The sequence below is a fragment of the Chryseobacterium glaciei genome (genome assembly GCF_001648155.1).
GTDB lineage: Bacteria > Bacteroidota > Bacteroidia > Flavobacteriales > Weeksellaceae > Chryseobacterium > Chryseobacterium glaciei.
The window spans coordinates 2,235,246-2,292,916 of the sequence record NZ_CP015199.1; the positions used below are offsets into that span (position 1 = coordinate 2,235,246).

At 34.3% G+C, this 57,671-nt stretch carries 55 protein-coding genes, 2 tRNA genes and 1 riboswitch (2 of these 58 cut by a window edge); of the genes, 40 read left to right on the forward strand and 17 right to left on the reverse strand.

The features are described from left to right. Both A0O34_RS10005 and A0O34_RS22345 read right to left on the reverse strand, forming a co-directional pair. Positions 1–1,358 carry the 5' portion of a DUF5686 family protein gene (locus tag A0O34_RS10005; protein ID WP_228394375.1) on the reverse strand. The gene continues 1,183 nt to the left of window position 1, outside the view, so only the first 1,358 of its 2,541 coding nucleotides appear in the window; it begins with the start codon at positions 1,356–1,358; the stop codon falls past the left edge of the window. Between the two features lie 162 nt (positions 1,359–1,520). Further along, positions 1,521–1,757 (reverse strand): hypothetical protein, encoded by a 237-nt coding sequence (locus A0O34_RS22345; RefSeq protein WP_157885995.1) that lies wholly within the window; start codon positions 1,755–1,757, stop codon positions 1,521–1,523. A gap of 49 nt (positions 1,758–1,806) precedes the next feature. Between A0O34_RS22345 and A0O34_RS10010 the strand changes: the two genes are divergently transcribed. Next, positions 1,807–2,121, forward strand: coding sequence for a hypothetical protein (locus tag A0O34_RS10010; RefSeq protein WP_066754244.1), 315 nt, complete (start codon positions 1,807–1,809; stop codon positions 2,119–2,121). 239 nt (positions 2,122–2,360) lie between these two features. Here A0O34_RS10010 and A0O34_RS10015 read toward each other — a convergent pair. From A0O34_RS10015 to A0O34_RS10035, 5 genes are all read right to left on the reverse strand, one after another. Next, a tRNA-Asn gene (locus A0O34_RS10015) sits at positions 2,361–2,434 on the reverse strand. Between the two features lie 257 nt (positions 2,435–2,691). Further along, positions 2,692–3,243 (reverse strand): GNAT family N-acetyltransferase, encoded by a 552-nt coding sequence (locus tag A0O34_RS10020; protein WP_228394376.1) that lies wholly within the window; start codon positions 3,241–3,243, stop codon positions 2,692–2,694. A 146-nt stretch (positions 3,244–3,389) separates the two neighbouring features. Continuing rightward, a tRNA-Asn gene (locus tag A0O34_RS10025) sits at positions 3,390–3,463 on the reverse strand. 81 nt (positions 3,464–3,544) lie between these two features. Then, complete coding sequence (rseP, locus tag A0O34_RS10030; protein WP_066754246.1) at positions 3,545–4,900, reverse strand: RIP metalloprotease RseP; 1,356 nt, start codon at positions 4,898–4,900, stop codon at positions 3,545–3,547. Positions 4,901–5,004: 104 nt separating this feature from the next. Then, the gene (locus tag A0O34_RS10035) at positions 5,005–5,445 is read right to left on the reverse strand and encodes a DUF6646 family protein (protein WP_066759611.1); all 441 of its coding nucleotides are present in this window, start codon (positions 5,443–5,445) and stop codon (positions 5,005–5,007) included. Positions 5,446–5,548: 103 nt separating this feature from the next. Here A0O34_RS10035 and A0O34_RS10040 point away from each other — a divergent pair, with 103 nt between their 5' ends. Then, positions 5,549–6,301 carry a nitrilase family protein gene (locus A0O34_RS10040; protein ID WP_066759612.1) on the forward strand — a complete coding sequence of 251 codons (753 nt, stop codon included), beginning with the start codon at positions 5,549–5,551 and terminating at the stop codon, positions 6,299–6,301. A gap of 151 nt (positions 6,302–6,452) precedes the next feature. On the opposite strand, the gene A0O34_RS10045 is transcribed toward A0O34_RS10040, so the two are convergent. The 3 genes from A0O34_RS10045 to A0O34_RS10055 are packed head-to-tail and all read right to left on the reverse strand — an operon-like array spanning position 6,453 to position 8,569. Continuing rightward, entirely contained in the window at positions 6,453–6,752 is a 300-nt protein-coding gene (locus A0O34_RS10045) for a thioredoxin family protein (RefSeq protein ID WP_066754248.1), read from the reverse strand. Positions 6,753–6,783: 31 nt separating this feature from the next. After that, positions 6,784–7,149, reverse strand: coding sequence for a rhodanese-like domain-containing protein (locus tag A0O34_RS10050; protein WP_066754249.1), 366 nt, complete (start codon positions 7,147–7,149; stop codon positions 6,784–6,786). Between the two features lie 10 nt (positions 7,150–7,159). Then, positions 7,160–8,569, reverse strand: coding sequence for an MBL fold metallo-hydrolase (locus A0O34_RS10055; RefSeq protein ID WP_066754250.1), 1,410 nt, complete (start codon positions 8,567–8,569; stop codon positions 7,160–7,162). 319 nt (positions 8,570–8,888) lie between these two features. Here A0O34_RS10055 and A0O34_RS10060 point away from each other — a divergent pair, with 319 nt between their 5' ends. The 15 genes from A0O34_RS10060 (at position 8,889) to A0O34_RS10130 (ending at position 25,809) form a co-directional block, all read left to right on the forward strand. After that, positions 8,889–10,403 (forward strand): helicase HerA-like domain-containing protein, encoded by a 1,515-nt coding sequence (locus A0O34_RS10060; protein ID WP_066754252.1) that lies wholly within the window; start codon positions 8,889–8,891, stop codon positions 10,401–10,403. Positions 10,404–10,718: 315 nt separating this feature from the next. Further along, positions 10,719–11,942: a 3'-5' exonuclease gene (locus tag A0O34_RS10065; RefSeq protein ID WP_066754254.1), complete on the forward strand. Its 1,224-nt coding sequence runs from the start codon at positions 10,719–10,721 to the stop codon at positions 11,940–11,942. A 259-nt stretch (positions 11,943–12,201) separates the two neighbouring features. Beyond that, positions 12,202–13,401, forward strand: coding sequence for a diaminopimelate decarboxylase (lysA, locus tag A0O34_RS10070; RefSeq protein WP_185097278.1), 1,200 nt, complete (start codon positions 12,202–12,204; stop codon positions 13,399–13,401). 199 nt (positions 13,402–13,600) lie between these two features. Beyond that, complete coding sequence (locus A0O34_RS10075; protein WP_066754259.1) at positions 13,601–15,334, forward strand: thiamine pyrophosphate-dependent enzyme; 1,734 nt, start codon at positions 13,601–13,603, stop codon at positions 15,332–15,334. Further along, positions 15,334–16,578: an MFS transporter gene (locus A0O34_RS10080; protein ID WP_066754261.1), complete on the forward strand. Its 1,245-nt coding sequence runs from the start codon at positions 15,334–15,336 to the stop codon at positions 16,576–16,578. Before A0O34_RS10075 ends, A0O34_RS10080 begins: the two co-directional genes overlap by 1 nt. A gap of 96 nt (positions 16,579–16,674) precedes the next feature. Then, the gene (locus A0O34_RS10085) at positions 16,675–17,160 is read left to right on the forward strand and encodes a hypothetical protein (protein ID WP_066754263.1); all 486 of its coding nucleotides are present in this window, start codon (positions 16,675–16,677) and stop codon (positions 17,158–17,160) included. After that, positions 17,160–17,540 carry an energy transducer TonB gene (locus A0O34_RS10090; protein WP_066754265.1) on the forward strand — a complete coding sequence of 127 codons (381 nt, stop codon included), beginning with the start codon at positions 17,160–17,162 and terminating at the stop codon, positions 17,538–17,540. Before A0O34_RS10085 ends, A0O34_RS10090 begins: the two co-directional genes overlap by 1 nt. Further along, positions 17,533–18,267, forward strand: coding sequence for an energy transducer TonB (locus tag A0O34_RS10095; RefSeq protein WP_157885996.1), 735 nt, complete (start codon positions 17,533–17,535; stop codon positions 18,265–18,267). The genes A0O34_RS10090 and A0O34_RS10095 overlap by 8 nt, the downstream gene beginning before the upstream one ends. A 96-nt stretch (positions 18,268–18,363) precedes the next feature. Further along, positions 18,364–19,800 (forward strand): tRNA (N6-isopentenyl adenosine(37)-C2)-methylthiotransferase MiaB, encoded by a 1,437-nt coding sequence (gene miaB, locus A0O34_RS10100; RefSeq protein WP_066754269.1) that lies wholly within the window; start codon positions 18,364–18,366, stop codon positions 19,798–19,800. Positions 19,801–19,807: 7 nt separating this feature from the next. Further along, the gene (locus tag A0O34_RS10105) at positions 19,808–20,317 is read left to right on the forward strand and encodes a hypothetical protein (RefSeq protein WP_066754271.1); all 510 of its coding nucleotides are present in this window, start codon (positions 19,808–19,810) and stop codon (positions 20,315–20,317) included. Beyond that, entirely contained in the window at positions 20,289–21,092 is an 804-nt protein-coding gene (locus A0O34_RS10110) for a tetratricopeptide repeat protein (RefSeq protein WP_066754273.1), read from the forward strand. The genes A0O34_RS10105 and A0O34_RS10110 overlap by 29 nt, the downstream gene beginning before the upstream one ends. 33 nt (positions 21,093–21,125) lie before the next feature. After that, positions 21,126–22,418, forward strand: coding sequence for a sigma-54 interaction domain-containing protein (locus A0O34_RS10115; RefSeq protein ID WP_066754275.1), 1,293 nt, complete (start codon positions 21,126–21,128; stop codon positions 22,416–22,418). 7 nt (positions 22,419–22,425) lie between these two features. Further along, a complete protein-coding gene (locus tag A0O34_RS10120) occupies positions 22,426–23,124 on the forward strand; it encodes a DUF4013 domain-containing protein (protein ID WP_066754277.1) in 699 nt (232 codons plus the stop codon). A gap of 8 nt (positions 23,125–23,132) precedes the next feature. Further along, positions 23,133–23,648, forward strand: coding sequence for an LptE family protein (locus tag A0O34_RS10125; protein WP_228394377.1), 516 nt, complete (start codon positions 23,133–23,135; stop codon positions 23,646–23,648). Position 23,649: 1 nt separating this feature from the next. Beyond that, positions 23,650–25,809, forward strand: coding sequence for a hypothetical protein (locus A0O34_RS10130; protein WP_066754280.1), 2,160 nt, complete (start codon positions 23,650–23,652; stop codon positions 25,807–25,809). Positions 25,810–25,866: 57 nt separating this feature from the next. Here the strand turns inward: A0O34_RS10130 and A0O34_RS10135 are convergent, their stop codons facing one another. The 4 genes from A0O34_RS10135 to A0O34_RS10150 form a co-directional block, all read right to left on the reverse strand. After that, entirely contained in the window at positions 25,867–26,475 is a 609-nt protein-coding gene (locus tag A0O34_RS10135; protein WP_066754283.1) for a DUF4126 domain-containing protein, read from the reverse strand. 167 nt (positions 26,476–26,642) lie between these two features. After that, on the reverse strand, positions 26,643–27,026 hold the full coding sequence (rnpA, locus tag A0O34_RS10140; RefSeq protein WP_066754284.1) for a ribonuclease P protein component: 384 nt from the start codon (positions 27,024–27,026) through the stop codon (positions 26,643–26,645). A gap of 120 nt (positions 27,027–27,146) precedes the next feature. After that, the gene (locus A0O34_RS10145) at positions 27,147–27,872 is read right to left on the reverse strand and encodes a tRNA threonylcarbamoyladenosine dehydratase (RefSeq protein ID WP_066754286.1); all 726 of its coding nucleotides are present in this window, start codon (positions 27,870–27,872) and stop codon (positions 27,147–27,149) included. After that, the gene (locus A0O34_RS10150; protein ID WP_066754288.1) at positions 27,865–28,491 is read right to left on the reverse strand and encodes a TatD family hydrolase; all 627 of its coding nucleotides are present in this window, start codon (positions 28,489–28,491) and stop codon (positions 27,865–27,867) included. Before A0O34_RS10150 ends, A0O34_RS10145 begins: the two co-directional genes overlap by 8 nt. Before the next feature lie 355 nt (positions 28,492–28,846). Between A0O34_RS10150 and A0O34_RS10155 the strand changes: the two genes are divergently transcribed. From A0O34_RS10155 to A0O34_RS10205, 12 genes are all read left to right on the forward strand, one after another. After that, a complete protein-coding gene (locus A0O34_RS10155; protein ID WP_066754290.1) occupies positions 28,847–29,476 on the forward strand; it encodes a TetR/AcrR family transcriptional regulator in 630 nt (209 codons plus the stop codon). Positions 29,477–29,578: 102 nt separating this feature from the next. Then, positions 29,579–30,574 carry an outer membrane protein assembly factor BamD gene (locus tag A0O34_RS10160; RefSeq protein ID WP_066754291.1) on the forward strand — a complete coding sequence of 332 codons (996 nt, stop codon included), beginning with the start codon at positions 29,579–29,581 and terminating at the stop codon, positions 30,572–30,574. A 42-nt stretch (positions 30,575–30,616) separates the two neighbouring features. Continuing rightward, a complete protein-coding gene (locus tag A0O34_RS10165; RefSeq protein ID WP_027378789.1) occupies positions 30,617–30,940 on the forward strand; it encodes a DNA-directed RNA polymerase subunit omega in 324 nt (107 codons plus the stop codon). 120 nt (positions 30,941–31,060) lie between these two features. After that, entirely contained in the window at positions 31,061–32,263 is a 1,203-nt protein-coding gene (coaBC, locus tag A0O34_RS10170) for a bifunctional phosphopantothenoylcysteine decarboxylase/phosphopantothenate--cysteine ligase CoaBC (RefSeq protein ID WP_066754292.1), read from the forward strand. 36 nt (positions 32,264–32,299) lie between these two features. Next, positions 32,300–33,211, forward strand: coding sequence for a type IX secretion system protein PorD (gene porD, locus A0O34_RS10175; protein WP_066754293.1), 912 nt, complete (start codon positions 32,300–32,302; stop codon positions 33,209–33,211). Positions 33,212–33,285: 74 nt separating this feature from the next. Then, positions 33,286–34,935 (forward strand): DNA repair protein RecN, encoded by a 1,650-nt coding sequence (locus A0O34_RS10180; RefSeq protein WP_066754296.1) that lies wholly within the window; start codon positions 33,286–33,288, stop codon positions 34,933–34,935. 50 nt (positions 34,936–34,985) lie between these two features. Beyond that, positions 34,986–36,452 (forward strand): DUF5687 family protein, encoded by a 1,467-nt coding sequence (locus tag A0O34_RS10185; protein WP_066754298.1) that lies wholly within the window; start codon positions 34,986–34,988, stop codon positions 36,450–36,452. A gap of 1 nt (position 36,453) precedes the next feature. Further along, on the forward strand, positions 36,454–37,176 hold the full coding sequence (locus A0O34_RS10190; protein WP_066754301.1) for an ABC transporter ATP-binding protein: 723 nt from the start codon (positions 36,454–36,456) through the stop codon (positions 37,174–37,176). Between the two features lie 266 nt (positions 37,177–37,442). Then, positions 37,443–38,009: an RNA polymerase sigma factor gene (locus A0O34_RS10195; RefSeq protein ID WP_066754303.1), complete on the forward strand. Its 567-nt coding sequence runs from the start codon at positions 37,443–37,445 to the stop codon at positions 38,007–38,009. Continuing rightward, positions 37,990–38,604, forward strand: a complete 615-nt coding sequence (locus A0O34_RS10200) for a hypothetical protein (protein ID WP_066754305.1) — start codon at positions 37,990–37,992, stop codon at positions 38,602–38,604. The genes A0O34_RS10195 and A0O34_RS10200 overlap by 20 nt, the downstream gene beginning before the upstream one ends. 48 nt (positions 38,605–38,652) lie before the next feature. Beyond that, positions 38,653–38,847, forward strand: a complete 195-nt coding sequence (locus tag A0O34_RS22600; RefSeq protein ID WP_228394378.1) for a hypothetical protein — start codon at positions 38,653–38,655, stop codon at positions 38,845–38,847. Positions 38,848–38,937: 90 nt separating this feature from the next. Next, positions 38,938–39,675, forward strand: a complete 738-nt coding sequence (locus A0O34_RS10205; RefSeq protein WP_228394379.1) for an outer membrane beta-barrel protein — start codon at positions 38,938–38,940, stop codon at positions 39,673–39,675. 83 nt (positions 39,676–39,758) lie between these two features. Here the strand turns inward: A0O34_RS10205 and fumC are convergent, their stop codons facing one another. Together fumC and A0O34_RS10215 are read right to left on the reverse strand one after the other, a co-directional pair. Beyond that, positions 39,759–41,153 carry a class II fumarate hydratase gene (fumC, locus tag A0O34_RS10210; protein WP_066754307.1) on the reverse strand — a complete coding sequence of 465 codons (1,395 nt, stop codon included), beginning with the start codon at positions 41,151–41,153 and terminating at the stop codon, positions 39,759–39,761. A 1-nt stretch (position 41,154) separates the two neighbouring features. Beyond that, complete coding sequence (locus A0O34_RS10215; RefSeq protein ID WP_066754308.1) at positions 41,155–41,610, reverse strand: hypothetical protein; 456 nt, start codon at positions 41,608–41,610, stop codon at positions 41,155–41,157. A 175-nt stretch (positions 41,611–41,785) separates the two neighbouring features. Here A0O34_RS10215 and A0O34_RS10220 point away from each other — a divergent pair, with 175 nt between their 5' ends. Further along, entirely contained in the window at positions 41,786–43,393 is a 1,608-nt protein-coding gene (locus A0O34_RS10220) for a fumarate hydratase (RefSeq protein ID WP_066759613.1), read from the forward strand. A gap of 182 nt (positions 43,394–43,575) precedes the next feature. Further along, complete coding sequence (locus tag A0O34_RS10225; protein WP_066754310.1) at positions 43,576–43,857, forward strand: hypothetical protein; 282 nt, start codon at positions 43,576–43,578, stop codon at positions 43,855–43,857. Positions 43,858–43,954: 97 nt separating this feature from the next. On the opposite strand, the gene A0O34_RS10230 is transcribed toward A0O34_RS10225, so the two are convergent. Continuing rightward, on the reverse strand, positions 43,955–44,824 hold the full coding sequence (locus tag A0O34_RS10230) for a helix-turn-helix transcriptional regulator (protein ID WP_066754311.1): 870 nt from the start codon (positions 44,822–44,824) through the stop codon (positions 43,955–43,957). A 151-nt stretch (positions 44,825–44,975) separates the two neighbouring features. Here A0O34_RS10230 and A0O34_RS10235 point away from each other — a divergent pair, with 151 nt between their 5' ends. From A0O34_RS10235 to scpA, 9 genes are all read left to right on the forward strand, one after another. Continuing rightward, positions 44,976–47,039: a T9SS type A sorting domain-containing protein gene (locus A0O34_RS10235; protein WP_066754313.1), complete on the forward strand. Its 2,064-nt coding sequence runs from the start codon at positions 44,976–44,978 to the stop codon at positions 47,037–47,039. Positions 47,040–47,275: 236 nt separating this feature from the next. After that, positions 47,276–47,557 (forward strand): hypothetical protein, encoded by a 282-nt coding sequence (locus A0O34_RS22605; RefSeq protein WP_228394380.1) that lies wholly within the window; start codon positions 47,276–47,278, stop codon positions 47,555–47,557. Continuing rightward, a complete protein-coding gene (locus A0O34_RS10240; protein ID WP_066754315.1) occupies positions 47,466–47,873 on the forward strand; it encodes a T9SS type A sorting domain-containing protein in 408 nt (135 codons plus the stop codon). The genes A0O34_RS22605 and A0O34_RS10240 overlap by 92 nt, the downstream gene beginning before the upstream one ends. Positions 47,874–48,012: 139 nt before the next feature. Beyond that, a riboswitch (SAM riboswitch) is annotated at positions 48,013–48,119 on the forward strand. 96 nt (positions 48,120–48,215) lie between these two features. After that, entirely contained in the window at positions 48,216–50,657 is a 2,442-nt protein-coding gene (locus tag A0O34_RS10245) for a TonB-dependent receptor plug domain-containing protein (RefSeq protein ID WP_066754316.1), read from the forward strand. Positions 50,658–50,728: 71 nt separating this feature from the next. After that, entirely contained in the window at positions 50,729–52,030 is a 1,302-nt protein-coding gene (locus tag A0O34_RS10250) for an APC family permease (RefSeq protein ID WP_066754317.1), read from the forward strand. A gap of 367 nt (positions 52,031–52,397) precedes the next feature. Further along, entirely contained in the window at positions 52,398–53,483 is a 1,086-nt protein-coding gene (gene prfA, locus A0O34_RS10255; RefSeq protein ID WP_066754320.1) for a peptide chain release factor 1, read from the forward strand. A 90-nt stretch (positions 53,484–53,573) separates the two neighbouring features. Next, the gene (locus A0O34_RS10260; protein WP_066754322.1) at positions 53,574–54,251 is read left to right on the forward strand and encodes a hypothetical protein; all 678 of its coding nucleotides are present in this window, start codon (positions 53,574–53,576) and stop codon (positions 54,249–54,251) included. 142 nt (positions 54,252–54,393) lie between these two features. After that, positions 54,394–56,499: a prolyl oligopeptidase family serine peptidase gene (locus A0O34_RS10265; protein WP_066759614.1), complete on the forward strand. Its 2,106-nt coding sequence runs from the start codon at positions 54,394–54,396 to the stop codon at positions 56,497–56,499. A gap of 139 nt (positions 56,500–56,638) precedes the next feature. Then, positions 56,639–57,671, forward strand: the beginning of a protein-coding gene (gene scpA / locus A0O34_RS10270; protein ID WP_066754324.1) for a methylmalonyl-CoA mutase. The gene runs 1,085 nt beyond the window's last position; the window shows 1,033 of its 2,118 coding nt (coding positions 1–1,033); the start codon lies at positions 56,639–56,641; the stop codon falls past the right edge of the window.

The following is a 57,671-nucleotide window of genomic DNA, read 5'->3' on the forward strand; positions in this document are numbered from 1 at the left end:
AACGTTTCATAAATTTTTACAATTCTGTTGAATTTTGGTGTTTGCTGAAGTTTATCAAGCATTTCGTAGACTCCCTGTTCGCTTTTAGACAAAGAATCCGGTCTGGCTTTTACCCAATAAGCATCATCTTTATCAACGAAATTATTTTCATATTCTTCTTCTCTTCGAACAAAAACTTTATCTTCTAAAGGCTTATTAAATTCATAATTTGAATAATCCACGGATCGCTTTGCAATAATACTTTTTGATGTTTTTTTCTTGGCAAAAGGGGTCAATTCGATCTCTGTAACGAATTTTTTAGGTAGAAATGTATTCTCATCAGGATTATCATATTCAAGTTCTGTTGAAATTGAATTAATGAAATTCACATTGATTTTTTGAGTCGATTTTAAAGTCGCTCCCAAAACTGCATAGCTATCCGTATCTATATAAAGATAGCCTTGGAAAGCTAAAACCTCGGTTCTTTTGGGTAAATATCTTATTTTGTAGGCATTTTCTCCACGAATTGAGATCGTATCAACTAAGTTATAATCGTAAGTGCTAAAACCTGTTTCGCCAACTGGACTCGGGAACCCTATATCAAAATAATTGATGGTATTATCGTAAATATTAATGTCACGATAAAGATTTTTTGCAGTAATAGTAATTACCTGATTGTCTTGAAAACCGGAAGTTTTTTGAGCAACCAATAGTCTTTTTGTTCTTTTATCGGGTTTGTTCTTTCCAAAGTTTTCATAAATAGATTCATTTAAGAAAATTGGAAGTCCTATTTTTCCGCTTGCCGTAGAATCTGCATAATCGAATATAAAATCTAGTTTATTGAAGATTTTTTTACTCATAAAAGCACTATCCAGATTGTTGGCATCAAACTGAATTTTTTCGTATTCTTTATAAGTATAAGTATCGAATTTATCTAAACCGTTATTTCTTTTTCTTTTCCAGACTTCCTGCATGATCGCGTAAGCCGGATTTTCTTTTTTATTCTTGTATTTTGGTTTTTCATTATGAATAACAACCTCCTGAATACTTTCTACTTTTTCCTGAGATAATTTTACGAAAAGATTGTTGGCGTTTTCGGGGGTAACGGTTATATTTTCTAAGGCATAATTTTTTCTTAGAAATTTTAATTTATAAATAATGCTGTCCGACTGTACACTGAAGTTTCCTGTGGTCGTGGTTAAAGCCGGTTTATTGTTATCGTTTATGAAAACATCTACACCGCTGATTTCCTTATTTGTTTTCGAATCTAAAATTTTGCCGTTTGCTGAGTTTTGGGCACAGATGAGGCTGGTTAAAAATAGAAAAAAAGAGAAAGAGTAATATTTGGAATTATTAATTAACATTTGTTGTTTCTTCAAGCATTTAGCATAAACAAAAAGTATGCTGTTTATTTATAAAATAGTAAAATTTAAAAAGATTTCCGTAAATAAATACAAAAGCGCAAAGTTAACAAAATAACACCATCAAAATGACGGTGTTATAGTTATTAATTTGTTAAAATGATAAAGACCTAAAAAAGGTTACCTCTGAAGCTCCACAAAAATATATCCTAAGGCTCCAAAACCTAAGCTGTCACCATCCGCTATGTTTACATTTACTCTGTAAAAAGTTCTGTCTGTGTAAGAGAAGAAATTGAATTGTGCATGGCTGTCCTGTATACAATTTAAGGGAAGTGATGTAATATCGGCAAAAGTTGATGTAACCGTTATTGGTGTTGTATTAACAAAAGAGGAAGCGCTTTGTGATGTTAGAAACATTGCGTGTTGTACCCCTAAATTATTAGCTCCGCTTGTAGATCTTACCTGAATGTACGTTGGTGTTGTAGTACACGTAGTTGTTGGGTATCGAAACTCTAAAGATCCAATGGTGATTAATGAATTTGCAGCAGAACTAGCATTAATACTGAAAGATTTAAAAGTTGTTGTTAAAGGAGCTGTATTCTGTACTACTACATTTCCCGTGGCATCAACTCCCAAAGCCGCAGCATTTTGTGTAGTGGCTGTAGCATTGTTGATATTGGTGAATTTTAATCCGGAAGTTCCTGCTGTACCTGATGCTATCTCAAGCCTGGCTGTAGGAGTTGCAGTTCCGATACCGACATTTGCAGTAAGTGCAGCGTAACCGTGTAGAGGTTGGAACCTCTGACATTAGTTTTTTTATAAGTCTTTTTTTTAAATTATATCACAAATTAATGATGAAATTTAATTAAATATGACCTTTTTGTTTAAATTATCCATAAATTCTCATTATAAAGCATTGAAGGATAGATATAAATGAATATTGTAGGGAAATCAATAATTAAAATTTGAAAAGGAAAAATTAGGCATAAAAAAATCCATCAGAATTATCTGATGGATTTGCTCCTCCTCTTGGGCTCGAACCAAGGACCCTCTGATTAACAGTCAGATGCTCTAACCAGCTGAGCTAAGGAGGAATTTTCCGTTGTTTTGGTGATGCAAATATAATATGAATATTGATATAAAGCAAGTGTTCAAAGCAAATTATGGCAGAAAAATTGAATTTTTATTCAGTGATTTTCATTTTCTGTAATGAGGAAAAAAGCTTGATGTTTTTATCTGTCTATTTTTCAGTATTTTGAAGTTTAATCAAAACATGAATTTATAAATTGAAAAAATAAAATATTTTTCAAATTTGCTTAAAAATATTTTTTTCAATCCATATTTTCATTGTTTAAACTGAAAAAACAACCAATTGAAATGTTTCTTCTCCATAATTAAAAGGCTTTAAAGCTGTCATTCCTAAACCGTCAACATGAACAGCAAGAGAATGCGGGTTTTTATCATTAATAAAAGCGGTTCCCAAATCGTAATCATTTTTAGTAAAATCTTTCACGGCGGCAAATAGCTTTTTCAGGATTCCTTTTCCTCTCCAATTAGAATTTATTAAAACAGGTCCGTAGATAAACACTTGATAATCCGTCAATTTTTTGTCATTAAATTGTTGTTGAGGGAAACTTTCATACATCGCTTTTACAATGGGATGTTCCGGTAGCGGATTTGTCGTTGCAAGACATACGAACCCGGCTAGTTGCTCACCTTCAATAGCAACTAAAACGCCTAAGTTTTTATTGATGCCATCTAATGTTTCTTTAGTCATACTGGATACCACAAATCCCTGTTTTTTTTCTTCTTCAGTTAATTGGTCAGGAGTGTTGGCGTTTTGCAATTCGATAATGGCTGAATAATCTTTCGGCTCGGCTTGTCTTACGATAATTGAACTCATATTTTTTTTATTTGCAAGATATTATTTTTTTGAGATCTTTTTAAAATTAAGAGGTGTGAATTTGTCTATATTGAGGATTGAGAAAATTTAGATTATATGCACAAAAAAAGAGTTACAAAATGTTTTGTAACTCTTTTTAGCTTTCGCTCCTCCTCTTGGGCTCGAACCAAGGACCCTCTGATTAACAGTCAGATGCTCTAACCAACTGAGCTAAGGAGGAATGTCCTTATTTTTAAGTGGTGCAAATATAGGACTGATATTTATACCATGCAAGTTTTTTTAAAAAATATTTTAAATATTTCTATAATTTTCCTGTGAACACTTTAAAGATGTCACTTCCGAAGATCAGTAACATTAAGCCTAACAGGAAGATAACACCGATCATCTGTGCATTCTCTAAAACTTTTTGAGGTACCGGTTTTCCGAAAATAATTTCATATAAAGTAAAGATAACGTGTCCACCATCCAATCCTGGGATAGGAATTAAGTTCAGAAATGCTAACCAAACAGAGAACATTGCTGTAAAACTCCAGAAAGCCGGCCAGTTGATTCCGATACTTCCGTCTGCAGATTTATTCACAGGCATGTTTTTAACGATAGCAATTGGTCCTCCAACGTTTTTATATCCTTGAACCTTAGAGTTAAACATAATTTTGAACTGCTTAACCTGCATTGTTAATGCTTCAATAGTTCTCGTAAATCCTCTAGGAATAGATTCTCCGAAAGAATAATGTTTATTGGTTGTAATAGATTTAGCAAGATTTTTCGTTGCAAGCTGTACGCCTAATTTTCCGTTTTTATCAACAGAGACAGTAGGAATTGTTTGAACCGCTCCGTTTCTTTCAACATCAACAGAAATTGTTTTTCCTTTATTTTGACTTAAAACAGCACTTACCTGATCAAAGAATGAAACTTTCTGACCATTAATTCCAACAACTTTATCACCAGAAGCTAATCCTGATGCTTTAGAAGAAGGCGTTGCCAAAGAATCAATAACCATTGGCATTCTTGGGCTGATGTATAATTTTGCTTCTTTTTGTTTAAGAACTTCCGCAACACCCTCAGTATTTACAGGGAAAGTAACTTCTTTTCCGTCTCTTAAAACGGTTACATTATCACCTAAAAGGATGTTAATGGAAGCATTTTCAAGTCTTTCGTTAGGTTTTCCGTCGATGCTGATGATTTTATCACCATTTTGGAAGCCCATCTTTCTACCGGCTTCTGTTACTTCAACTCCGTTTTCAAATTTTGTAAGGTCTGTATATGTTTCTCCGTTAAAAAGAGATAAACAACTATAAATCAACCAAGCCAAGAAAAAGTTTACCGTAACTCCACCCAACATGATGATTAATCTCTGCCAAGCCGGTTTTGCTCTGAATTCCCAAGGTTGAGCGGGTTGCTTCAATTGCTCGGTATCCATGCTTTCGTCTACCATTCCGGCAATTTTCACATAACCTCCGAAAGGAAGCCATCCGATACCGTATTCTGTTTCACCGATTTTTTTCTTTGCTATTGAGAACCATGGATCAAAAAACAGATAGAATTTTTCTACCTTGGTTTTAAAGTATTTTGCGGGTAAAAAGTGCCCAAGCTCATGAAGAACCACTAAAATAGAGATACTTAATATAAACTGGAAAATCTTGATTGCTAATTCCATTAATAAAATTTAGATTTAATTTGCAAAGGTAACAATTATCAAAACTATGCCAAATAAAAAAGCTCCCCGAAACGAGAAGCTTTGTCATATATTAAGACTATTTTCTACAAATTAAGCGAAACCCCGAGACTGCCATTGTTTCCTACTTCTGCAAATACCCCGATTTTCTCTGTGAAAAAGTATCTTGCACCAATGTGAGCGCCGATTCCGAAGTCTTTTCCAAGAACTCCTACATCTACTCCGGGATAAATGTCTAATTTTTCTGGCAGATCTAATGCTTCACGCAAGTGAAAATTCAATCTTCCGAAGATAAAAACTCTGTTGTCTTTGTCATCATCTTTATATCCGCTAAAATAGGCGTTCAAACCTCCTCCAACTGAAATTAGTTTGTTTAAACCATAATCATAAGTTCCTGTAACTCCCGTTCCATATCCCCAAGCACTCAATCCCAATTGAACTTTCTGATCTCCTTTTCCGGTGTAAGCTTGAGCGTTTACCAAAGCTCCTCCCAATACTAACATAAACATAAAAACCAATTTCTTCATAAATTTTACTTTTTCGATGTTATTACTAAAAAATATCCGCATCAAAAATAGAACCGAAATCAAGGGAAAATCGTATTTTTATGGAAGTTATTTAACAAAGTTTATGAAGATTGCAGGATTAAATTTAGATATCATCTGGAAAAATAAAGATGAAAATTTTCAATTAATTGAAAAAGAATTAGAAAATATTGACGCCGATTTATTCCTTTTGCCGGAAATGTTTTCGACAGGTTTTTGTATGGATGCGTCCGAAGTTTCAGATAGAAATGAAGAATCTTTAACGTTTTTAAAAAAGATGTCAAAAGAAAAGAATGCTGCATTTTGCGGAAGCGTTCCTGTAGAAGAGAATGGGAAATTCTATAACAGAATGTATTTCGTTCAGCCAGATTCCGAGGTTGTTTTTTACGATAAAAGACACCTGTTTTCTTTCTCAGGAGAGGATAAAGTCTATACTCCCGGAAAGGAAAGAATGATTGTTAACTATAAAGGAATCAGATTTTTGTTGCAGGTTTGTTACGATCTTCGTTTTCCAGTTTTTGCGAGAAATAATGATGATTATGATGCTATTTTATATGTTGCGAATTGGCCTGAAAAGAGAGTTGGAGCTTGGGAACATCTTCTAAAAGCTCGTGCTATTGAAAATTTATCTTTTGTTTTTGGTTTAAATAGAATCGGAACCGATGGTAATAATCTTTTTTATCAAGAAAGTTCTCATTGCTTTTTTGCGGATGGAAAAGAGATTTCTCAAAAAAATGGAAATATCGTTTCTGCAGAATTAAATATGAATGAATTACAGGATTTCAGAAACCATTTTCAGTTTTTGAACGATCGGGATTCTTTTTCGATTGAACTATAAATTTTGACTCTCACAGATTTCATGTTTGTGAATTGTTTCAATAATCCTTGTCAAGGTTTTAAACCTTGACAAGGATTACAAATTAAATGTTTAAGTAAAAAGTATAAAAAACATCTGTGGGAAAATAATAAAGCTGTGAAAAATCACAGTTTTATTCATATTGTTTTAAAAGTTGAGTCAACGTATTCACATCATGCACGCCACTTTCTTTCCAAAGTAATTCTCCTTGTTTGAAGATGGCTAAAGTTGGAACTCCGCGCACGCCGTATTGAGAGGCAATGGAAGGATATTGATCAACATCTATTTTTATAATTCTGGCTCCTTGGCCTACATTTTCTTTTACCGTATTTAAAACCGAAGACTGAACTTTACATGGCTGGCACCAGGTTGCAAAAAAGTCTATCAATACCGGTCTTTCGGATTCAATAAGTTCTTGAAATTTTTGTGACATAGTTTTTGGTTTTAGTTAAAAGTTTCAATATTTAAAGACTAGAGTCCTGAATGCCTTTTACATTTTTCCAGCTCGTTCCGTCATAAACTTCAACACCGTTTTTCTTTAAGATCTTAACTGCTTCATCAGCTTGTATTCCTTTATTGCAGAAAACAACTACTTTTTTGCCTTTCAGAGATGTAGGATTGTTTATAATATCAGCTAAAGGAACGTTGATTGCGTTGTTTGCCGATCCTCCTGCAAATTGTTCAGGAGTTCTTACATCTACCAAAGTAACATCCGGATTATTGATTATTTTTTTGATACTTGCATTCGAAATATCTGCAGTTGCTGCTGTTTTACATGCAGTTAACGCAAAAATTGATACAAGAATTAATCTGAGAAATTTATTTTTCATATTTAAAATCTTACAATGTTTTTGATTGACAAACGAAGTCTGAAGTTGGAAATTTTTCAGTTTTCTTAATTCCATTATATCCGCCTTCTATTTCAGTGAAGTTTCTGATTCCGTGTGAATTAAGGATGCTTGCTGCGATCATGCTTCTGTAGCCTCCCGCACAATGTAGGAAGAAATGTTCAGAATCATCGATTGTGGTTACCCAATCGCTGATGTTGTCTAATGGTTTGTTGTAAGCATTGTCAATATGTTCTGCAGAGTATTCTCCGAGTTTTCTAACGTCTATTACTTTTGTGTTTTCAGTAAATTGTTCAGCAAATTCGGTAGGTGAAATTCTTGTTACTTCATCAATTTCGTTGTCTGAGTTTTTCCATGAATCAAATCCTCCTTTCAAATATCCTAAAACATTATCAAACCCAACTCTGCTTAATCTTGTGATTACTTCCTCTTCTGTTCCTTCGTCAGAAACCAATAATAAAGGGTGTTTTACATCTACGATTAAAGTCCCAACCCAAGGTGCGAAATCTCCTTTTAATCCAATATTAATAGAATTTGGAATAAAACCTTTCTGGAAATCGGCAGGCCCTCTTGTATCTAAAATTAAAGCGCCTGTTTCTTCTGCAAAGCTTTCGAAATCTTCAACAGAAACAGGGTTTAATCCTTTATCCATAACATCATCAAGACTTTCGTAACCTCCTTTATTTAAAGCCACGTTCATTCCGAAATATTTTGGTGGAGCTGTTAATCCGTCTAAAACCTCTCTGATGAATGATTCTTTATCGGGTTGATTTAATGCGTAATTGGTTTTTCTTTGATTTCCCAAGATGTCAACAGTTTCCTTCTGCATATTCTTTCCGCAAGCCGAACCCGCTCCATGAGCCGGATAAACCGTAATGCTGTCATCTAGTGGAAGTATTTTGCTGTGTAAACTTTCATATAAAATTCCTGCAAGATCTTCTTGAGTAAGATTGGTTGCTTTTTGAGCCAAATCCGGTCTTCCTACATCTCCTAAAAATAAGGTGTCTCCTGTGAAAATTGCAGTTTCAACACCATTTTCATCAATTAAAAGATAGGTTGTGCTTTCCATGGTGTGACCAGGAGTATGTAAGGTCTTTATTTTTACTTTTCCGATCTCGAAGATCTGATTGTCTTCTGCAATAATTGCTTCAAAATCGGGGTTAGCAGTCGGTCCATAAACAATTGGAGCTCCCGTTTTCTTACTTAAATCCAAATGTCCTGAAACAAAATCTGCATGGAAATGGGTCTCAAAAATATATTTTAAAGTTACATTGTCTTTTTCAAGGCGGTCCAAATAGGGTTTAACTTCTCTTAATGGATCTATAATTACAGCTTCATTTTCTGATACTATATAATATGCCCCTTGAGCAAGGCAGCCTGTATATATTTGTTCAACTTTCATCTTATTTCTTTAACAATTTTGTTGTTATTATTCAATCTACAAAAATCGTGTTTTATTTTTTAAAAATGGGATAAAATAAAATATCGATAATAATAGAGTAAATCTATAAAGTTTTATTTAGTCTAATTTATAGAAGGTCTTAAAGGGGGAAATTTATTTTATTTTCAGCTTTAATAAATATTCTCTCTGATTTTCTTTATTAGCATGACTAATTTAAGCAAAATTTATAGAAATTTGAAGCTGAACTAAATCATGAATATTCTTTAGATGATTAAAAGTTTTGTAAAAAATTTTATATTTATAAATTAAAAAAGATCAAATGGCAGATAAAGCGAAATTTATTGAAGAATTAACTCCCAGATATACCCCAAAAGGTGAACATATAATACTAGGAAAAGGAATGCTAGACGGTGAGGTGGTGTCAGAAATTAATGTAACCATTCCTTTAAAAACAATCAACAGACACGGACTTATTGCCGGAGCAACAGGTACCGGTAAAACCAAAACGTTACAGGTTTTTGCAGAACAGCTCTCTCATGCGGGAGTTCCGTCTTTGGTTTTGGATATCAAAGGAGATTTCTCAGGGATTGCAGAAGCGGGACAAATGAATCCGATTATTGAAGAAAGATATGCTAAAACGCAGCTTCCATATAATCCGCAAGCGTTTCCGGTAGAATTGATGACGATTTCGGGTGGAAAAGGAGTGAAATTAAGAGCTACTGTTACTGAATTTGGTCCTGTTTTATTAAGTAAAATTTTAGAATTGAATGATACTCAGCAAAGTATCATGTCAATCGTTTTTAAATATTCTGATGATAAAGGATTGCCTTTGATTGATCTTAATGATTTGAAAAAGGTTCTGCAATATGTTACAGATAACGCACAAGGAAAGGCTGAACTAGCTGCTAATTACGGTTCAATTGCTCCTGCTTCTTTAGGTGCTATTTTGAGGTCAATTGTTGCGTTGGAACAGCAGGGAGCCGCAGATTTCTTTGGTGAACTAAGTTTTGATGTTCATGATTTGCTTGAAACAAGAGATGGAAAAGGCGTTGTAAATATTTTGAGAGTTGCTGATATCCAGAATAAACCGCAGTTGTTCTCTACATTTATGCTTTCTCTTTTTGCTGAAATTTATATGACTTTCCCAGAAGAAGGAGACAGCGGGAAACCGAAATTGGTTTTATTCATTGATGAAGCCCATTTAATGTTTGACGAATCTTCAAAAGCATTGCTTTCGCAAATCGAAACAATGGTGAAACTGATTCGTTCTAAAGGAGTTGGGATTTATTTTATCACTCAGATTCCGGGCGATGTGCCAGAAAGTGTGCTTTCTCAATTAGGGTTAAAAATTCAGCACGCATTGAGAGGTTTTACGGCAAAAGATAAAAAAGAAATATCAAAAGCCGTTGAAAATTATCCGACAACGGAGTTTTACAATGCCTCCAATTTAATTCAAAATCTAGGAATTGGTGAAGCGTTTATTACTGCTTTAGATGAAAAAGGAATTCCTACACCGTTGGTTCATACCTATTTAATTTCTCCGGAATCTAAAATGGATGTTTTAAGTGATTCTGAAGTTTCTGATTTGGTGAATAATTCTAGTTTAGTTGCTAAATATCAAGAAGATATAAATAAAGAATCAGCATACGAAATGTTAACAAGCAGAATGGAACAGGCTACTCAAAATTCTGCTCCAACTCAGAAATCAAGACCTGTAAAGGAAGAACCGGGAATGTTTGAGCAGATTATGAAAAGTAGAGCAGTAAATACGTTTTTCAGTACTTTATTGCGTGAAGGTGCAAAAGCTGTTTTCGGAAAGATTGGAAAAAGATAATAATTATGGGTTGATTTTGTCAATTCCAATATAATTATAGATAGTTTAAATTCAAGATTTACTTTTTTTTGACATAATTTTTGTTAATTTAGCACGACTGCCTCTATTCATCGACAAAAAATAGATGTATTCTTTGTTTGAAAAGTTGATTTCAACAATGAATTTTTACATAATGTGAGGGTGTATCAGGAAGATGAGATAAAATCCTTTTTATTTATGGCATAAGTTATGTACGTAGCTTATTGGGTACTGTAGGGATTTTGGTGGCAGTAATTATTAGTATTAATCATAAAATTAGCTGTATAACAGATTATAATGTATTCAATAATAGATATAGAAAGTAATGGTGCAGGTTACAGGAAAGAATGCATTATAGATATTGCTGTCTACCGTTATGATGGTCAGAAGATTGTCGATCAGTTTATTTCTTTGGTAGATCCTGAAGGAGATATCACGCCTTTTGTTCAGAAATTGACCAATATTACTCCAAAAATGGTCAAAACTGCTCCAAAATTCCATGAAATTGCAAAAAGAGTGATCGAAATTACTCAAAATACAACATTGGTTGGGCATAATATAGATTTCGATTACAGAATGCTTCGCCAATCGTTTGCAAGGCTTGGTTATGATTTCAAAATCAATACTTTAGATACAATTCCTTTAGCTAAAAAACTGATTCCAGATGAGGTAAGTTATTCATTAGGAAAATTGGTGAAATCTTTAGGAATTCCTTTGACAAATCATCACAGAGCGGATGGTGATGCAAGAGCTACATTAGAATTATTCAAACTTTTAGTTTCGAAAGACACTAAAAATGAGATCATTCAGGAACAGCACGAAGAAACAAATGCAAATACTTATATCAATAAGATCAAGCAGTTAACGCAAGATCTTCCGAACGAAAAAGGTTTTGTTTATTTTCAAAACGAAAGCGGGAAAATTATCTTTACCGATTATGTTCAGGATATTAATAAATTCTCGAAGAAAGTTTTTAATTCCAAATCTAAAAGATGGGAAGAAATTCAGACGGGAGTTACACAAATTAATTTTGAACTTACCGGAACAGATATTATTGCCAAGTTGATATTGAATTCAAAAAATATCAAGAAAAGAGAAGTTTATCCTTTCGGACTTTATTTTAGAAATAATAAATATATCGCTGAGAAAAATCAACTGAATAAATCAGAAAGACCAATTCTGAAGTTCAAATCTTTTACTCAAGGTACAAAAGCGGTCCAGTTTATTGGAAGTTTTGAAGAATATACTGATATTAATGTCTTCAAAAAGAAAATAGATTTCAAGAAAAGAAATGAGCTTTGGTTGGGGCAGGGAAGAAAACTAGGCGAAAAATTATTCTTAATTATAGAAAACGGAAAAGCTGTTTCTTACGGTTTTTACGAACTTTTCACCCAAATTCAGACGTTGAGTATGATCTCTAAATTAAAAATAGATCTGCCTCTATCAACCGCAGATTTAAATAATGATTTGCAGTTGGCGTTACTTCGTGGTGACTTTGAAACGCTGCCGTTACCAAAATAAAAGGATGTTTTACAACGTATTAATTCTTATCAAGAAGAGAACGTTTTTCAAACAATTTTCTCGAAATAAAAAAGAATTAGTATTTTTGTAAAAAATAAAACAAAGCAATGCACAATTTTAAACAAAATAAAGCTGGAAAAAAGGGAACTGTAAAGTTCTCTAAGGTTTGGAATGTTTAAAAGAGTTGCCTTGCATAAAAATAATACTTTGGCAGACTCTTTTTAGGAAGAATCTGCCTTTTTTATGCTAAAATAAAATTATGAATTCAAAAGAATTATTAAAGATTGCCAATGAGTTTGGCACACCGGTGTACGTTTACGATGCAGAATCGATTAAAATTCAATACGAGAAACTTACATCTTCTTTTTTAAAACACACAAGGTTCTTCTACGCGGCGAAGGCGCTGACAAACATTAATATCCTTAAGTATGTCAAGAACTTGGGTGCTTCTTTGGATTGTGTATCAATTAATGAAGTAAAGCTTGGTTTAAAAGCAGGATTTACGAAAGAAAAAATATTATTCACGCCAAACTGTGTCGATTTAGCTGAAATTGAAGAAGCAATGACACACGGAGTTCACATTAATATCGATAACATCTCTATTCTTGAGCAATTTGGGAACAAATACGGTAATACTTACCCAATTTTAGTAAGAATCAACCCGCATATTTTCGCGGGAGGAAACTATAAAATCTCAACAGGTCACATCGACAGCAAATTCGGCATTTCAATTCACCAGGTTCGTCACATCGAAAGAGTGATGAAAAGTACAAATCTGAATGTTGAAGGTCTTCACATGCACACGGGAAGTGAAATTAAAGATCCTGACGTTTTCTTACAGGCTTTAGATATCATGTTGGAGCTTTCTGAACATTTCCCGAATCTGAAATATTTGGATATGGGAAGCGGATTCAAAATTCCTTACCAAGACAGTGAAGAGGAAACGGATGTTAAGACATTAGGTAAAAAAGTTGAAAAAGTAATCGCTGAATTCTCTAAATCTACAGGCAAAAAATTCGAACTATGGTTTGAGCCAGGGAAATTCTTGGTCGGAAAAAGTGGATATCTTTTAGTAAAAGCGAATGTAATCAAGCAAACAACAGCAACCGTTTTTGTGGGAGTTAATTCTGGATTTAATCATTTGATTCGTCCAATGTTTTACGATTCTTATCATCAGATTGAAAATTTATCTAATCCAAAAGGTGCAGAAAGAATTTATACCGTAGTTGGAAATATTTGTGAAACAGATACTTTCGCTTGGGACAGAAAATTGAATGAAGTAAGAGAAGGTGACGTTTTGGCTTTCCATAATGCGGGAGCTTACGGTTTTGAAATGAGTTCAAACTTTAATTCAAGATTAAAACCAGCCGAAGTTCTTTTCTTAGACGGAAAAGCACTCTTAATTCGTAAAAGAGATGAATTTGAAGATTTATTGAGAAATCAGATTGAAGTAATCTAAATAATACCAAGAACTCTGTAAGAAATTGCAGAGTTCTTTTTTTTAATATTGATTGAAAAAATTAATCAATTGTTTAACATCAGTTTTAAATTATTGCCTAAATTTGATAGAGGCATAATTCTTTACGGAAGAAAAAGTCTTAATTAATCCATATCCATTCTATATTTTTTCGAATAGAAAACCCACAAAAATATTAATTATGGCTAAAAACATAGCAGAGCAAATTGTTGAAATGCTCGAAAACGCAAATGTAAAAAGAATTTATGCAGTAACGGGCGACAGCCTTAATCACCTCAATATTGCCGTTAAAAAAAGCAGCATCGAATGGATTCATGTAAGGCATGAAGAAGTTGGAGCATACGCCGCTGCCGCCGAAGCCGAACTTGACGGTTTTGCAGTTTGTGCAGGAAGTTGCGGGCCGGGACACGTTCATTTGATCAACGGCGTTTACGAAGCGCATCGTTCTCACGTTCCGATGTTGGTTATTGCTTCAACGATTCCGACCGAAGAAATGGGAATGGATTATTTTCAGGAAACAAATACAATAAAATTATTTGATGATTGTAGCTATTATAATCAAATGATCACAAGACCGGAGCAGGTTCAAAGAACGTTGCAAACAGCAATTCAACATGCAATTTCTAAAAAAGGAGTTGCAGTGATTGGACTTCCGGGCGATGTTTCAGAATTAGATGCTGAAGAAGCAACAACTTCCAATAAAATATTTAAAACAAACCCAATTATTCGTCCTTCTGATGATGAATTGAATGAATTGGCAAGTTTAATTAACGAAAGTGAAAAAGTAACCATCTACTGCGGAATCGGAGCAGAAAATTCCAATGCCGAAGTTGTAGAGTTATCAAAATATTTAAAAGCTCCTGTGGGATATTCTTTTCGTGGAAAAATGGCAATTCAGCCCAATAATCCTAATGAAGTTGGGTTAACCGGGCTTCTAGGACTTCCTTCCGCCTATCACGCGATGCATGAAGCAGATTTGCTGATTCTTTTGGGAACAGATTTTCCTTATCAAAAATTCATGCCTGTTAAAAATAAAATCGTTCAGATTGATGAAAGTCCTGAAAGATTGGGCAGAAGAGCCAAGTTGGAATTGGGTCTGACAGGTGATGTTAAAGAAACCATCAAAGCTTTATTGCCTTTATTAAAAGAAAAAACAGACGCTCATTTCCTGAATCAACAATTGGAATTTTACGAAAAAGTAAAAGAAAGTCAGATGGCTTATGTAAAAGATTCCGGAAAAGAAGATGCTATTCAACCGGAATATGTAGCACATATTCTTGATCAAATCGCAAAAAAAGATGCCATTTTCACTGTAGATACAGGAATGTGCTGTGTTTGGGGAGCAAGATATATTACAGGAACGGGAGAACGTAAAATGCTAGGCTCTTTCAATCATGGTTCAATGGCGAATGCAATGCCGATGGCGATTGGAGCATCTTTAGCTCATCCTGACAAACAAGTTATCGCGATGTGTGGTGATGGTGGATTATCAATGCTTTTGGGAGATATGGCGACTATTTTTCAGTATAAACTTCCGATAAAATTGATTGTTTTCAACAACCGAACGCTCGGAATGGTAAAATTGGAAATGGAAGTCGGCGGAATGCCCGATAACGAAACAGATATGATTAATCCAGACTTTGCAATGGTCGCACAGGCAATGGGATATCCTGGAAAAAACGTTCATAAACCGGAAGAAGTTGTCAACGCAATTATGGAATGTTTAAATCATGACGGACCTTATTTATTAAATATTTTCACAAATCCTAATGCATTGGCGCTACCTCCAAAAATCGAATTCGATCAGGTATTGGGAATGACAAAATCTATGACACAATTAATGCTTGGCGGAAAAATGGAAGAAGCGTTAGATACCGTAAAAAGCAACTATAAACATATTAAAGGATTGTTGTAATGAGTAGTTCTCTAAAGAAATTCTACATTATCGCTTGGGCATTCGGGCTTATTTTTTACTTTTTAGATTATGTGATCAGGTCTGCGCCAGCGGTAATGATTCCACAATTGGTTAATAATTTTAATACGACCGAACTGAAACTCATCAGCATGGTCGGAACGTATTATTACACCTATTCAACCTGTAGTTTGATTGCCGGAATTGCTTTAGATAAATTCGGCGGGAAAAAATCTCTTTTTGTCGGAACTTTAATTTTGGGATTTGGCTGCTTATTATTTTTAATTTCAACTCAGGTCGCCGGAGTTTCGGGAAGATTATTACAAGGTGCAGGTTGTGCTTTTGCTTTTCCGGGCTGTGTTTATTTGGCGAGTAAAGGTTTTTCATCAAAATCTTTGGCTACGGCCATCGGTTTTACGCAATGCATAGGAATGCTGGGCGGAACAGCCGGACAGTTTGTAGTAGGGCCATGGGTTGAAAAAGGAGTTAATATTGATACTTTCTGGTTATGGTCAGGAATTGCCACGATTGTTACGGCTTTCGGATTGTTTTTTGTGATTCCTAATGAAAAGAAATCTGAAAATTCTGAGGAAGCTAAAACTAAACATGTTGGTTATTTAGAACCTTATAAAATTGTTTTTAAAAATCCACAATCTTGGCTTTGTGGGATTGTTTCTGGTCTTTTATTTGCTCCAACAACAATATTTGCGATGACTTGGGCAGTTGCTTTTTTTCAGAAAGATAAACAGTTTATTTTTCATGAAGCAGCGATTACAAGTGCGATGGTTGCTTTTGGATGGGTGTTCGGATGCCCGCTTTTAGGTTTTATTACAGATAAAATTGGACGTAGAAAACCAGTTTTGATTGCTGGTGCAGTTTTAATGATCATCAGTTTATTGCAGTTGATTTACTTACCGGATTTATATCCCGCCAAAATAAGCATGTTCATTCTCGGATTAGGTTCTGGAGCAGCAATGATTCCGTATTCTGTAATTAAAGAAGCGAATCCGGATTATGTAAAAGGAAGCGCAACGGGAGCGATTAATTTTATCACTTTTGGAGTTACCACTTTATTGAGCCCTATTTTCAGCAGATGGTTCGGGAAAAGTTTAGATATTTCTTCCGGCGATTTGCATTTTCAACATTCGATCTTATTTTGGATTGTTGGGATTGTTTTAGCGATTCTTGTTTCATTAATGTTGAAAGAAACAGGAAGCAAAGCTCAGAACCAAGTAATAGTTTCATAATTTTACATTAAAATTTAATTAAATATTTTAATCAGGCTTTACACTTTTGTGTGAAGCTTTTTTTTGATGTAATTTTGCTCTATTAAAAATATATTCATGAAAACCTTAGCATTATTCATCGGGCTTTTTGTGGCAAATTTTGCTTTTGCACAACAAGATGTTGAAGAAAGAGACGATACTTTTACTTCGGAAAGCAATAAGAATCTTTTAAAAATAGATATCAAAGAGCCGTTATTGCAAATTGCGGCGAAAAACTGCAATGATTTTAAAGCTGCAGCTTTTGAAGGGGGAGTATTGGTTTATAAAGAAACATTGAGAAAATATATGTTTGATTATCTCAATTCTGATTTTTATGTCTTAAACGGTGATTTCAATTTTGTATTAACGATCGACCAAACTGGGAAAGTGACCAAAATTGAAGGATCTCCAAAAGTATCCAACAGTGAAGTCTTTTTTGATGACATGAAATATGTGGTGAGAAGAATCAAAAAAAACTGGATTCCTGCATCTTGCAACGGTCAGCCAATAACTTCTCAGGTTAAAATAAAAATGAATCTGTCATCTATTTCAACAGATCTGTAATGAGAAAGTATATTATAATTCTATTTCTTTTCTTTTTTGGTTTCAAAGGTTTTTCGCAGGAAGTAAAAGCTGAATTTCCGGGTGGTGATGGGGCGTTTAAAACAGAATTTATGAATATGGTTCATGCCTACATAGATATTGCGCTGTATGCGATTCAAGGTGAAGTTACTTTTATCTTTAATATTGACGAAAAAGGTAAAACCAACAATCTGGATGTACTTCCAAAGTTTAAAAATAATGAGATGTTCATTGACGATATGAAGTACGCTATGAAAAAAGTAAAAAAGAAATGGACACCCGCCACAAAAGATGGAGTTCCCATTAATTCAAAATATATTTTGAAGGTTAATTTCAGTTCAAACACTTATGATCATGATTAAAAAAATATTTATTCTAATTTTTATTATCTCAATTAAATTACTGTATTCTCAGAATGAGGTTTTAGATGAATATCCTAAAAATGAATATTTTTACGAAGGCGGAGCAGTAAATTTTTACAAAGAAATACATGATTATCTTGAAAATAATAAGTTTTCTGAATGTGATGTTAAGGAAATATATCAGCCAAGAATTATTGTTACAAAAGATGCTGGTGTTAAGTTGGTGCAAGATGATGATACAGAAAATATAAAAAATAACAAATGCGCTTATGATTTGGCAAAGGAAGTTGTCAAAAATTTAAAACACTGGAAGCCTGCAGAAGTAAAAGGAAGGAAAATAGGAGCTTTGACAGAGTTTATTTTTTATCCAAAGGATCTAATGAGTAATTATAGGGAAAATTATAAAGCAGATAACTTTGTAACACATGCGCAATATCCTGATGGAAATAAAGTTTTTTCGAAAGAGTTTCATGATAATTTCATGGTTCTTTTTGAGGATTATCATATCAATGGTGATATTAATTTAGAGTTTTATATTGATAAAAATGGGCATATTGTAAATCCTAGAATCTACCCTGTAATTTTCGATAGAAAATTTAATATAGATTTTTTAAGAACTCTTTCACGATTAAAAAAAACTTGGAAACCAGCTTTATATTCTAATATTCCAATTAAAGAGAGGATTGGTATGCCTTTAAATTTTTCAATAACTTTTCTACAAAGATAACCCTGCCATTCTGGCACAATATTTTGTATCTTTGCAAACTAAACTATTTTTAGCATTGATATAAAACCCAATTTCTAAAATTTAATTTCTACAAAAGTGCAGGAAAAATATATAGACGAAACCAAGCAGGGAGAAGCTTTTGCGATTGCTGAAAGAGATGGGAATTCTAAAAAATTATTTTTAGAGAGCTATGGTTGTCAGATGAATTTCTCTGATTCTGAGATCGTTGCTTCTATTCTTAATGATCAGGGATACAATACCACTCTAAAAGTAGAAGAAGCAGATCTTATCCTTTTAAATACATGTTCGATTCGTGAGAAAGCGGAGCAAACGGTGAGAATGCGTCTTGCTCAGTTCAAAAAACTGAAAAAAGAAAAACCCAACATGACGGTTGGTGTTTTGGGCTGCATGGCGGAGAGATTAAAAACCAAGTTTTTAGAAGAAGAACAATTGGTTGATCTTGTGGTTGGCCCTGATGCTTACAGAGATTTACCTAATCTTTTAAAAGAAACCGAAGACGGAAGAGATGCCATCAATGTAATTCTTTCTAAGGAAGAAACCTATGCAGATATAAACCCGGTTCGTTTGGGCGGAAATGGTGTTACAGCTTTCGTTACGATTACGAGAGGTTGTGATAATATGTGTACATTCTGTGTCGTTCCATTTACGAGAGGTAGAGAAAGAAGTCGTGATCCGCACTCAATTCTTGAAGAATGTAAAGGTCTTTGGGATAATGGATATAAAGAAATTACGCTTTTAGGACAAAACGTAGACTCTTACCTTTGGTATGGAGGTGGACCTAAAAAAGATTTTGCCAAAGCATCTGAAATGCAGAAAGCTACAGCCGTTGATTTTGCACATTTGCTTGATCTTGTAGCTAAAGCAGTTCCTAATATGAGAATCAGATTCTCAACATCTAATCCTCAGGATATGAATTTGGATGTGTTCAGAATTATGGCGAAACACGACAATGTTTGCAATTACGTTCACCTTCCCGTTCAAAGCGGAAGCAACAGAATGTTGGAAGCAATGAACAGACAGCATACTCGTGAAGAATATTTAGAATTAATTAATAAAGCGAAAGAAATTGTTCCGGATATTTCTTTTTCTCAGGATATGATCATTGGTTTCTGCGGCGAAACGGAAGAAGATCATCAAGATACTTTAAGCCTGATGAAAGAAGTGGAATATGACTACGGTTATATGTTCTCTTATTCAGAAAGACCGGGAACTCCTGCTCACAAGAAGATGGAAGACGATGTTCCGGCTGAGGTTAAACAAAGACGTCTGGCGGAAGTGATTGATTTACAGAGAGAATTGTCCAGACAAAGAATGGAAGGATATGTTGGACGTGTTCATCGTATTTTGATCGAAGGTGTTTCAAGAAAGAATGAAAAGCAATGGAAAGGAAGAAATTCTCAAAATGCCGTTTGCGTATTTGATATGCTTGAAGGACAAAAATTGGGTGACATTGTGGATGTTTTCGTTTTTGGGAATACGCAAGGCACACTTTTAGGGGAAACGGTTGTATAAACTGCGAATGAAAAACTTCCTATTCATATTATTTTTATTTCCACTGCTTACAAGTTGTCAGACAGAAAAAGCTGTCGTTTCAAAATATTCTGCTCACGTAGGTGATATTACCTTTGATGAGAAAATTGATGATCCTAAGTTTAAAAGATGTTTAAGCGAAGATTTTGGAATTCAATACTATAATGATTCTCAAGGATTTCAATATAAAGGAGAGAAAATTTCAATAGAAGAAAAATTAAAATCTTTAAATATTGAAGGAGATAAAAAACTAAAAGGATATATAACGGTTAGGTTTTTAGTAAATTGTGACGGAAAATCAGGGTTATTCAGGGTTCAGCAGATGAATCAAGAATACAAAGAAACGGATGCTGATAAAGAGTTAACAGATCAGCTTCTTATTTTTACTAAAAATTTAAATGGCTGGATTCCAAAGAAATTAGATGGAAAAAAAGTAGACTATTACCAATATTTAACGTATAAAATTGAAAATGGAAAAGTTTCAGAAATATTGCCTTAGTCTTTTAATTCTTGTTGTTTATACTAATTTACAATCTCAAGTTAACTGCAACACGATAGTTGGTGAAGATTGTAAAAAAGCTTGTGAAGTTTATAATTTTTTAGAATCACAGGGCCAAGGATATAAAGAATCACAGCAAGGATTTGACAAAGCCATAAAGCTTTGTCCTACTTTTTCCAATGCTTATAAAGAAAAAGCAGTTCCTTATTTGAAACGAGGAGAGTTTATTACTTGGAAAATTCTTATTGATAAAGCCGTTGATTTAGATCCTAAAATGCATTTAGGATACAGAGGGTGGTGTAAATATCAATTTCTTAGAGATTATAAGGGAGCAATTGCTGATATTGAGGCTTTAGAAAAATTTTATCCAGTAGGATATTTAGGATATTCTGCAAATGGAGATTACGAATTGCACATTGCAAAAGCCATTTGTTATTCTGCGTTAGGAGAAAAAGAAAAAGCAATATCTATTATAGAGAGTCAATTGGCGAAAAAAGATCACAATGTTGGTTTTTATGATTACTACCAACTTGGTGTTACTTATTTTGAGACTGGAAAATATGATAAAGCTCTAGAAAATTTTGAAAGACAAAGCAAAGAGAATGACTTTGCAGAAAATATATATTTTAAAAGTAAAGTTTCAAAAATTAGAAACAAAGATTATTTGGATTTAAAAAGGTTAGCATTGAAAACCTATGATGAGGGTAAAACCATGGAAGATGGCTATACTCATCATTTTAACAAAATTTACAGAAAACAAATTGAAGAACTGTAAATAGAATTTAAATCAATAATCAAAAATTTACTTATGAGTAACGACTTACAAAATATAAAGAACCGCTTCGGAATTATCGGAAATTTTCCGGCTCTCAACCGTGCTTTAGAAAAATCTATTCAGGTAGCACCAACGGATATTTCCGTGTTGGTGATCGGTGAAAGTGGAGTGGGGAAAGAATTTATCCCGAAAATCATTCATTCAGAATCCAAAAGAAAACATCAGCCTTATATTGTTGTAAACTGTGGAGCAATTCCGGAAGGAACCATCGATTCCGAATTATTCGGACACGAAAAAGGAGCTTTTACAGGGGCAACAGGTACCAGAAAAGGTTATTTTGAAGTAGCAGACGGCGGAACGATTTTCCTTGATGAGGTTGGTGAACTTCCCTTACAGACGCAGGTTCGTCTTTTAAGAGTGCTGGAAAGTGGTGAATTTATGAAAGTGGGTTCTTCACAGGTTCAAAAAACGAACGTAAGAATTGTCGCAGCTACCAACGTCAACATGATGAAGGCAATTCATGACGGAAGATTCCGTGAAGATTTGTTTTATCGTTTAAATACGGTACAAATAGATATGCCGCCTTTGAGAGAAAGAAAAGGAGATATTCATTTGTTATTCAGAAAGTTTGCCATCGATTTTGCCGAAAAATACAGAATGCCGGAATTGGAATTAGAACCAAACGCCGTTCATTATGTTGAAAATTATACTTTTCCGGGAAATGTTCGTCAGTTAAGAAACCTGGTTGAACAAATGACCGTGGTAGAGCGTGACAGAAGCGTAACGGTAGAAAAATTATCAGAATATATCCCAATGGAGACCCATTTGCCAATGGTGGTAAATGCTCCTAACAATCAGAAACAGAATGATTTCGGAAGCGAAAGAGAAATTATGTATAAAATTCTCTTCGATATGCGTAATGATATTAATGATTTAAAATCCTTAACTTCGGAACTGATAAAGAACAGAGGAACAGCAGATCTTAGCAATCAGGAAAAGAATCTGATCAGCAGAATTTATACTCCTGAGCCTCAGCAGGCAGCACCGGCAAGTTCTTTATTGTATTTTGAAAATAATAATAATCCAACTGTTCAGACGCCGACCATTATATCAAATACTGATAATGATGACAGCTATGAAGATTTTGAAGACATTGAAATTGAGGAAAATAAACCTGAATCTCTGTCACTTCAAAACAATGAAAAAGATTTGATTATCAAAGCGTTGGATAAGCATAAAGGACGCAGGAACAAAGCGGCCGATGAGTTGGGAATTTCACAAAGAACTTTATACAGAAAAATAAAACAATATAACCTAGAAGACTAAACTAACCATGGATTTTGACTTAATTATTAAAAGAGGATACAATTTTAACATCGGAAAATACGTTTCAGACGGATTTGAACTTTTCAAAAAAGATATTGGAGGATTTATAGTGGCCACAATTCTTGCAATTGTAATGAGTATAATTCCTTTTTGCGGATTATTGGCATTAGGAAATTTTTATAAAATTTGCAGAAAAGTAGATGCAGGAGAAAAAGTTCAGGCCGGTGATATTTTTGATTTTACAGATTTTTGGGTGTATTTCAAATTTATGATTTTGCTTTTTGTGGCAATTTTCATATTGATGATTCCTATTCAAGTGTCTATGGTTCCAATGATTATGGCAGCAAAATATGGTGACGGTACAGGCGATGTCGGGACAGCATTATTTGCAAGCGGAATGGGAGTTTGGATGATCCTTTTTATATTGCTGATATTTGCATTTGCAATTTCTTTTTACTTTGTACAGCCGTTGATTTCGATTTACAGAGTGCAAAGTGTAAGAAAAGCGTATTCACTTTCTTGGAAAATTGCTAAGAAAAACTTCTTTATGATATTGGTTTTCAGCCTTGTTGTTGGAGTAATTTCAGAATTAGGAATCATAGCTTGCGGAATCGGGATACTTTTTACTGCGCCAATCGGGATCTGTATTAAATATGTCAGCTTTAAAGATATTTTAGAAACGCAAAATCAAAAGCAGGGTTTATGATAAGTAAAATGAAAATTATATTTGGATTTGTAATTCTTACATTGTTTCAGCAGTGTTATTCTTTTACGGGTTCATCTTTAACGGACGAAAAAACGGTACAGATCAATGAATTTCCGAATAATGCTGCCTTGGTGAATCCTGCCTTGTCACAGCAGTTTTCAACGGATATTCAGAACAGATTTTTACAAAGAACGACGTTAAAAGGAACCAAAGAAAATCCTGATATTTTGATCGAAGGAGAAATCTCAGATTATTCTATAACACCGACTACGATTGGGTCAAATTCTACGACCAATCAAACGACGGGAGGAATTGTTCAGGATTCTCAAAATAAATTAACAATCACAGTGAAAGTACATTATGAAAACAAAGTCCATCCGGATTCAAGTTTCGACAGGACCTATTCTGATGAAGCGGTTTTCAACAGTAACTTATCACAATCAGATATAGAGGCTTCACAGGTGAAGATTGCAACAGATAGAATCATTAACAAGATATTTAACGATATTGTAGCGAATTGGTAAAATGAATCCAAGAGTTTTAGAATTATTAAAGAACCCCAAAAATATACAGTCAGAAGATCTTAATCTTTTGAAAGAGGAGATCAATTCTTTTCCTTATATTCAAAATATCAGAGCATTACATCTGTATGGGATTCATCTTTATGATAAAGAAAATTATCAGAAAGAGCTTTCTACAACGGCTGCTTATACAACGGATAAGAAAATTCTTTATCAGTTGATTAACGGTAAAATTAAGCAAAAGCCAAAACCCGAAATTATTGAAGAGCAAAAGCCTTTGGTTTCTGCAAATACTTTCAAATATATTTATAAAAGCAGCAGTTTTCCTATTAAAAGAGAGGAAAAAGAGCAACAACAGATCATCAAGGAAGAGCAAGCCGAACAGATCGTTAAAGATAAAAAGCACGAGGAAGCATTTCTTCTTCAGGCTCAAATCATACCGGAAATTAAGCATCTTCATGTAGATGGTGAAAGAAACCGCATCCTGTTTGAAGGTGAAGAAAACTTTCTTAATGACGATACTTTGGAAACAATTGATTTGGAATCTACTTTAGAGTCAGGATCTATTGTTACTCAAAAAGCTGAAAAGAAAGAAGTAGAAGAGGTGATTGATGAAGTTGAAGATATTCAGGAAGAACCAATTTCTGAGGAAGTTCAGCAAGAAAATCCTGTTGAAGAAATTTCAGAATTTACTCCAGAAACAATCATTAATGAAGAGAAAGTAGATTCAATAGCAGAGGAAGAAAAAATTGATGATGAAGCTGATGTCAGCTACCATGAAATAGAACCTTCTTTAACTGAAAGTGAGCTTAAAGAAGATCATTTAGTTGAAGAAAACGATGCGGTTTCTTTTGAAAATGAAGAACTTAATGAAGTTGAAGCTAAAATAGAATTTACTCCCGAAGAAATCATCAATGAAGAAGAAATTACTTCAGAAAGTGAAACAGAAAAGGTAAATAATGATGCTGAATTAAGTTTCCACGGAACAGATTCTTTCCTTCCTGACGTTAAAATTCAATCCAATACTGTTGAAGAAACTGTAAGCGAAGAAATTCCTCAGCCAAACATCAACAAACATGAAGATGAAATGCGACGCTTGATTGAAGAGGTTGAGAAAAAAATGAAAACGGTAAAGGTTTCTTCTGAACAAAAAGAAACTGAACCTGAAATTTCAGGACATGAAATAAGTTTTGCAGAAACTCAAAGTTTTAATGTTGAAGAACCTGCAAAAGAGAAAATTGAAGAAAAAACTGAGGAAGAGAAACCTGAATTAGTTGAAAATAAACCTGAAGAGGTTGAACCAGTTGAAGAAACTGTAAACGAAGAACTTCCAGAAGAAAAACCTGTCGCAGAAGCTCCACAAGAAGTTAAATCCGCATGGAAACCAATGAGCCTTGAGTCTCACGTTCCGGATTCTTTACTTAATAAATCAACAGAAACTCCTCAGCCAAAAGTTGAAGAGGTAAAAGAAGAAGCTCCAAAACAGGAAGAAATTGTACCTCAGGCAGAAGAAGTAGAGCTTCCTAAAGAAAATTCAGAGGAAATCGAAGCTATTGAAGAGCCTGTTGTCGAACGAAAAATTAAAAGACCTGAAACTGTAGAAGAAGACGAGGAAGAGGAAGAAGCTCCGGCTTTAAATGTTTCTTTCTTTAATTCAGATATTATTTCAAGCTGGGCAGTTGATGCCAATAAAGCTAAAGAAGAGCAGCAAAAGGAAAAAGAGGAGATCGTAGAAATTCCTGCCGAAAAGATAAATCCTATAGACAGCAATGTTCCCGGATTTATCAATACATGGCAAAGCTGGTTGAAAATCGACAGACCATCTGATGAAACAGAAGAAACTGTAGAAGATGTTGAGCCGATAGAAGAAGCAGAACCTGTAGATAAAGTAAAAACTGAAATTAAAAATAAGGTTATTGAATCTTTCATAGAAAATAACCCTAAAATTTCTCAGCTAAAAGATGAAGTTAATTTCGTTGTGAAAGAAAAAACGGATGATATTTCACATCTAATGACAGAAACTCTGGCGACTCTGTATTTCGAACAAAAATTGTACACAAAAGCGATCAAAGCTTTCAATATATTAATAACCAAACATCCTGAAAAGAAAGAATATTTTGAAGGAAAAATTCAAGAAATCAAGGATATTCGAGGGAAAAACTAAGGTTTAAAAAAAGAAAATATAAAAAATGCTGAGTCCTAAAGATTCAGCATTTTTGTTTTATGTATTATTGACGACATTTTTCTTACTTCTCAATTTTCGCCATGCCTTTCGTCCGTAAACGACAACGAGAATAACTAAAATTATAGCGAAGATTCCGGCCAAAATAGGCATTGCCATTGCTAAAACAGTCATAATTCCCGCTCCTGCTGTTTCTGTAGTTCCAACAACTGAATTTCCGAGTCCGCCTGTGGTGGCTGTAGAAGCTGCCCGAAGTCCTGCAAACCCCGAACTTATGGTTGCTGCTGTTCCTCCTCCCGCGATCAAAGCCAAAGCCCATTGCGGAAAAGTTCCCAAATCTGCGAACTGACTCGCAAACAAAACAGATCCGGCAACAGTCGCCATCGGAACAGAGATCGTATCCAATAAATGATCGATGAACGGAATATAATAAGCGAGGATCTCAGCTACCGTAGCAATTCCGGTTGTGATAAGTGTCGGAAGGCCGGAAAGCCATTCAAAGTTCTCATTCGTCGGAATCCAATGCAGATATGAAGCCAGACTTACCGCAAACATCGGAAGAAAAACTCTGAAGCCGGTCGCAGCAGCCAGTCCGATACCGATAAATGCACTCAGAACATAAGGTAAAAAGGGAATATGATCTAACATTTTAATTTTCAGATTAATTGTTTCCCATAAAGTTACAAAAAGTATGCAAAGATTTTAATGAATTTTTAATTCTCAGCGAATCATATTTAAGCACAAGAAAGTACCACACAATCATCTGTGCAAATCTGAGTAATCTGTGGGATAAAAAAGTTAAATTAAAATGGAATTTAAGCCTTTTTCTGAGGCTGATTAGACTGACAAAGCTTAATAAACTGCGCTTCCACATCCTGAAATTTCGCAGGCATTTCAGGCGAAACCCAAAACATCATCGCAATCGTTTTTTCACCAAAAGCTTCCCTGAAAAGATCTTTATTCAAACGATAACATTCTCGTAATAATCTCTTTACGCGATTTCTGTGAACTGCTTTCTTGAAATATCTTTTAGAAACAGAAACTCCAATTTTTAAAGCTTCTACAGGTAAAGTAGGTTTATCTTTTAGAATAATAATTCTCAAATTTCCAAAGGTTCTCCATTTACCTTTTTCAAAAAGTAAAGTGATCTCATTGTCTTTTTTGAGTTTTTCGGCTCTGGGATATTTGAAATTTGTCATTTACAGGGTGTAAATATAGTCTTATTTTGAATTTTTCTCACAGATTTCACAAATTCTCACAGAGAAAAATAAAACATAAACATCCGTGTTGATCCGTGAAATCTGTGAGAAAATAAATTTTTAATCTTTTTTCAATAAATGGTTAATAACCTCCGAAGCAGTATAGAGTCCAAAAATCGCAGGCATATAACTTATCGTTCCATAAAAAGATCTTTTAAAATTAGTTCCGTCTGTCATTTTCAGGCTTTCTTCATCTTGAATATCGTTTGAAAAAACGCAACGAACGCCTTTATCAATTTTCTCTTTTTTTAATCTTTTTCTTACCTGCCTTGCAAGATGGCAATGCTCAGTTTTGCTGATGTCTCTTACCATTACCTTGCTTGGATCGGTCTTCCCTCCAGCTCCCATTGAGCTTACAATTTTTATTTTTCTTCTTTTTGCAGCAATGATTAAACAAAGTTTTGGCGTTACACTGTCGATACAATCTAAAACATAATCAAATTTTGCAGAGTCCAGGACTTCATCCATTCTTTCCGGATTTAGAAACTCATTGATTTTGGTTAAATTAAGTGTAGGATTAATATCTAAAAGTCTTTCTGCAACAACCTCTACTTTATGTTTTCCTATTGTTGAATGTAAAGCTGGTAACTGTCTGTTAATGTTTGTAATATCTACCGTGTCACCATCTACGATCGTCATAGTTCCGACTCCCGCTCTTGCCAGAAATTCTGCCGCAAACGAGCCAACTCCGCCTAATCCGACAACCAGAACAGTCGCTTTATTCAATCTTTCCAAACCTTCTTCTTTGATGAGAAGTTCCGTTCTCTCCAACCAGTTTTTATCCATTTTTTATCGTCTCTAAATTTTCTACAATTTGTTCGTTCAGTTTTTCCAAAGAAATCCCCTTGAGTTCTGAAGTTTTTTGATATAAATCTTCAATGTTAAAATCTTCATTATCAGTTTCTAAAAAGATTTTGTCTAAAGGGGTAATTTTCAGAATATTTTGCAAAGATAAATTATACAAAACCGCTTTTCCAAAACTCAAATAAAAATTATTTTTAAGCAGGTCTTCGGCAATGCTTTGTTTTTTATTAAAACCATGAATGATCATTGCCTGTTCAGCCTTTTTTTTGAAGGAAATCACTTCGTAAAATTTTCTTACACAATGAATAATCAAAGGTTTTTTTACTTCATTTGAAATTTTTATCTGTCTTAGAAAAATGTCTTCCTGAATTTTTTGATCGATTTCAACAAAAGAATCCAGTCCGCATTCTCCGATTGCAAAACAATTTTCATTGATGTTTGATTGTAACCAATCAATTTGATTATCAATTGATTCAATATTAATGTCTTGAGGGTGAATCCCAATAGAATACAGCGAATCTGGCGGAATATTATTTAAATCTAAATTATAAATTCCGTAGGTCACATTTTTCTTATGATGATGAAAATCAAAAAAATCCATGTACAAAAATACTAACTATTTATCTGTTGTGTATTTTGAGTCTTTGTATTTCGAAAATAAGTGAAACGCCTTTGTTTATCTTAGTTTAAAGGTTTTAAAATCAATTCTTTGTATTTCTTTGCATTTAATAATCGCAAGGTTAAACAAAGAACTTTTGAAGTAGAATAATTTTTGATAGAGATAAACAAAGCCATTTCATTTAAAAAAGTAAAACAAAAATATGTGTTTAATTATCAGCTAATTAAGACTGTTTTAAAATGGACAACATGTTAGCGATTTAGAATTAATATAAAATTCTTAAACGAACGTTTATAAATATGTTAAAAATTTCTTAACTTTACTCAAACTACACTTCATGAAGAAAAAATTTACGGAAAAACAAATCCATATTTTAGACATCGCCGAAGAGCTGATTGCGAAAAAAGGATATGAAGGAACGTCGGTGAGGGATATCTGTTCCAAAGCCAGTATTAATGTCGCAATGATCTCTTATTATTTCGGTTCTAAGGAGAAAATGATGTCTTATCTCTATCAGTACAGAGTTCTAAAGACAAGGGAAAATTTTTCGGAATTTGCAGATACGATCAAAGATGGCAAACCGGAAATGCAGATGAAGGAAATTATTAAATATATTGTCTCTCAATTATTTAAATATAATTATTTTCACGGATTTGTTACACAGGAACTTCGACATACAGAAAATTTAAAGGATGAACTTCTCGATTTTTATCAGTTATTCGTTAAAAAACTGGACGAAGTCATAAAAAAAGGAGTTACGTCCGGAGTTTTCACATTTACTCCAAAACCGGAGGATATTTTGACCACAATTATAGGTTCTACATTGTTTGTAATTCGTAATAAAAACTTTTATGAGCTCTATGTTCCGAGTAAAAACGAAGAAGCTTACAGTAAAGAAGCCGAAAAAAAGGTAAGAATGAATCTTTTGATGAGTATTTTTGCAATTTTGGGATACGCTGCAGACTAAAATTACGTTAAATATTCATAAAAAAAAATCTATTGACAAAAAAGTTATATTTTTGCAAATTAATAGATCGGTCATATAATCCGAAAACTGTGAATTTTTTATATGAAAAAATATATTTTAGGTCTTTTTGCTGTAGCTGTGGTATCTTCATGTGTGAGTCAGCAAGATAAAGCGATGAAAAGTGCGGATAAAAACTACATCTTAAAGGTTGCAAATGAGAACTTTGCAAAAAAGAAGTGGAAAAATTCACTGGCTCTTTATGACAGGTTGGCTAATTTGGTTGCAGGTACGGATGATTTCCCTAATGTGGGTTTCAATACGGCGTATGCAAACTATTATGATAAAAATTATAAGTTGGCTGGGCATCAGTTCAAAAACTTTGCAGTAAGTTTTCCAAAGGATCCTAGAGCAGAAGAGGCGGCGTATATGTCGGCTTTATGTTACTATGAAGGGTCAATGGATTATAATTTGGATCAGTCTAGTACAGAATTGGCAATTAATGAGTTACAGGATTTCTTGAATAATTATCCAACTTCTGAAAGATCTAAAAATATCACAACTCTTATTGATGAGCTGTCTTACAAGTTAGAGTTCAAATCTTACGAAAACGGAAGACAATACTTCAATATGGGTGATTATAAAGCTGCAAATACGGCTTTAGAAAACGTATTGGAAGATTTCCCGAGTACAAAACTTCGTCCGAAAATCTATGATTATATGATGAAGTCACGTTACTTATTGGCTCAAAAATCGATCTATGATCTTAAAGACGAACGTATTGAAAGTGCATTGTCATTTACAAAACAAGTTGAAAAAGATCTTCCGAATACAGAATATTCTAAAACTGCATTGGATCTTAGAGAGAAATTAGAGAAAGAAAAGAAAGATTTCGCAGTTGTAAAAAAACAAACAGAAGCTAGAATTGCAACATTAACTGCAAGACAGAAAAAAGAAGTAGAAAAGCTGGCTGAAAAGAACAAAACTGAAGATCAGATTAAAAATCAGATCGATGCTGAGAAGAAAGCAATGCAGATCCAGAGGGACAGTGCGAAGCTTCAGACACCTCCACCGGCAGCGACTTTCAAAATCCAAAGATAATTCGTAAATTTGCCACCTTATAAATAAATTAATTTTCTCAAAATGAGTGTAAAAGATACAAAAGCAGAAGTAAATACTATTACTTACGATAAAGACAAGATTGAAGATAAAGTAGGTTCAATCTATGAAGCTATTGTTATCATGGGAAAGAGAGCAGAGCAGATCAACGCAGAAATTCGTACAGAATTGCATAACAAATTAGACGAATTTGCTGTTCACAACTCTACATTGGAAGAAGTTTTCGAAAACAGAGAACAGATTGAGATCTCTAAACATTACGAAAAACTTCCAAAACCAACTTCTATCGCGATCGAAGAATGGTTAAACGAAGATATTTACTTCAGAAAAACTGAAGAAAGAAAATAAAAACCGTTTGGTTTTTAATAGATGAAGGTCATAAAGGAACTATTTCTTTTATGACCTTTGTTGTTTAAATGGTTTGTGAGAAAAAATAAGTATTTTAGTGTTTTAAAAAATTAAAACTAAATGAGTATTTCCGGGAAAAAGATTCTTATTGCCGTTTCTGGAGGAATTGCAGCCTATAAAATTCATTTTCTGATAAGAGATTTTATCAAAAAAGGTGCGGAAGTTCAGGTGATTATGACTCCGGATGCCGAGCATTTTGTAACGAAGCTGAGCTTGTCTACGCTATCGAAGAAATCTGTTTATACAGATTTCTACAACGAAAACGGAACATGGAACAGCCATGTTGAAATGGCGTTGTGGGCAGATGTAATGATCGTTGCGCCGTGTACAGCAAATACTTTGGCTAAAATGACGCACGGAATGTGTGATAATTTAGTCATTGCAACCTATATGTCAGCGAAATGCCCTGTTTTTATAGCTCCTGCAATGGATTTGGATATGTACGCACATCCTTCCACAAAACAGAATTTAGAATTGGCTGAGGATTTCGGGCATTTCATTATTCCTGCAGAAGATGGCGAGCTGGCAAGCGGACTGATCGGGCAGGGAAGAATGGCGGAACCGGAAACAATTGCTAAAGCGGTTGAAGAATTTTTTAATTCAAATCATAAAAAAACTTTAGAAGGAAAAACGGTTTTAATTACAGCCGGACCAACTTATGAAGCCCTTGATCCTGTAAGATTTATAGGAAATCATTCTTCAGGAAAAATGGGATTCTCTTTGGCGGAAGAAGCTTCAAAAAGAGGTGCAAAAGTTATTTTGATATCAGGGCCGACTTCTCAGGTGATGAATGATAAAAATGTTGATGTTCATAAAATTACTTCTGCAAAAGAAATGTTGACGAAAGTATTTGAGTTTTATGATACAATTGATATTGGAATCGCAAGTGCAGCTGTTGCAGACTATGCTCCAAAGGAAGTCGCTAAGGAAAAAATCAAAAAAAATGATGACAGCCTAACGATTGAATTAATTAAAAATCCGGATATTCTCAAAACAATGGGCGAAAAGAAAACCCATCAGTTTTTAGTCGGTTTTGCCTTGGAAACCCAAAATGAAGAAGAAAATGCCAAAGGAAAATTGGAAAAGAAAAATCTTGATATGATTGTTTTGAATTCTCTTCGTGATGAAGGCGCAGGATTTAAAAATGACACCAATAAAATAAAAATATTCACCAAAACGGAGAAAAAAGAATTTGAACTAAAATCTAAGGACGATGTTGCAAAAGACATTCTTAATTTTGTTGAGTCTCAGATATTGAAATAATTTTAATAAATTTCCGTTCTCAATTTTTAATAGATAATGAAAAAATACATAAGTTTATTTTTACTGCTTTTCATATGTAATCTTAGCTTTTCTCAGGAGTTGCTGGCTACCGTTCAGGTAAATGCTCAACAATTGGGTGGAAGTAACCAGCAGGCATATAAAGCCTTGGAAAAAAGTCTTAGGGATTTCATCAATAATACAAGTTGGACGGGGAAAAAGCTTCAGAATTTTGAAAAGGTAAAATGTAATTTTGCTATTGTTCTGACAGAAAGTCCAGGTAATAATAAATACAAAGGAAATATCGTTGTTCAGGCGGTACGTCCGGTTTATAATACCAATTATGAATCAACATTAATAAATCTTCAGGATCAGAGATTTTCTTTTGAATATATTGAAAATGAGAATCTTATTTTTAACGAAAGACAATTTTCCGGTAAAAACTTAATTGATATGATTAGTTTTTATGTTTATGTAATTTTAGGTTATGATGCAGACAGTTTCCAGTCTTCGGGTGGAACTCCATGGTTTCAAAAAGCTCAACAAATTGCGCAAAACGGAGAATCTCAGAATACTTATGAAGGATGGAAGCAAATCAACGAACCGAGAAACCGTTCACAGTTGATCAGAGAAATTATGAGTCCTAATATGGTACAGTTAAGATCTTTATTTTATACTTATCACAGAGCGGGCTTAGATAATTTGTTCAATCAGGATCAGACACAGGCAAAGAAAGTTATTTTTGATGGTTTGTTACAGTTGAAAACTTATGAAAGCAATTTCACCCAGAATTATTATTTAGATCTTTTTCTGATGAATAAAGCGGATGAGATTTTTAATATTTTTAATTCTAATAATAATGGAGGAATTGCATTGGGTGATCTGAAACAATTATTGATCCTCATGAATCCGAAAAATACAGACTCTAAGTGGAGTCAGTGGAAACAATAAAACTCTGATTTTTCAGTCTTGAATTCTGAATTTTAAAGTTCTATATTTGCATTACCTAAAGTAACGCTACATCAATGCTTTCGAGAATTTACATTAAAAATTTTGCCCTAATTGATACGCTTGATGTATCATTACACAACGGTTTACAAGTAATAACTGGGGAAACCGGTGCCGGCAAATCTATTATTTTGGGTGCTCTCAGACTTATTTTGGGTGAGAGAGCAGACGTAAAATCTATTTCAAATGCAGCAGAAAAAAGCATTGTAGAAACGGAATTTGAATTAAATAATCAGTTCAAAAAATTCTTTATCGAAAATGATCTCGATTATGAGCATCAAACCATTATCCGCAGAGAAATTTCTCCTGCCGGGAAATCCAGAGCGTTTATTAATGATGTTCCGGTTACGTTGGATGTTTTAAGAGAATTGTCTTCGCAACTTATTGATATTCATTCACAGTTTGAAACTTCAAACCTTTTCACATCAGAATATCAGTTTAAAATCATTGACGGACTTTCCGAAAATAAAAAGATCGTTGAAGAATATCAGCATGAATTTTTAGAATTTCAAAGCTTAAAAACTCAACTAAAAAAATTACAGACACAACTTTCCGAAAGCAATAAAGAAAGCGATTACAAGCAGTTTTTATTGAATGAATTGGAAGAGTTGAATCTGGATGATGTTGATTATGAAGAATTAAAAAATCTGCTTTCTATTCAGGAAAATGCAGGAATGATTTCCGAAAATCTGGCTCAGGTTTTATCAAGATTTCATCAGGAAGAAATCGGGATTTTATCTTTCTTTAATGAAGCTAAAAATAAATTGTCAAAAATTTCTGAGGTTTCAAACAGCTTTTCTGAGCTTGACCAAAGATTAGAAATATCTTTTGTAGAATTAAAAGACATCATTTCCGAGTTGGAAAACGAGTCTGAAAAAATTGAAATCAATCCTGAAAATCTTGCTTCACTTTCTGAATTGAATAATAAACTCAATGCTCTATTTATTAAGCATAATGTTTCTGATGTTAATGAATTAAAAGAAATCAGAGATCAGTTAGCAGGAGAACAACAAGGTGCATCAGAATTAGAATCAAATATTATTGAAATTGAAGAAAATATTTCTAAAAAGGAAAAATCTCTTCAATCTCTTTCCGAAAAACTTTCTAAAAATAGAAAGAAAAGTATTCCTGTTTTCATTAAAAAAGCAGAAAGCTTACTTAAAAAACTAGGTCTTGAAAAAGCTAAAGTTGATATTGAGCTTCAAGATACTTCAGAATTCAATCAATTCGGGAAAGAAAATATTCAGTTATTGTTTCAGGCAAACTCTGGGTTTCCTTTAAAGCCTATTCAAACAGCTATTTCCGGCGGTGAAAGATCACGAGTAATGTTGGCTGTCAAAAAAATCATTGCTGAAAGTGACGAGCTTCCAACGCTTATTTTAGACGAAATCGATAGCGGAGTTTCAGGAAAAGTAGCCGAAGAAATCGGAAATCTGATGCGTGAAATGTCTCAGGACATGCAGTTGATCGTTATTTCTCACTTAGCGCAGGTTGCCGCAAAAGGAAATAATAATTACAAAGTGGTAAAACAGGATATTGCAGGAAAAACGCAATCAACCATTGTTACTTTGAGTGACGAAGAAAAACTCAACGAAATTGCCCAATTACTTTCCGGAAGTAAAATTACTGAAGCGGCTTTGGCGCAGGCGAAAGAATTAATTGGCTAAAAATCTGTAACATATTTTGCATTCCACTTACTAATGTAAAAAAGTAAACTATGTTTGTAAAGTTCCTAAGGCTAGAAATAAAAAGTTTTTTTCGCGGTACTTCTGTTGGGGTAAATTTGGCCATGAAGATCTTACGGTTTATGGGGATTCTTTATTTTATGGCATGTTTGGTGGGAGGGGCTTTTGCTGTTTTCTACATGGTTCAGGAAAAGATGAATGCCGATCCTATAAAAGTAGTTTCAAAATTCATGATTATTGCCTGGGTAGTAGATTTGATTGTCAAATACATGTGGCAGGAAATGTCTACCCAAAACATAAAACCCCTTCTTACGCTGAATATCTCTAAGAAAACATTGGTCAATTACATGTTGATCAAAACATTTTTATCGGTTTTCAGTTGGATAAATTCTTTATTTTTCATCACATTTTCTATCGTCGCGCTATTCAACGGATACGGATTTGTAGAAGTTTTGGCTTGGTTTATTGGAGTTTCTTTGCTTTTCTACCTTAATAATTTCATCAATATACTTTTCAATAATAAAGAAACGATTGCTATCGTAATTGGTTCTATATTCGTAGGATTAGGACTTTTGACGTATTACCATATCATTCCGCTTTTGTCTTATTCTGAAACCTTTTTCTATGGTTTTTATACAAAGCCTTATTTAATTTTAATACCAATCGTTTTGTTTTCGGGACTTTGGTGGATTTGTTTTAAACATGTTTATCAGGAATTTTACTTGGATCAAGGATTGGAAGCAAAAAAAGTGATTGGAAGAACCGAAAATATTGCCTTTTTAAATAAATATGGTGTCCTCGGAACATTTATTAATAACGATATCAAGCTGTTAAGACGTAATAAAGTAGCCAAAGGAATCATTTTAGGGAGTTTTCTGTTTATTTTCTATGGAATGCTCATGTTCAGTTCATCAGTCTATAAAACGCCTTACATGATGATGCTTATGGGACTTTTTGTGACGGGAGGTTTTCAATTTTTGTTTGGGCAAAGGGTTCCGGCTTTCGACAGTTCTTATTATCCTTTGATGATGACCTTGAATGGTCCTTATAAAGAATATTTAAAAGCAAAATGGTGGTTGATGAATATTGTAACTGGAGTTTCCATGATTATTGCCATATTTTATGCTTATTGGGGTTGGGAAATCTACATTACTTTCTTCGCAGCGGGGTTGTACAATATTGGAGTTAATTCTCAATTTACGCTTTGGTCTGGAGCATTTAATAAAACTCAAATCGATCTTAATTCCAGAGAAAAAAGGATTGGACAGAAAAATAGTTTCAATATGAAAGCTTTGCTGTTATTAATTCCAAAAATGCTTTTACCGATGGCTGTTTTTGGAATTTCAAAATATTTCTTCGGAATGACTGCCGGTGTGGTAAGCATCGCAATTTTAGGATTAATTGGATTTTTATTGAGAGAAAAAATCTTCGACACCATCGTAAGACACTATAAAAAAGAGAAATACAGTACGTTAGACGCATTCAAAAACAAAGATTAATATGATTACTATAAATAATTTATCTAAAACATACGGAACTGCGACTGTTCTGAATATCGAAAATATTGAAATCCCAAACGGCGAAACTTTCGGTCTTGTAGGAAATAACGGAGCCGGAAAAACAACGTTATTCAGCTTAATGTTAGATCTGATTCAGGCTACCACAGGTTCTGTAAGCATTGACGGAATTAAAGTAAGCGAATCCGAAGCCTGGAAAAGCAAAGTTTCAGCTTTTGTGGATGATACTTTTTTAATTGGTTATCTGACACCAGAGGAATATTTCTATTTCATCGGTGAACTGAGAGGACAGAATAAAGCTTCTGTAGATGAATTTTTAAAACAGTTTCATGATTTATTTAATGGAGAAATTTTGAATTCAGGAAAATATGTTCGTGATCTGTCAAAAGGAAATCAGAAAAAAGTAGGAATTGTAGGCGCAATTATCGGAAATCCTGAAATTATTATTCTGGATGAGCCTTTTGCCAACTTAGATCCTTCCACACAGATTAAACTGAAGAATTTAATTAAAGAATTATCGAAACAAGATGGGGTGACGTTTCTTATTTCAAGTCACGATCTTTCACATACGACAGAGGTTTGCAACAGAATTGTTGTGGTAAATAAAGGTCAGTTGGTAAAAGATATTCAGACCAATCCTGAAACTTTGAAAGAGCTTGAACAGTATTTTGCAGATCAGGTTTCAACTCCGACTGAGGCAATTTAAGTTAAAATTTTAAGTTACTCTTTTACGAAAAAATAAGTTGAAACAGAGTAAATAGAATATAAAAGGTCAGAACATATTTCTGACCTTTTTGTTTTTGAAACTTTTAAGTTTAGATTTATTTAATTTTATAATCATTTGATTTATAGATTTTTGTATTTGCTTGTTAAATAGGAAAAATATTAATTCAAAATCTTTTTTAATAAAAATATATTTTTGTGTAACCTTTTTAGGTTTTCGTTGTCTTTACCATAGAAACAGTTTTAAGAATGAAAATTTTGTTCGGAAATAAAAAAGAAGATTTGCTGAGCCGTCTTAAGAAACAAGATCCGGCTGCTCAGAAAGTTTTCTATGAGCAAAACGTTAAGAAGTTCCTGAGCGTGGGTAAAAGCTACATCATAGACCTCTATCAGGCGGAAGACTGTATTATCAAAGCTTTCTGTAAAATTTTTAAAAATATTGAAGCTTTTCGTGGTGATGGTAATCTCGAAGGATGGGCAAGAAGAATTGTGGTGAATGAATGTCTTAATTTTATCAAAAGCCATAAAACGGTTTTTTACATTGACGATATCAACCCATCTTTTATGGTAGAAGTTCTGGAAGATGAAATTACCGTTGATTTCGATGCTCAGGAGTTGTTGAATCAGCTTCCGGATGCTTACAGAATGGTTTTCAACTTGTACGTTCTGGAAGGCTACTCGCATCAGGAAATTTCCGATACATTACAGATTTCGCTGGCGGTAAGCAAGACGCAACTGTTTCGAGCTAAAGAGAAGTTAAGAGTACTTTATCTTCAACAACAAAAAACAATGAAAAATGAGCACGCACAAAGATAATTTAGAACATCAGATAAAAAAACATATAGAAGAAAGAGAAATCACTCCTTCAAGAGATCTGTGGTTAGAAATTGAATTACAGAAAGAGCAGAAAAAATCTACATCTTATATCAGCAGGGCTTTGGCTGCCGCATGCATCGTTCTGGCTTTTGGTTTGGGATTCGTTCTTTTTTCAAATCCTTCAGTGAAAGGAAAAACTCAACATACAGAAATTGCTGAGATAAAAAATGAACCTACACCAAAAGAATCTTCTGAAAAAGTAAATAAAGATACAGAGCTGGTTTATGCGGATAAAAATTCAGTTCCCGAAAACAAGGATGTTTCAACTAAAATTACCGATGAAGTTCAACCTTCAAAAGTTTTAGCAGAACAGAAACAAATACTTCCGCAAAAAGAATGGCTGCAAATGGTCGTTCCACAGCTTCCTAAAATTAAGACTGAACAAATTATGGCTCAGGCAGATTCTGCAAAAATTCCTGCGAAAAGAAAAAAATATGTAGATCCAGCCACATTACTTTTTTCTGTTGAACATAAAGATGTTATTGAAAAAACTAAAGAAAGCAACGTCGCGAGCGTTGATCTGAACGCAAAATAAAACTCATTTTAACAATAAAAAATTAATAATATGATCAAGAAAATTATCATGATGGGATTCCTATGTGTATTATCCACATCAGCGTATTCACAGAGAAAATCATTATCAGTAAACCTTCAGTCAAAAAATGATACCGAGGTAAGCCCTATTGTAAAGGAAAAAGTAGATGAGTATGCCCAAAAAATAGATGCAATCATTCAGGAAGAGAAAAAGCTGATGGAAGCAGAATTAGTTACTCTCTAATCAAAAAACCTTGACAAAATTGAGTTTGATAAACAAAAATCACTCATAGCCGATCGTTTCTCCGAAAAAATTGATATAAGAATTGAAGAATTGGGCTTTGATCTTGACAACGTAATTCAAAAGCAGGTAAGATATTCCCTTCTTAACTCTGATATTGCATCTAATGAAGAGTTAAAAGCACAATTGATCAAAAAATTCAGACCAACTAAAAGTCTTTCAGGATATTTTTCTTACGGAATCATGAATCTTACCAATAATAAAGCTGATAACCATTTAGATAAAAACTTAGGATATGCCGGAAATTTTGAATTTGGTTTTAAACTTAATTATCAGTTTGGAAGAACAAGTTCGTGGGGATTGATTTCAGGAATTGGTTTTTCTTGGAGAACTTTAAATATTGATAACAATATGTTTTTCATGAAAAATATCAATGCCAATCCTGTCCTTGCTCATTATGAAAATGGATTGAGCAAAAGTAAGCTGAGAACCGGATACATCATAGTTCCGCTTGGTATTCAGTATAATTTTTCGAAGATCAAAAACGCCGGGATGGATGTTGAGTACCGAGATTATAATAAAGGTTTCAAAGTGGGAGCGAATGTTTATGGTGGAGTAAAAATGGCTACCAATAATATTGTCAAAGGAGATGGAATCAGTGACAGAGATAGAAGCAATTATCAGGTGAGTCCTTTTATCTATGGAGGGCAGTTCACGGTTTCTTACAATGAGTTCAGCATTTTTGTGAAAAAAGATTTTGGTAATTTCTTTAAAAACGGAAATTTTGAAAATGATAAAGCTTTAATTTTTGGGGTAGTACTTTGGTGGTAAAAGACATGTAACCATTCATATATGAAAAAACGCTGGGAAAAATTTCTCAGCGTTTTTACAATATAATAATTAAATCTAGTTTTCTATTTTAAACTTCCAACCATATCTTCCGGCTTCACCCACTCGTCAAATTGTTCAGCAGTTAAAAGTCCAAGATTTATAGCTTCTTCTTTCAACGTCGTTCCGTTTTTGTGAGCTGTTTTTGCAATTTTTGCTGCATTTTCATAACCGATATGGGTATTCAAAGCAGTAACAAGCATCAGAGATTTATCTACCAATTCTTTAATTCTTTCATTGTTAGGTTCAATTCCAACGGCGCAATGATCATTAAATGAAATACATGCATCAGCAATTAGCTGTGCAGATTGTAAGAAATTGTAAGCCATCACTGGTTTGAAAACATTCAACTCATAATTTCCTTGAGTTCCCGCAAAAGAAATTGTCGTATCATTTCCTAAAACCTGTGCGCAAACCATTGTTAACGCTTCATTTTGGGTAGGATTTACTTTTCCGGGCATAATGGAAGATCCCGGCTCATTTTCCGGAATGTGAATTTCACCAATTCCTGAACGCGGCCCGGAAGCCATTAATCTGATATCCTGAGCAATTTTAAATAAAGAAACGGCCAATTGTTTTAAAGCTCCATGAGACTCAACAATAGCATCGTGAGCAGCTAAAGCTTCAAATTTATTTTCAGCGGTCACGAATGGAAGATTGGTGAATTTTGCAATATATTCTGCTACTTTTATATCATAACCTTGAGGTGTATTTAAACCAGTTCCAACTGCTGTTCCTCCCAAAGCAAGTTCAGAAAGATGAGGTAACGTATTTTTTAAAGCTTTTAAACCGTAATTTAGCTGAGCAACATATCCTGAAAACTCCTGTCCTAAAGTCAGTGGAGTTGCATCCATTAGATGCGTTCTTCCGATTTTTACAATATCTTTAAATGCAGCCGATTTTTCAGCTAACGTATCTCTTAATTTTTCAACCGCCGGAATCGTTGTTTCCACTACTTTTTTGTACGCTGCGATGTGCATTGCTGTTGGATAGGTATCGTTTGAGGATTGTGATTTATTCACGTCATCATTAGCATGAACTTCAGATTTGTCACCTAAATTTCCTCCGTTGTTGACATGCGCTCTGTTAGAAATAACTTCATTCACATTCATGTTAGATTGTGTCCCTGAGCCAGTTTGCCAGATGACTAAAGGAAATTGATCGTTTAATTTTCCTTCTAAGATTTCTTTGCAAACTTTAGCGATCATATCTCTTTTTTCGGCAGGAAGAACTCCCAGATCGGTATTGGTGAAGGCTGCAGCTTTTTTTAAATAAGCAAAAGCTTCAATAATTTCGTGGGGCATTGAACCTTCAGGACCAATCTTAAAATTGTTTCTTGAACGTTCCGTCTGTGCTCCCCAAAACTTATCAGCAGGCACTTGTACCTCACCCATGGTGTCTTTTTCTATTCTGTAATTCATATTATTTATTTGATTTTTCTTTTGTTAGTATAATATCATCCATGTCCTCCATATTCACTGTTACATCATCCATTATCCAACATGTTGGACCAACTGATTTTAAATTTAATTTCATATTGTTTTCCGACAAATCGGAAATTGTTATAGTTCCTTTGGAGAAAATGCATTTTTCAAAGCGTAATGAAGAAACTTTGGCCTCTTTTATATTGATAATGAATTCATTTTTTTCGTTTGTTGAAACATCAGATTTTTGTACAATAAACTTTACATTTTGAAAATTAATAAACGAAAATGTAAAAGAATTTTGGCTGTCTTCCAATATTTGAAATTTAATGGGATCTTCTCCAATTTTTCCTACCCAAGTTCCTGAAAGTTTGGAAATGTTATCTAGTTTTTTCTGAGCAAAACTATTGTTGCAAATAGCAAGAAAGAAAAGTATGATTAAAATATTTTTCATTGAAATTAAATAATTATTGCTTTTAAAAACTTTTTGGTTAAAAATACGTTTCTATAAAATTAATCATAAACTCAGAATCCCGCAATTTATAATCATTATAAATATCAATTCAAGTCACTGATTTTACTCATGCTTTTTTGCGTAAGGCGTATTTTTGCATCAAGAAAAAATTGAAATGGAATTTAGATATCAGGATCCGTACCCGATTCAAAAGGACGATACGGTTTATAAAAAGTTGACTTCAGAGTATGTAAAAGTTGAAAAACTGGGAGACAGAGAAATTTTAACCGTTGATCCAAAAGGACTGGAGTTATTGGCTGAAGAAGCTATGGCAGATGTTTCTTTCATGCTTCGTTCGTCTCACTTAGAAAGTTTGAAAAGAATTATTGATGATCCTGAAGCTACCGATAATGACAGATTCGTTGCCTATAACTTATTACAGAATGCTGCTGTAGCAGTGGAAGGAGCGTTGCCTTCTTGCCAAGATACAGGAACTGCTATCGTAATGGGTAAAAAAGGAGAGAACGTTTACACAGGCGTTGATGACGGTGAATATTTAAGCAAAGGAATTTACAATACATACCAAAAAAGAAATTTAAGATATTCTCAGGTTGTTCCTTTGAATATGTTTGATGAGAAAAATTCTGGTTCAAATCTTCCGGCGCAGATTGATTTGTATGCTAAAAAAGGAGATTCTTACGAGTTTTTATTCTTAACGAAAGGAGGAGGTTCTGCCAACAAAACATTTTTATATCAAAAAACGAAGTCTTTGCTGAACGAAAAATCTTTGGAAGCTTTTGTAAAAGAGAGAATTTCAGATTTGGGAACTGCTGCTTGCCCGCCTTATCACTTGGCTTTGGTGATTGGAGGAACTTCTGCGGAAGCGAATTTGGCTACAGTAAAGAAAGCATCTGCAAAATATTACGATAATCTTCCGACAGAAGGAAATGAAGCTGGTCAGGCGTTCAGAGATTTGGAATGGGAAGCTAAAGTTCAGAAAATCTGCCAGGAAAGTGCTATTGGCGCTCAGTTTGGTGGAAAATATTTAACCCACGATGTTCGAGTTATCAGACTTCCTCGTCACGCGGCTTCTTGCCCGGTTGGAATGGGAGTTTCTTGTTCAGCAGATAGAAATATTAAAGGAAAAATCACTAAAGACGGTATTTTCTTAGAGCAATTGGAGGAAGATCCAAAGAGATTCTTACCTGCAACTCCGCCACACTTAGAGGAAGCGGTCGAGATCAATTTGAATAAGCCAATGCCTGAAATTCTTGCCGAGCTTTCAAAATATCCAATTAAAACAAGATTAAAATTAAACGGAACATTGATCGTTGCAAGAGATATCGCTCACGCAAAGATCAAAGAATTGTTGGATAGCGGACAGCCAATGCCTGAATATTTCAAAAATCACCCGATCTATTATGCGGGACCAGCAAAAACTCCGGAAGGAATGGCTTCAGGAAGCTTCGGACCCACGACTGCGGGAAGAATGGATGTTTACGTTGACGAATTCCAAAGCCATGGCGGAAGTATGGTGATGCTGGCAAAAGGAAACAGAACGAAAGACGTTACCGATGCTTGTCATAAATACGGAGGATTCTATATTGGTTCAATTGGAGGGCCTGCCGCAATCTTGGCAAAAGACAATATTTTGTCTGTTGAGGTGGTTGATTTCCCTGAATTAGGAATGGAAGCGGTAAGAAAAATTGAAGTGAAAGATTTCCCTGCATTCATCATTACCGATGATAAAGGAAATGATTTCTTCGCAAATCTTGCTCATTAAATTAGTAGAAGTTAATTTTATGCTCAGAAATTCCGACAACAACTATAAGTCTAATTTCTAACATCTAATATCTAACTTCTCCATCAATTAGTTTAAAATAAAAATAAATAATGAAAATAGGGCGCTGATCTTTTGTTTAAAAAAGAAAAAAGTTCTATTTTTGCCTAAAATATATAAGAAAAATGATGTTATCAGCATTTTGGCCGTTTTATCAGTTCCTTTGGACAATCTACTTTGTTACAATGTTCCTTGTAGGATTCTGGTGTATCTTTATGTTTTTTGGATTGGTAATCCCAATGTGGTTAAGTGAAGGTTTGATGGAATACTTCGGTAAAGTAAAACCTTTTGATCCGGAAGATATCAGAAGAAAAGAATTGAATGAGCAGAAGGGTGTAGAAGTGATCTTCAGCAACCCTAAAGGAAACGGACCTTTCTTACACGATAGTCACGGACATCATCATTAATTGATTGTCATTGCTTTTTCACATGAATTCTGAAAAAGTAATATCAAAGCAAAACAACATATATAAACCACTTAATTTATTAGGTGGTTTTCTGTTTTTATCCGTTTCTTAATGTTTCAGGGGATACTCCGTATTTTTTCTTAAATGCTCTTGTGAAATTTTGAACGTATTCATAGCCGCATTCAATGGCGATTTCTTTGATCATGATTTCTTTATCGATGATCATTTTTTTTGCTTTAAGCATTCTTAGTTCAGAAAGATAATCGGTGACGGTAATATGATATTGAGCTTTAAACTCTTTTCTTATTTTGTTTTGATTGATTCCTATCAGCTTTCCGATCTCTTCAACTTTTATATTCTTGTGAAAATTTTCATCAACAAATTTTTTAATGATTGATGGTGTTTTGGGAGAAGTCTCGATCGTATTTTTTTCATTGAATTGTTCAAAAATTAAAATCAAAAGCTTAATAATCTTCGCTTCAATGAATAATTTCTGCATCACACCTCTTTTAGAATAACTTACAATTTCCCTTAAAATGATATGCATTTCGACAGTCATATTCGGAGGTGTTTCTTTGTGAAGAAAAATATAATTGTTTTCGATCATATTTTCCAAAATCTCCGCACTTTCTCGATTAGATTCAGGATTGATAAGATTAAATATATATTGATAATTGATCTGAATTTGAAGATATTTTAAAACTTCCTGATTTTCCGTCCAAAGTTTAGCCGTACTTTCTTGACGCGAATAATGAAGAATGTATTGGTTTTTCTTGAATATAAAATGAGTTCCACAATCTTGGGCTTCCAGATTGATATTAGGACTTAACAAAAAGATTAAGTTAAAGCTCGATTTTCCTTCGATCATATTAGATCTGGAATAGGTTTCAGGGCACGAGTCTTCCTGCATTATGATTTTAATGTCTTCGGATCTGAACAATAACCCATTTTTAGATTGATTCTTCATACGACAAGTTTTTACGAGCATGGTACAATTTAACGTGAAAGCCAGACATCAGATAACAAAAAGTTTGGAAATGATAACTTACGGTTAAGAATGTCAACTAATTTTGCGCAAAATTAAATTAAATTTAGAATAAATAAAAATAATATTCATTATGTTCGGAAATTTATATTTTGCGATGAAAAAAATTGGGGTGGGATTAGGGTTGCTTACTATCGCAGGAAGTTACTCATACGCACAGCAATGGGAGAATGTTGGATCGGTGCAACCGATATCAGCAGCAGGAACGAGCCACAATAATTTGGTGGTAGACAATTCGGGAAATTATTTTATTTCTTATTATGATGCATCTGTAACAAAAGGTTCTGTTCAGAAATTTAACGGAACTTCTTGGTCTTATGCCGGAGGAAGTGCCGGAATTACATCAGGAATAGCATTGTACAACTCTTTATCTGTTGATGGTTCAGGTAATATCTATTATACAAATCAAGGAACGGGATTAGAAGTTCGTCAGTTTAACGGAACCGCTTGGTCTCAATTGCTAAGTGCAACAACGAGTACGGTTAATTATCATGCTTCTGCGGTATCCCCGTCGAATGTATTATTCACTTTTGGTACTAATAATTCAGGAACGGTTCAGCGTTATGTGAACGGAGCTTGGGAGCAGGTAGGAAATACAGGTTTCTCTAGTGGAGCTTCATTTGCAGAAATGGTGATCGGAACTAATAACAAAGTGTATACTTGCAACGTAGCAAGTGGAGTAAGAGTATACGAAAATACAACGACTGCAACCACTTCTGACAATTGGGTATTGACGGGCGGAAGTATTGTTGATGCTTCATCTTCAGGAGAAAGTTATACATCGGATATAGCAATTGATGCTAATAATAATCTATATGTTGCTTATGTTTCAAACTCTGCAAACTCAAGAAAGGTAAATGTTAAGAAATTTGACGGAACTTCTTGGGTGCAGTTAGGAAATGCCTATTTTTCTTCAGGAGGTGTTCAGCATGTTGCCATTGCAGTAACTTCTGCTGGCGAGCCTTACGTGGTAGCAAGCCGTTGGGAAAATGATGATTTACTGAGAAATACAGTTTACAAATTAGATAACGCTACTCAAATATGGGGAACTTTAGGAGGGAATTTCCTTTCTGACGGACAGGCAACTTACAATGATCTGGCTATTGATAAAGTGAATAATTATCTTGTTTTAGCTTATACAGACGGAGGTTTAAAAGTAAAAAGAATTTCTTTAGGAAATGCTTCTCAGCTTTGTAATAATACAGATCCGGGAACTAATATTGGTGACTTGGGTTGTGTTACTTTTACCTATAAAGGACAGCCTGTTACATATACAACAGTAAGAGGATCAGACGGAAAAATTTGGCTTCAGCAAAACTTAGGAAGCGCCCAGGTGGCAACTGCTCAGGCAGATGCAGATTCTTATGGAGACCTTTTCCAATGGGGAAGATGGGATGACGGCCATCAGGCAAGAAATTCATCAATTATTAATGCTCCTTCAACGAATAATCCAAGTGCATTGGCAGGTGTTAATTCATTTATTATTGGTTCTAGTGCAAGCTCATGGTGGGGTGGAAACGCTTCAAGCGACCAATGGACAGCGAATAACGCTTCAGCAGTAAATCCAGCAATCGGAGCAGATCCTTGTAAAGCAATCGGACAGGGTTGGAAAATGCCTTCTCAGGCAGATTGGACATCGGCTATAAATGCAGCATCGATCAGCAATCCGACTTCAGCTTTTAACAGTAAATTAAAATTGCCGGCAGGTGGTTATAGAGGCAGTACAGATGGTGGATTTACCTATGTAGGACAAAGAGGTTATTTCTGGAGTTCAGATGTAGCAAACACTGGCGGAAAATATCTTTACGTAGGAACTACAATTGCAAACGCTTCTTCTGGGGCTCCAAGAGGTCAGGGTGCTTCTGTAAGGTGTGTTAAAGATTTTACAGGTTTAAGTACTTCAGATATTAAACTTAATACACTAGGAATTTATCCCAACCCAACCAACGGAATTCTTTACATTAAAGCAGATTCAGCGATTGAAAATGTAAATGTAATGAATATTGTTGGGCAGAAAATTAATGTAAGATTCTCTAATGACCAGATCGATATGCAAGGACTTCCAAAAGGAATTTACATTGTAGAATTGAAATTAAAGAACGGACAGACTTTCTCTAAAAAAATCAGCAAAAACTAAAGTCCATAGATATTTGATTGATGAACAAAAGGCTTTTTTGAGGCCTTTTGTTTTACATATTAGTTCATTATTAAATTGCAGAAACCCGTTGTGTATGATAAAAATACACATCGGGTTTTATTTTATAAATTGATGAGCTTCGAATAGCTAAAGTTTGAATTTTTATAGTTAAAAGCAAAAATTTCTCAAAAAACAATTTACTTTCATATCGTACTAGTTGAAAAAAACAAACTTTTATGAAGAAATTTTATTCAAGTGTATTGTTGTTTATGACAGTCCTTATTTTTGGACAGATAAGTTATACAATTACACCAAATCCTTTCAATGATCCGAATGGATTAATTACAAGAATTTACGTGTACAATAACACGGCGAGTACTGTTCAGAATGTTGTAGTTATAGCCAATTATGATACTTCTGAAAAAGATGTTGTGCCTTACTTCCCGTACACAGGACAGTGGAAAAATTTACTGGATAACAATAGTATCAATAGTTTCTTCTACAACAGCTCCCATTAATCTACAACCGGGAGAATTTAGAATTTTCGAAAATTATACGGGAACTTTATCTATAATTGATGCTAACGCAGAAAATAAATTATCACTTCAAATTGCAGACAATCCTGTTAAAAACGGCTTGGCGAAATTAATTTATCATAAAGCTAAAAACGGTGAAATTATAATTTATGACATGAGTGGTAAAAAAATGGATTCCATTAAGCTTAAAAATGAGTCCGGAACTTATGAATTAAAAGCTAATTATCCTACCGGAACCTATCTGGTGCATTTAAAATCTAAAACCGGAGTTGCTATACAGAAAATGATTATTAAATAAATATATTTTAAACAAAGAGAGGTAATGAAAATTATCTCTCTTTTTATTTGCTGTAAAATTTACATTCACCATTCACATTTTAACAGTTCACCATTCACAAATTTTTGCAGTTTTAAATTATTAATCTACCTTTGCAGTAGATTTATCAAGAAAGGTGGAGGGATTTGGCCCTGTGAAACCTTAGCAACCGACACAATTCCAGCGTGTAAAGGTGCTAATTCCAACCCGATTGAGGGTAGATAAGTGAAGCAATATTCTAAATATTCATTCCATTTCTTGACAATCTTTGTTGGCGGATTTTTGTCCGTCAGGGTTTATTATTAATTTTGCAAAAAACAAAAGATGAAGAAACTAAGCATATCTGTATTATTGCTTGGAGCGGTTTTCGTATCGGCTCAGGAACTTGAAAAAGAAAAACAAATCGAAGACGTCATTATCGTCGGAAACCGAAACGCTAAAAGAACAAAACTGGAAACACCTGTTCCGGTAGATGTTATCAATATTGAAAAAATACAAAAATCTGCCCCTCAAACAACGGTTCAGGATCTTTTAAACTATGTAATTCCCTCTTTTAATGCGGTGAGACAGTCTGCTTCTGATGGAACAGAGCATATTGATCCGATGACCTTAAGAGGAATGGGACCCGATCAGGTTTTGGTTTTAGTGAATGGAAAAAGAAGACATACAACATCATTAGTTAATTATCAAAATACAGTCGGAAACGGCTCTGTTGGTACAGATTTAAGCACAATTCCAGTAATTGCGATCGACAGAATTGAGGTTTTAAGAGACGGAGCAGCAGCACAATATGGTTCTGATGCCATTGCAGGCGTTATTAATATCATTCTTAAAAAAGACATCGGTGCTTCGGCAAGTTTAAATTACGGATTATCAGGAAGAAATGACGGCGAAACCTATCAGGGAGCAGTCAATTACGGAACTTCTTTAGGAAAAGATAAAAGTTACATCAACTTATCATTACAATTAAGTCAAAGAGGAAAAACGACTAGAACGCAGAATCATAAATTAGATATTTTTGGAGATAACTTTGCATATGAATTCGCTCCAAATCCTGCTATTGCAGAACAGGCAGATGATGCGATGATTAGTCAAAGAGGCTTAACCCGCGATGATTTCAACTTTCAAATTGGTGATGCTCAAATAAAACAAGCTCAGTTATTTTTCAATGCAGAATATCCATTTAATGATAATTTTAAGCTCTATACTTTTGGAGGGTTTAGTTTAAAAGAGGGGCAAGGTTTTGGCTTTAGAAGACTTCCTAGCGAAACTTCGAATATTGTTTCTTCAATTTATCCAAACGGTTTTCAGGCTAATTTAAAATCACAGGTGTACGATCTTTCTTACGCTGTCGGAACGAAATACAATGTAAACAACTGGTTTTTTGATCTAAGCAATACTTTCGGGAGCAATACATTCAATTATAATGTTAATAACACTAATAATGCTTCTTTAGGTGCGAAATCTCCGACAAGTTTTTATGCGGGAGCGCACAGTTTTCTTCAAAATACCGTTAATCTTGATGTTTCTAAAAACTTAAATAATTTCAATGTTGCTTTCGGGGGAGAATTCAGATTTGAGCAATATCAAATCAAGGCCGGAGATGAAGCATCTTATGCGAGATATGATATCAATGGAAATATTGCAACGCCCGGATCTACAGTTGTTGGAAATGGTGGCTCACAGTCTTTTATGGGATTTTCGCCAGATAATGCATTGAAAAAATCAAGACATTCTACTGCGGTTTATGCAGATGTTTCTTATGATTTAGATAAAAAATTAAATATCGATGCGGCTGCAAGATTTGAAAATTATTCCGACTTCGGGAATACTTTGAATGGAAAATTGGCGGTGAGATATGAATTCATAAAAAATTACGCGATTCGCGGAGCGGTGGGGACAGGTTTCAGAGCACCTTCTTTGCAACAGCAATATTTTAATAACTCGTATGCTGATATTTCCACTTCCGGAATCGGAATTGTAAGAAAAGGAATATTCACAACAGACAGTAAAGCGGCTGAGGTTCTTGGTTTTGATAAATTAAAGCAGGAAACTTCTGTCAACGCAAGTCTTGGATTTACTTTAAAACCAGCCAAAGGACTTTTCATCACGTTGGACGGGTATTGGATCGGAGTAAAAGACAGAATTGTTATCACCAGCAACATCACAGACGAAAGATTATCAGATCCTGAATTGGTCGGCGAAAATAATATTGCAGAAAGCGGTAGATTCTTCGCCAATGCGATTGATACGGAAACGAAAGGGGTTGATTTGGTTGTTTCCTACGACTGGAAATTAGCAGGTGGGAATTTAAACATCAATTTAGCTGGAAATTACACCGAAACTAAAATCACAGATTTCCATTTTCCTCAAAATTTAGGAACACCTCAAAACGAATTTTTCGGGCCGGATCAAATTAATATTATTGAAACTCTTTCTCCCAAAGCAAAAGCAACATTAGGTTTGAATTACGGGATTGGTAAATTCAATTTCTTAGTGCGAAATACGTATTTTGGTAAGGTCATCAGAGACGGTTATCCTTTCGGTGGTGTTCAGGAATTTGCTCCTAAAATTGTTACGGATGTAAGTATTGGTTATGATATTACTAAAAATGTAAACCTTACGATTGGAGCCAATAATTTATTGGATGTTTTCCCTGATCTGCAAATTTACGAGAATTCTTATTACGGAGTTTTCAAATACGCGCCGGTTCAGATGGGAACGTTGGGAAGTTATTTCTTCGGAAGAGTTAATTTTACTTTTTAATTGAATGAAAAATATATGGCCAGTATTTCATGTCTTTTTTCTTTACTCTATGTTCTTAAAGTCTATATAAAATGAGCACAACTTCACATCAAATAGGCTGGAAAACAGCAGTCGCCATCGTTGTATCCAATATGATCGGGACGGGGATTTTTACGACCTTAGGTTTTCAGTTGGTAGATGTTACTAATACGTACAGCATTTTTCTGCTTTGGATGATTGGCGGTGTTTTGGCTCTATTTGGAGCATTCTGTTATGCCGAATTGGGTTCTCATTTTAAAGGAAATGGAGGCGATTTTATTTATCTTAAAGAAACCTATCATCCGCTTTTGGGCTATTTGGTGAGTTGGATTTCTTTGATTATCGGATTTTCTTCACCTGTAGCTTTGGCGGCTTTGGCCATGTCACAATATCTTTCCGCTTTTGATTTCACTTTTGGAACCTGGTTTTCGATTGTCGTCATATTTTTGGTGGCGTTTTCTTTATCTTTTAGTTTAAAAGCTTCAAGCAGATTTCATAACTTTTTTACATTTATCAAAGTCGCTTTTATTGTTGTCCTGATTATTTTGGGCGTTGTACTTTCAGAACCTCAAATTGGAAACAGCCTAAGTTTCACCGACAGTTGGAAAGATGAAATGATGCTTCCCGCTTTTGCAACCTCGTTGGTTTTCGTAACCTATTCTTACACAGGCTGGAATTCCGCATCTTACATCGCAGGAGAAATTAAAGATGTTCAAAAAAATCTTCCCAAAGCATTAATTGTAGGAACAGTTTTCGTGACGGTTTGCTATATTTTGATCAATTATATTATGCTGAAACATGCTCCCATCCACCAATTGGCAGGAAAAGAAGATGTAATGAGAGAAGCGGCCAATAATATGCTTGGTCATTCTTTTGGAAAAATAGTTAATGTTTTTATTGCCTTACAATTGGTCGCAACAATCAGTGGATATTTGTGGGTTGGTTCCAGATTGACACAGGCTTTCGCTAAAGAAAATAAGTTATGGAAATCTTTATCGGTTAATAATAAAAAAGGAATTCCGGTTCGTGCTATTTTTGCCCATGCGGTTATTGCGACTTTGATTATTCTGACGGGAAGTTTTAAAGAAATTTTTGTGTATACTTCATTTATTCTTCAACTGTTTGCAACGTTGGCGATTTCTACGGTTTTCTTTCTTAAAAAAAGTCAGCGGAAAATATTTAAATCTAATATTTTCTATGTTTTTCCAACAGTTTTTATATTATTCAGTGTCTATATCTTATATTTTACGTTTGTTCACAATCCTAAAGAAAGTCTCATCGGATTAGGTATTATTGCTGTAGGAATTGTTTTGTATTTGATTGATAAAAAGCTTTCCAAGAGTGCTTCTGAATAAGTTTAACGGTTTAATCGACATAGGAAAATGGAGCGTTAAAAAAATAAAATATGTGAACGTTAAGAAAATTCTACTGTTTGAGTGCGGGATAAATAGTTAAACAAAACAGAAAAAGTACATCCGCACGAGTTTTAGAATTTTTAGAGAACAGAATTTATTTTTAGCGGAAGTTTCCAGTCTTGAATTTTTCGTTCTTTTGTTTCAAGACAAAAGGACTTAAATAAAAATCTAGATCTTATTTTAAAATCAAATCGATATAATATTAATTGATAGACAAAATAATACATATCAAATAGTTACAGTTTATCCAAAGACTATTGAGTATTGAATTAATAATTCTTATCTTTGCATCCACAAAATTTCTACAATGTCTAAGTCGTTAATTCCAAAACTAGAAGCTATAAAACAAAGATATAATGAGGTAGCAGACCTTATTATACAGCCTGATGTAATTTCAGATCAAAAAAAATATTCTTCATTAAATAAAGAATACAGCGATTTAGGAAAAATTGTAAGAGTTTACGATCAGTACAAAGGCGCTTTAGATAATATCGCAGAATCTGAGGAAATCATCGCTGATGGTTCAGACAGAGACTTGGTCGATATGGCTAAAGAAGAAAAAGTTGAAGCTCAGGGTAAACTTCCAGGTCTGGAAGAAGAATTGAAAGTACTTTTGATTCCTAAAGATCCAACCGATGATAAAAACGTAATCGTAGAACTCCGTGCCGGAACCGGTGGAGATGAAGCTGCTATTTTCGTGGAAGACGTTTACAGAGCCTATGCAATGTTCTTTAAGACTAAAGGTTGGAAGCACGAAATAACAGATTCAAGCGAAGCTGCAAAAGGTTATAAAGAACTTATTTTAAAGATTGAAGGAGACGGTGTTTATGGAGTCATGAAGTTTGAGTCCGGTGTTCACCGTGTACAGCGTGTTCCTGAAACAGAATCTCAAGGTAGAGTGCATACTTCTGCAATTACCGTTGCTGTTTTACCGGAAGCTGAGGAAATCGATTTTGAATTAAATCCTGCCGATATCGAAATGCAGACTTCACGTTCAGGTGGAGCGGGTGGACAAAACGTAAACAAGGTTGAAACCAAAGTACAGTTAACACATAAACCTTCAGGAATGGTGGTTGTTTGTCAGCAGGCACGTTCTCAGTTGGCCAACAGAGAATTGGCGATGGAAATGCTTCGTACCAAATTATATGATATCGAAGTACAGAAATCTGTCGGAGATATTGCTGCACAACGTAAATCAATGGTTTCTACAGGTGACCGTTCTGCAAAGATCAAAACCTACAACTATCCTCAGGGAAGAGTTACCGATCATAGAATCAACAAATCGATGTATAATCTTGATGCTTACATGAATGGTGATATATCTGAAATGATCGATGCCGTGATCATGGCAGAGAACGCCGAGAAGATGAAAGGTGAAGAAGAAAATTACTAATACGTAACTAAAATAAATCAAGCTCTTGTGAATCAAGAGCTTTTTTTTGCCATAAAATCTATGAAAACTTTAAAATAACGAATAAACACGATGGGACGAATTAAAGGTATGCTGTTTTTAATGCTAATTTTTTGTGTCAAAAACCTAAGCGCTCAATCAACTGTTCTAAAACCCGATAAAGTATTCGGTTTATACTTTGATACTTTTGTGAAGCATGACGAAAATGCTTTAAACAACCTCAATACTTATCTTAAAAACTTTGTAGGAGAAGATGGGATCTATAAAAATAATACAGAAACTGCCTATACGGAGGAACTGAAAGGTTTAACGAATCTTTTTCTTTCAGGATTTTCCGAAAACATCCGTGAAGAATGCCGAGAGGATGCTAAAAACTATTTTGCAGCATTATTTGACAGGTACAAAACAGCCACGTACACCATAAAAAGTATGGAAACAATGAGAAATGACTATTCTCAAAGTCAGGATATTTCGGAAGTTTTTTATGATGTAATGATTAAAGTTCCAGCCAAGGTTACCATCATAGATCTTAAAAAGATAAAAAAAATTAGCGCTAAAGAATTAAAAGGATATCTTAAAAGTTTAACGAATGAACTTGTGAATGCAGATAAAGAGATTTCACTTTCAGAGAAGTTTAATTTATACCAAATATATAAAGGAAGTGACGTTTTTTACTGGAACGGAGGGCCTCAGGAGCTCCTATGGAAAGTGAATAATTTTTATTTTAAAAATATCAATTCGGGTAAATAATCATTCAATTATATCATAAAAGCAGTCGGTTTTGGATGCTTTTTTTGTTGGTGTGAATTTCCGAAATCTGTTATCATTTGATTTAAATGAAACAACTTTTTTATTTAAAGCAGATTACGTATTTTTGAGAAAATCGTTCGAAATGAATTTTAAACCTATCTTATTAACGGCTGGAGTTTTGTTTTCAGCAACATTTTATTCTCAAAAAATGAATTATCCTAAAGCATTAAAAGGTAATCAGACAGATACTTATTTCGGAACTGCGGTGGCAGATCCTTTCAGAGATTTAGAAAATGATTCTGAAGCTACCAAGAAATGGGTTGATGAAGAGGTGAATTTTACTCAAAGTTATCTTTCAAAAATCCCTTTCAGAGATCAAATCAAAAATCAATTGAAAGAGGTCTGGAATTACGAAAAAATTTCTGCACCATTCAAAGAAGGTGATTATACATATTATTCTAAAAATGACGGTCTACAGGCTCAGTCAGTTTTCTACAGAACAAATAATAAAACGAAAGCGACTGAAGTTTTCTTAGATCCGAATAAATTTTCAGAGAAAGGAACAACCTCTTTGGCTCAGTTATCATTCAATAAAAAAGGAACTTTAGCAGGATATTCTATTTCTGAAGGCGGAAGCGACTGGAACAAGATTATCATCATTGACGCGATTACAAAAAAGCAGATCGATGAAACTTTAGTTGATGTAAAATTCAGTGGAATTTCTTGGCTGGGCGATGAAGGTTTCTATTATTCAAGCTATGATAAACCGAAAGAAGGAACTGTACTTTCTGGGATGACAGATAAGCATAAAGTATTTTACCATAAATTAGGAACAAAACAGTCTGAAGATCAATTGATTTTTGGAGGTGAAAAAACACCTAGAAGATATTTGGGAGCATATGTGACGGAAGACCAAAGATATTTGGTTATTTCAGCAGCAAATGCAACCAATGGGAATGAATTATACATAAAAGATCTAAAAAAAGGTGGTGATTTTATTCAGATCAATAAAGGATTTGACATCAATGCCAATATCGTTGATACGGATGGAGATGATATCTTTATTTCAACAGATAAAGATGCTCCGAACATGCGTTTGGTAAAGACAACCATTAAAAATCCATCTCCTGAAACTTGGAAAAATGTAATTCCTGAAACAGAAAATGTTCTTGGAGTTAATTCTGCAGGTGGATATTTCTTCGCAACCTATATGATCGATGCCATTGATCAGGTGAAGCAATATGACAAAACAGGAAAACTGATCAGAGAAATCGCTCTTCCGGGAAAAGGAACTGTCGGTGGTTTTGGTGGAAAGAAAACGGAGAAAGAACTGTATTTCTCGTTCGGAAATTATATCACGCCGGGAACCATTTATAAGTTTAATGCAGATTCAGGAAAATCAGAAGTATATCAGAAGCCAAAAGTGAAATTTAATCCTGAAGATTATGTTTCTGAACAGGTGTTTTATACCTCAAAAGATGGAACGAAAGTTCCAATGATGATCAATTATAAAAAAGGAACTAAGCTTAATGGTAAAAATCCTACAATCCTTTATGCTTATGGAGGTTTCAATGTAAGTTTACAGCCAGGTTTCTCTGTTTCTAATGCAATCTGGATGGAAAATGGAGGCGTTTATGCCGTTCCAAACATCCGTGGAGGTGGAGAATACGGAAAAAAATGGCATGATGCAGGAACAAAACTTCAAAAGAAGAATGTTTTTGATGATTTCATTGCAGCAGGAGAATATCTGCAAAGCAAAGGCTATACTTCTAAAGAATATATGGCTATTTCCGGAGGTTCAAACGGAGGTTTATTGGTAGGAGCAACGATGACCATTCGTCCAGATTTAGCAAGAGTAGCATTTCCGGCAGTTGGAGTATTGGATATGTTGAGATACAATAAATTCACAGCCGGTGCAGGTTGGTCTTATGACTACGGAACGGCAGAAGACAGCAAAGAAATGTTTGAATATCTAAAATCATACTCACCTTTACATAATGTAAAAAAAGTTTGTTATCCATCAACAATGGTGACAACGAGTGATCATGATGACAGAGTAGTTCCTGCCCATTCATTTAAATTCGGAGCAGAATTACAGGAAAAACAAAGTTGTGATAACCCTGTTTTATTAAGAATTGAAAAGAATGCAGGTCACGGCGCAGGAAGATCTACAGAACAGATCATTGGTGAAAGTGCAGATAAATTGTCTTTCGCTTTGTATGAGATGGGAATTAAAACTTTAAAGTAATAATTCAATCTATTATATTTGATAAAATCCGGATACCCATCCGGATTTTTCTTTTGTTAAATATCAGATAAACTTAAGGTTAATGTAAGTTTCATGTTTCATGCAAAAAAATTAACTTTACGGAGATAAAATTAGTGGAATGCGAAAGATAATTTCTGTAAAAAAACCGGACTTCAGTGTATTGCCTCAGGAAAGAGAAGTATATAGTTTCGAAAAAGATGGATTAGAATTAAAATCATCTTATACAAAAGACGATGTTAAAAATGAATCTTTAACACAGACTTCTCCGGGAATTGCACCTTATTTAAGAGGTCCTTATTCTACGATGTATGTACAAAAACCTTGGACGGTTCGTCAGTATGCAGGTTTTTCTACGGCAGAAGAGTCTAATGCATTTTACAGAAGAAACTTGGCGGCAGGCCAAAAAGGACTTTCTGTAGCTTTCGATTTAGCAACTCACAGAGGTTACGATTCGGATCACGCAAGAGTTGTTGGTGACGTCGGAAAAGCGGGAGTTGCGATCGATTCTGTTGAGGATATGAAGATCTTGTTTAATGAAATTCCATTAGATCAGATCTCGGTTTCCATGACGATGAACGGTGCGGTACTTCCAATTTTATCTTTCTATATCGTAGCAGCAGAAGAACAGGGTGTAAAGCAGGAGCTTCTTTCAGGAACCATTCAGAATGATATTTTAAAGGAATTCATGGTGAGAAATACCTACATTTATCCACCTGCACCTTCCATGAAAATTATCGCTGATATTTTCGAATATACAGCACAAAATATTCCCAAGTTCAATTCAATTTCAATTTCAGGCTATCACATGCAGGAAGCCGGGGCAACTCCGGTTTTGGAAATGGCTTACACTTTAGCAGATGGTTTGGAATATGTAAGAACAGGTATAAAAGCAGGAATGAATGTCGATGAGTTCGCTCCAAGATTATCGTTTTTCTGGGCAATCGGGATGAATCACTTCATGGAAATTGCTAAAATGAGAGCCGCAAGATATATCTGGGCTGAATTGTTGAAGCAATTTAATCCTCAAAATCCAAAATCTTTAGCATTAAGAACGCATTCCCAAACTTCTGGTTGGTCTTTAACCGAACAGGAACCTTTTAATAATATCACAAGAACTGCGATTGAAGCATTGTCTTCAGCGTTGGGAGGAA

Excerpts from the sequence above, each read along its gene's own strand:
- A0O34_RS22345 (WP_157885995.1), bottom strand. The coding sequence starts at position 1,757 with ATGTTTCTAACATCACAAAGCGCTTCCTCTTTTGTTAATACAACACCA.
- A0O34_RS10010 (WP_066754244.1), top strand. The coding sequence starts at position 1,807 with ATGTACGTTGGTGTTGTAGTACACGTAGTTGTTGGGTATCGAAACTCT.
- A0O34_RS10020 (WP_228394376.1), bottom strand. The coding sequence starts at position 3,243 with ATGAGTTCAATTATCGTAAGACAAGCCGAGCCGAAAGATTATTCAGCC.
- rseP (WP_066754246.1), bottom strand. The coding sequence starts at position 4,900 with ATGGAATTAGCAATCAAGATTTTCCAGTTTATATTAAGTATCTCTATT.
- A0O34_RS10035 (WP_066759611.1), bottom strand. The coding sequence starts at position 5,445 with ATGAAGAAATTGGTTTTTATGTTTATGTTAGTATTGGGAGGAGCTTTG.
- A0O34_RS10040 (WP_066759612.1), top strand. The coding sequence starts at position 5,549 with ATGAAGATTGCAGGATTAAATTTAGATATCATCTGGAAAAATAAAGAT.
- A0O34_RS10045 (WP_066754248.1), bottom strand. The coding sequence starts at position 6,752 with ATGTCACAAAAATTTCAAGAACTTATTGAATCCGAAAGACCGGTATTG.
- A0O34_RS10050 (WP_066754249.1), bottom strand. The coding sequence starts at position 7,149 with ATGAAAAATAAATTTCTCAGATTAATTCTTGTATCAATTTTTGCGTTA.
- A0O34_RS10055 (WP_066754250.1), bottom strand. The coding sequence starts at position 8,569 with ATGAAAGTTGAACAAATATATACAGGCTGCCTTGCTCAAGGGGCATAT.
- A0O34_RS10060 (WP_066754252.1), top strand. The coding sequence starts at position 8,889 with ATGGCAGATAAAGCGAAATTTATTGAAGAATTAACTCCCAGATATACC.
- A0O34_RS10065 (WP_066754254.1), top strand. The coding sequence starts at position 10,719 with ATGTATTCAATAATAGATATAGAAAGTAATGGTGCAGGTTACAGGAAA.
- lysA (WP_185097278.1), top strand. The coding sequence starts at position 12,202 with ATGAATTCAAAAGAATTATTAAAGATTGCCAATGAGTTTGGCACACCG.
- A0O34_RS10075 (WP_066754259.1), top strand. The coding sequence starts at position 13,601 with ATGGCTAAAAACATAGCAGAGCAAATTGTTGAAATGCTCGAAAACGCA.
- A0O34_RS10080 (WP_066754261.1), top strand. The coding sequence starts at position 15,334 with ATGAGTAGTTCTCTAAAGAAATTCTACATTATCGCTTGGGCATTCGGG.
- A0O34_RS10085 (WP_066754263.1), top strand. The coding sequence starts at position 16,675 with ATGAAAACCTTAGCATTATTCATCGGGCTTTTTGTGGCAAATTTTGCT.
- A0O34_RS10090 (WP_066754265.1), top strand. The coding sequence starts at position 17,160 with ATGAGAAAGTATATTATAATTCTATTTCTTTTCTTTTTTGGTTTCAAA.
- A0O34_RS10095 (WP_157885996.1), top strand. The coding sequence starts at position 17,533 with ATGATTAAAAAAATATTTATTCTAATTTTTATTATCTCAATTAAATTA.
- A0O34_RS10105 (WP_066754271.1), top strand. The coding sequence starts at position 19,808 with ATGAAAAACTTCCTATTCATATTATTTTTATTTCCACTGCTTACAAGT.
- A0O34_RS10110 (WP_066754273.1), top strand. The coding sequence starts at position 20,289 with ATGGAAAAGTTTCAGAAATATTGCCTTAGTCTTTTAATTCTTGTTGTT.
- A0O34_RS10115 (WP_066754275.1), top strand. The coding sequence starts at position 21,126 with ATGAGTAACGACTTACAAAATATAAAGAACCGCTTCGGAATTATCGGA.
- A0O34_RS10120 (WP_066754277.1), top strand. The coding sequence starts at position 22,426 with ATGGATTTTGACTTAATTATTAAAAGAGGATACAATTTTAACATCGGA.
- A0O34_RS10125 (WP_228394377.1), top strand. The coding sequence starts at position 23,133 with ATGAAAATTATATTTGGATTTGTAATTCTTACATTGTTTCAGCAGTGT.
- A0O34_RS10130 (WP_066754280.1), top strand. The coding sequence starts at position 23,650 with ATGAATCCAAGAGTTTTAGAATTATTAAAGAACCCCAAAAATATACAG.
- A0O34_RS10135 (WP_066754283.1), bottom strand. The coding sequence starts at position 26,475 with ATGTTAGATCATATTCCCTTTTTACCTTATGTTCTGAGTGCATTTATC.
- rnpA (WP_066754284.1), bottom strand. The coding sequence starts at position 27,026 with ATGACAAATTTCAAATATCCCAGAGCCGAAAAACTCAAAAAAGACAAT.
- A0O34_RS10145 (WP_066754286.1), bottom strand. The coding sequence starts at position 27,872 with ATGGATAAAAACTGGTTGGAGAGAACGGAACTTCTCATCAAAGAAGAA.
- A0O34_RS10150 (WP_066754288.1), bottom strand. The coding sequence starts at position 28,491 with ATGGATTTTTTTGATTTTCATCATCATAAGAAAAATGTGACCTACGGA.
- A0O34_RS10155 (WP_066754290.1), top strand. The coding sequence starts at position 28,847 with ATGAAGAAAAAATTTACGGAAAAACAAATCCATATTTTAGACATCGCC.
- A0O34_RS10160 (WP_066754291.1), top strand. The coding sequence starts at position 29,579 with ATGAAAAAATATATTTTAGGTCTTTTTGCTGTAGCTGTGGTATCTTCA.
- A0O34_RS10165 (WP_027378789.1), top strand. The coding sequence starts at position 30,617 with ATGAGTGTAAAAGATACAAAAGCAGAAGTAAATACTATTACTTACGAT.
- coaBC (WP_066754292.1), top strand. The coding sequence starts at position 31,061 with ATGAGTATTTCCGGGAAAAAGATTCTTATTGCCGTTTCTGGAGGAATT.
- porD (WP_066754293.1), top strand. The coding sequence starts at position 32,300 with ATGAAAAAATACATAAGTTTATTTTTACTGCTTTTCATATGTAATCTT.
- A0O34_RS10180 (WP_066754296.1), top strand. The coding sequence starts at position 33,286 with ATGCTTTCGAGAATTTACATTAAAAATTTTGCCCTAATTGATACGCTT.
- A0O34_RS10185 (WP_066754298.1), top strand. The coding sequence starts at position 34,986 with ATGTTTGTAAAGTTCCTAAGGCTAGAAATAAAAAGTTTTTTTCGCGGT.
- A0O34_RS10190 (WP_066754301.1), top strand. The coding sequence starts at position 36,454 with ATGATTACTATAAATAATTTATCTAAAACATACGGAACTGCGACTGTT.
- A0O34_RS10195 (WP_066754303.1), top strand. The coding sequence starts at position 37,443 with ATGAAAATTTTGTTCGGAAATAAAAAAGAAGATTTGCTGAGCCGTCTT.
- A0O34_RS10200 (WP_066754305.1), top strand. The coding sequence starts at position 37,990 with ATGAGCACGCACAAAGATAATTTAGAACATCAGATAAAAAAACATATA.
- A0O34_RS22600 (WP_228394378.1), top strand. The coding sequence starts at position 38,653 with ATGATGGGATTCCTATGTGTATTATCCACATCAGCGTATTCACAGAGA.
- fumC (WP_066754307.1), bottom strand. The coding sequence starts at position 41,153 with ATGAATTACAGAATAGAAAAAGACACCATGGGTGAGGTACAAGTGCCT.
- A0O34_RS10215 (WP_066754308.1), bottom strand. The coding sequence starts at position 41,610 with ATGAAAAATATTTTAATCATACTTTTCTTTCTTGCTATTTGCAACAAT.
- A0O34_RS10220 (WP_066759613.1), top strand. The coding sequence starts at position 41,786 with ATGGAATTTAGATATCAGGATCCGTACCCGATTCAAAAGGACGATACG.
- A0O34_RS10225 (WP_066754310.1), top strand. The coding sequence starts at position 43,576 with ATGATGTTATCAGCATTTTGGCCGTTTTATCAGTTCCTTTGGACAATC.
- A0O34_RS10230 (WP_066754311.1), bottom strand. The coding sequence starts at position 44,824 with ATGAAGAATCAATCTAAAAATGGGTTATTGTTCAGATCCGAAGACATT.
- A0O34_RS10235 (WP_066754313.1), top strand. The coding sequence starts at position 44,976 with ATGTTCGGAAATTTATATTTTGCGATGAAAAAAATTGGGGTGGGATTA.
- A0O34_RS22605 (WP_228394380.1), top strand. The coding sequence starts at position 47,276 with ATGAAGAAATTTTATTCAAGTGTATTGTTGTTTATGACAGTCCTTATT.
- A0O34_RS10240 (WP_066754315.1), top strand. The coding sequence starts at position 47,466 with ATGTTGTGCCTTACTTCCCGTACACAGGACAGTGGAAAAATTTACTGG.
- A0O34_RS10245 (WP_066754316.1), top strand. The coding sequence starts at position 48,216 with ATGAAGAAACTAAGCATATCTGTATTATTGCTTGGAGCGGTTTTCGTA.
- A0O34_RS10250 (WP_066754317.1), top strand. The coding sequence starts at position 50,729 with ATGAGCACAACTTCACATCAAATAGGCTGGAAAACAGCAGTCGCCATC.
- prfA (WP_066754320.1), top strand. The coding sequence starts at position 52,398 with ATGTCTAAGTCGTTAATTCCAAAACTAGAAGCTATAAAACAAAGATAT.
- A0O34_RS10260 (WP_066754322.1), top strand. The coding sequence starts at position 53,574 with ATGGGACGAATTAAAGGTATGCTGTTTTTAATGCTAATTTTTTGTGTC.
- A0O34_RS10265 (WP_066759614.1), top strand. The coding sequence starts at position 54,394 with ATGAATTTTAAACCTATCTTATTAACGGCTGGAGTTTTGTTTTCAGCA.